The following is a 57,671-nucleotide window of genomic DNA, read 5'->3' on the forward strand; positions in this document are numbered from 1 at the left end:
TAACATAAGGAGGTATTAAAAAATAAAAATCAACATAAAAATTTAAAATAACAAATCAAAAACAAAGGAATAAAATGAAAAAACTATTTTTAATTTTAAGCATGTTAATGTGTATATGCTTTACTTTTGCTAATGCTGAAGTAAATTATACAACAGCACAACAAGATATAACAATAGAAAAAACTATAGATAACAATACAAGCACAAAAATAGCTCAAGAAGATTATACCAATACAATAATCATCACCATAGCTATCTTAATATATATCATCATAGCCGCAGTGCTTGTGTATTATGGATTAAAAGGCAAGGTAGTCATATATAGAAATACAATAGATCTTAGCTTGTGCGTTGGATTATTTGCTGTATTGCCTTTAGCCTTTATAATCTTTATGACATTATTTCTAATGCGAATAGAAAGAGATACTGCGCTAATGATTATGGGTGTCATTGCTTTTATATGGGCATGCGTTGTATTATATATAGCATACACAACACTAAGAGACAATCGTAACAATCCATTACTAATGATTTTAATACTACCTTTAAAAATAACATTAGGATTATGGTATGGACTTAGTATTTTTGCAGTTTTGAGAAAAAGCAATCTTAAAACCGTAGCAGAAAGAAGAGAAGAAAAACAAAATGCGTTAGCACGTTTTACTTTTTCAAGCGGACTAATTTATGCTCTAATGCGAGATAAACCTTTGAAAAAATAATACTCTAGCCTATTTTAATAAAATAGGCTAAAATTCAAACAAAACAACAAAGAAAGGTAAATAATGTTTTTTTCAAAATCAAGATACACAAGAGGCGCACAATGCGTTAAATCTCTTTGGTTAAATACTTACAACAAAGATGTTTTAAATTCATCTAACAAATCAACAAAAACTGACATAGGTAATAAAGTAGGCGAGCTAGCCTGTAATCTTTTTCCAAATGGAGTAAAGATAGAGTTTGAAGGTAGTTCTTTTGATGAAAAATGCGAACAAACTAGAAAACTATTAGAAAATAACCAAGAAGTGATTTACGAAGCTACTTTTTGCTACGATGGTATTTTGATCATGATAGATATTTTACAAAATACCAAAGACGGTTTGATCATAAATGAAGTAAAAAGCTCTACATCTTTAAAAGATGTTTATATAGATGATTGTGCTTTGCAGTATTATGTTTTATCAAATTTAAATTATAAAATCAAACAAGTTAACCTGATACATTTAAACAATGAATACTATAGAGGTGATTTTCTTGATATAAATCAACTTTTTAAGATCAATGATATCACAAAAGAAGTTTTATTAAATCAAAACCAAGTTAAAGAAAATTTAAAATACTTTGAAGAAATTTTAAGCAAAAAAGAAGAGCCAGATATAGACATAGGAACACATTGCTTTGATCCTTATGAGTGCGATGGATATGAGTATTGCTGGATTAAACAAAGAAATTTATGTGAAAAAGAAAATGTTTTTAATATACCAAAATTTAAAAAAAGTTTTGAATTTTATTATCAAAATACTTATAATTTTGAAGATTTAGATGATCTATCTATCTTTACCAAAAACCAACAAATTCAAATCAAAGCTTCACTTAATAAAGAAATCTATATAAACAAAGAAAACATCAAAAAATTTTTAGATACTCTAACCTATCCTATATATCATCTAGATTTTGAAACATTTATGCAAGCTATACCTGAATATAAAGGTATAAGACCTTATATGCAAATTCCTTTTCAATACTCTTTACATATAGACTATAAAGACAAGTTAGAACATAAAGAATTTTTAAGCGAATGCGGGATCGATCCAAGATATGAGTTTGCAAAAAATTTAATCAACGATATACCAAAAGATGTTTATGTGCTTTCTTATAATGCAAGTTTTGAAAAAGGTGTAATAAGGAATTTAGCACTTGCTTTTCCTGAATTTAGCGAACATTTGTTAAATATAGAAAAAAACATCAAAGATCTTATGATACCTTTTCAAAATAAAGATTTTTATCATTATAAAATGCAAGGGAGTTATTCTATAAAAAAAGTCTTACCAGCTCTAATTCCTGATATGGAACAAGCTTATAAAAATTTAAATTTAATCCATAATGGAAGCGAAGCTATGCAAAGTTTTGAAGCTATGCAAAATATGAGCGAAAACGAAAGAAAAGCTTACCGCCAAGCCTTACTAGAATACTGCAAACTTGATACTTTAGCCATGGTGAAAATTTTAAAACATTTAGAAGAGCTTGTAAAATAATAACTATATTAAAAGTTACTGCTTAGAGTTTTTATATCAATCTCTAAGCAAAACTTATCAAACTAGACAGCAGTAGTCTATAAAAATATATTATAATAAAACCATTATATCAATTAAAAAGGAAAATACTTGAAAACAACACTTTTAAAACTAGATAAGAATTTTACTGGTAAAAAAATAGCAGATTGTGGTGTTATAAAAAAGATAAAATGTATTATGTAAGTTTTTTAGAAGATTCAATTTTATTTAATATCGATGGAAATATACTAAAAAAAATCGCTGGCAAGATTTATCACTTAAATGATGATTTATATGGATTTTGTAACACAAAAACAAAATATGGCTTTATAGATAAACAAGGAAATTTAGTTATAGAAGCAAAGTATGATGTTATTAATGATTTTAACGAAGGTTTAGCTAGAGTTGAGCTTAATGAAGAATATGGCTTTATAGATAAACAAGGAAATTTGGTTATAGAAACAGAGTATGATGTTGTCTTGGATCTTATTAAGGGTGTTGGATATGATTACATAGGTTTTGAAGATGTAGATGAAAATTGTTGTTATAGTGAGATATTAAAATTTGATACGAATTTATTTTTACTTAAAAAAGGCGAAGAATTAAAACTAAAAAACCTAAATTAATTTAAAATGTTTGCGTGCTTGCTTATAATGCAAGCTTTGAAAAAAGGTGTTATAAGAAATTTAGCACTTGCTTTTCCTAAATTTTGCGAGCATTTGTTAAATATAGAAAAAACATCAAAGATCTTATGATACCTTTTTTAATAAAAATCATTATAAAATGCAAGGAAGTTTTATAAAAAAGTTTTACTAGCTTTAATCCCTGATATAAAGCAAGCTTATAAAAATTTAAATTTAATCCATAACAAAAGCGAAGCTATGCAAAATATAAGTGAAAATGAAAAAAGCTCTCCGTCAAGCCTTACTAGAATGCTGTAAATTTAACCATGATAAAAATTTTAAAAGCTTAATCCATAGCTTAAAGCTATGGATTAAAATTCGATTTTTAAAACCTCATACACATTTGCCTCATTTATATAAAAGACATCATAATAACATCCTGTGTATTTATTGTTTTTTAAAAACTGATTGATTATTTTTAGTTTTCTATCATCACTGAGCTTAAAACTTAAAATATGAATTTTAGCTTGTGGATTTAGCACTATCTCTTCATCTATGGTTTTTACTTCACAATGATAATTTTCACTTTCTTTTAAAGCTTCTATTATATTGTGATTATTAAAAACTTCATGATGGATAAATTCTCTACATAAGTTTTTATGAAAATCATTCCATTTTTCTAGTAAAATATCACGTATTTTCATTGTTTTTTACTCCGTTTAATTTTTCATTTAATTCTTTGATTTTTTCTTTATTTTTTTTAATAAAATCTCGTATTGTTTCTGCTGTAGATTTTTCATCAAAAACTATATAATCAGATAAAGTGTATCCATTAAATTTATCATCTTTCTTCTTTGCTTCTTCTTGAATTTTTTCTCTATCTTCTTTTGATATATCACCTATAAGTCTGATTCCAAAATTTTTCCAATTTTTAGAATTTGTGGTATCAAACCAAGCAAAAGCAAAATACACATCATTATTACTTACACTCTTTGGTTTGAGTATAAATTGAATATAGCTTGAGCCATTATCAATGCTAAAATCATTAAAATCTTTGCAAGTTTCTTCTAAAAACTTATTGATAATATAATCTCTTTCATACATTGATATTTTTGGCAATAATTTTGATTCTTTACTAATTAAATCTTGAAATAATAATTCAAATAATTCAAGTAATTTAGAGTCAAAATTTTTACTTTTTTCTTTTAAAAAGCTTATTATATCACTACCATTACCTATGACATTATTTATAGCATCTTTGTAAAATTCTATAGCTTGACTTAAACTGCATAAATTTTTAACCTTTTCTTGGGAACTTTCTAGCCAAGGTAAAATTTCATTCTTATAGGAAATTTGTCTATATAGCACTTTATCGTCGCCATCGTCGCCTTTTTTTAAGAATAATTCATTTTCAGTATTTTCTATCTTCCATTTACCTAAACTCTCATTGCTAGGTTGTCTATCCTTACTAAGAGTAAGATAAATCACAGCGATATTTTCGATATTTTCGATATCTTTATAAGAAACATTTTCTTCTTTATTTAATATCTCTATATACCTAGCAATTTGTTGATGTTGATCTTTCGCCCAAATTTTATTTTCTAGTATAATGTGTTTGGTGCCATTATGTATATAAATATCTATATTTTTATATTCTTTTAAGACTTTTACATCATCACTTTTTTCAAACCATTCTTTTAATCCTATCTTTTCTAAAAATAAATCTAAAAATAACCTTCCTTGTTCATGATTTTCACTAGGATCAAGTAAAGATTTTAAAATTCCACTATGCAAATTCACCTCATCATGAGCAGGCAAAACCTTTAATAAAGGATTGTAGTTTGATTTGTTTTTTTCCTTAAATTCCTTAAATTGTTCTAAAAAATTTTCCATATTTATTTCCTTTCCATATATAAACTAATAATTTTTATTTTAGCGTAATTTTCATCATCACAAAGCCAAAATTTCATGTGTTCTCCAACTCTATTTTTCTCTAAAGTTTTTAAAATTTTAATAGCGTGTTTTGCTAGATCATTTTTATGTAAAAATATCACAGCAAAATAACACATCAAATCATACTCTCTATCAACTATTTTCTCATCATAGCAAAAAAATCCTCCTTTATTTAAAATTTCACTTGCATACAATAAATCATCATCATCTAGTCTAAACACACCACTATCTCCATAAATAGACATGTATTTATCATAAATTCTTATCATTTCATTGAGATTATTTCCTCGCATATTTTTCCTTTACACTTTCAACTCTAGCAACCTTAAAATTTTCCAGCCTATATCCTTACTTATACATGCAATTTGTCTTTGAAAGAAAGGATTAAGGGTTATTTTTCCGTTGTATTCTAAGTAAAATTTATGTCCATTTTTACTAAGCTCATAAATTCCATTACCCAAATCATTTACATTTTCAAACTGCAAATCAAGCACAAATTCTCCATTTGTATCAATAAAACCCCATTGATTATCTATGCAAACTTGTGCTAAACCTTCTTTAAAATCAAACGCCTCATCAAAATGCTCTTTTATAACAATATTTGCATTTTTATCCACATAAATAAAACCATCACTTGTTAAAACTAATGCCAAACCACAGCTAAAACAAGACATATACTCATACTCATGCTCACAAAGTATCTCATCATTTTGATTGATCAAAAAATATCTATTGTCTTTTTTTACACTTGCTATGCCTTCGCTAAAGCTATTTGCCTCATCGTATTTTGCTTCTATGATGGTTTTTCCTTTTTTATTAATATATCCGTATTTACCATCTTTTTTTACTACAGCCAAACCTTCGCTAAAATTACTTACATCATCGTATTTTGCTTCTATGATGGTTTTTCCTTTTGTATTGATAAAACCCCATTTTCCTGCTACACAAAAGGCTGCTAAATTCTCACTAAAAAACCTAAGCTCATCATACATCACATCGATGATGATTTTGGCATTTTTATCTATAAAGCCATATTTGTTAGCTATTTTTACGCAAGCTAATCCACCAACAAATTCTCCAACTTCATCAAATTTAGCTTCACAAATTAACATCCCATTTTGATCCATGAAACCAAATTTAGAATTTTCTAAAAACAAAACAAGCTCATCATCAATAATCTTCATAAAATTAAAACTATTCTTACTAAGCTCATTTTTGTTTTTATCTACCAAAGTATATTTAGTCCCTACCCTGACTTTGATCATATCTTTGGCTATAAATTTCACATCCTTATACATAGGATCAAAAATGCAATTTAAATTTACATCAAACAAACCATACAAAAACCCATCAAACACTAGCAAATACTCATCATTTATCAAGCTAATATCATCAAATTTAGCCTCTAAAACAAGCTTTGCAAATTCATTTAAAACTCCGCATTTAACCTTGCCATTGATCTTTTGCTTGCATAAAAATAATTTTTCATTTAGTCTTTTTATACTTAAAAACTCAAAATCACTTAAAAAATTTCCATTCTGATCGATCAATGCAAACACATCGCCTTTTTTGATCTTAAAAAGCTTATCACTAAGTCTTATAATGCCATCATATTCAGTCTTTAAAATGATATTTGCTTGAGTATCTATGATGATATTTTCATTTCCTTGTCGCAAAAGTGCATAATCATTTACAAAACTACAAACATCATCATATATAAGATCCACCACCACTTTAGCCTTAGTATCTATAAAACCCCATTTGTCATTTATCATAACACCTGCTAAATTTTGACTAAAATTTAAAACCTCATCATATAAAAAATCACAAATTAATTCTCCACTGCTATTTATAAAGCTATACTTACCAGCTTTTTTTACTGCTGCAAAGCCATTTTGAAAATCTCTTACATGATCAAATTCATCATCAATAACAATCCTAACTTCTTTCATCACTTTCCTTTGTAAAATGAAATTATATTAGAATTTTATAGACTAAGATTGTCTATAATTTATGCTAGAATATCATTTTAAAAATATGGAGGAAAAAATGAAAAAGAAAAAAATACCAAGTCAGGTTCCGTTTAGTTTTGAAGATTCTCCCTTTGAAAGTAAAGAAGAGTATCTAGAATTTATCAAAAACATGCCTAAGATAGCTACTTTAGATAAGGCTTTGATAAAAAAATCAAGAGAGAAAAATTTAGCAAATAAAGCCATTTCTTACATACAAAGAAAAACTAATCTAAGCTACAACAATGCTAAAATTTTAAAAGATATCTTATCAAAAGAGTATTTTTGTAAGATAAGAAGCAAAAACAAAGTCCTTGCTAAATTTATAAAAAGATAAAGCCTTAGACTTTATCTTAACTGCTTTCAAACGATTTTGTTAATACTTCTAGCATTTGTTTTTTATGCTCTTTTGCTTTCTCAAAAGTCCAATTTAGCTGATTTTCTTCGATTAAAGCATAAATTAACCAAAGTTTTAAAGATATAACTGCTTTTTTATTATCCACATATCTTTTTTGGAAATCTCTATACTTACTTGGCACATCTTGGTTATTCAAAGATGAGTTGAAACTAGAGCTAATAAGAGCTAAATTTCCAAAATTATCTACTTCTCCCCATCCTTGTGCTTTACTCTGTGCTTGCACATGCTCTATGGAATTTAAGCTTCTAAAATAGAAATTGCTAGCAATTTTGCTAAAATTTTCCCAATCTATTTCTTTTAATTTTTCATTATCTTTTAATTTTTCATTATATTCTGTTTTTGAATACTTCCACAAATAATACTCCAAACGATAAAACCAATAATGTAAAGTTGCTGTTCCTTGATCTAATATGGATTTTTGTGTTTCTTGCTCTTTTATAAATTCATTTGAGCCAAAATCATCAGTTGTTTCCAAATTCTCTTCTGAATTTAGAATTTTATTAAAATCATTATTTTGCAGTTGCTCTTTAGCTAAAGCTGTATCTAAATTTTCAAGGAAAAGTATTAATTTCGAAATATCATCTCTACTATTTGTGGCAAACTTATCAAATTTGTCTATTCGATCTATCATATTATCATTACCTACTTCATATGAAATTTTCAATTCAATTTCATCATCCAAAAATTTCAAAAACGGAGTAAGCCAGTGATGATGATTATTAGACATACCACTTCTTGCTACGCGTAGATAGTTTTGCACCATAGCAAGTTCAGGCATGGCATTAGAATCTTCGCTGATTGAATATGTGTTGTTTTTATCTCTAGTTAATCTTCTAATCTTATAAGAATTTTCCATATCATCTTGACTTTTAATAACAAAATAATCAAATAAAATTCTATATTTTAAAAGATTTTCTATGAATTTTTTAGCTTTTTCTCTACTTTCTTTTTCTTCTATTTTTATAATTTCTAAAAGCTTATTTTTGTCTATGGTAAAATTTTTATCATTATTTTTATTTTGCTTTTCTTCTAAAAAAGTAAGCTTATAAACATGCAATAAAAAAGTAGGAAAATCTACTATGGATTTAAATTTACCTTGGTTTGCCTTGTCTTGATTTGGTTTGTCAAATGAATTTTCAGGTTCTATGATATTATTTATAGAACCTCCACTACTTTCATTTGACTTAGAAATCACTCTATCACTAGCTTTTTGAAAGATATAATTATCCATTTGAGAGCAAATATCCCATATATGAGCATAAAGAGTTCTTTTGCTTTCATCTTCATCATTAAATTTAGAAAGCAATCTTGCTTTTAAAATTTCATGTTTTTCTAGTTGTTTGCCGCGGTTATTCATACGGATAAAAAAGCGGTTCAAGTCAGTATTTTCGGCTAATTCTACAAAAACAAATTTTGCATTGCTATAAATAAAATTAGAAAACCCTTCAATATCATTATTTTTAATATTTTCTTCAAACCAATTTACTATAATTTCTAAAGCTTGTGGTATGTTTTGGCATATATCCTGTGGAAATTCTTTTAATTTTTGTAAAAAAATATCATTTTTTCTTCTCTCATTATCTTTATTATCTTTATTGCAAAATTTAGCAAATTCCTTTAAAACTTTTTCTTCTTTTTCTCTTATAGGCATAGAAATTCTAAGTTTATCACTTTGCATTATAAATTCTTTCCAATTTGGCTGATCGCTTGGATTTTTATAAGAAAGAAAAAATCCTATCAAAAACAAAGTTGTTAAGCGTTGTTGGCCATCTATGAGTAGGTATTTATCATCTTTTTTACTTACTACTACATTACCGATAAAGTATTCTTTATTCTTATTTTCATCAAATTTAGTTTTTATATCATTAAGTAAAGTTTGTATTTGCTCTTTATTCCACTCATATAGTCTTTGATAAGGTGGAATTTCAAAAAAGATACTTTGTTCTTTATTATCAATACTCCCAATACTTATAACACTTACTTGATTTTGATTATTTACTAAATTACTTTCCATTTGTATTCTCCTTAAACTATATGCTTTTGTATGTGTTGTTTTTCATAAATTTCTTTGGTTTTTTCTAAATACCATTCTTTCCCACCATTACGCTTCTTTTGCTTTGGATTTTGATTTTCTTCAATTTTTATTTTTCTTTCTTCTTCATTTTTTATAGCTATAAAATCAAGTAAATTTTGCTCTAATTCCTCTTCAAAAGATACAAAATACACTTTTTCTAAAAATTCTAAAGCATAATCTCTTTGAGTAGCCCTATAAATACTTGAGCTATAAACTCTTAAGCTAAAAGCAGCTCTTGCAAGCAAGGCTAAGAAATAATCACTATTACCATTTGGAAATTTAGAAAAATAAATCATCACAGCAATGGCATAAATGTATTTGTTATAAATAAATCCTGTGTAATATATTTCATCTAGCTCTTGGTATAAAGCATTATTTGATAATTTATCAAAAAACTCATTGTATTTAAACAAATACTCAAAAAAATCCACCCCATTAGCAAAACTACTTAAAATTCCTAAATCTTCCTTACTATAAAGGAATTTATCGCTAAAAAATTCTTTACAAAACTCTTCGTATGCTTTAATATCATTAGCATTAATGCTTTTGTGCTTTAACCATGCTCTAGCAGGTGCTAAAAGCTCATCAAATAAAATAGTGATTTTCCTTTCATCTTTTGCAAGATTTTCAAATTTCCTTGCATAATAACCTAGCATACTACCTTGATTTTTCTCTAAAGAATGCAAATGAAAAGCCTTTATAAGATCGTATGATTTTAAGCCTTTTCCTTTTGAATTTGCACTATCAAAAAACAAAAACGCATCATCTACATTTGGAGCTAAAACGCAGATAAATTCTATATTCTCTAAAAGAAAATCTAAAAACTTGCCTTTTTTATCACTATAACTTTCAAAATAAGCTTTTATATACTCGTAATTTTCTTTGATATGGTATTTTGACTCATTATGAGAGTAATTAACTTCGCCTAAAAAATTACCTATTTTATTACATTCTTGTTCATTTGATTTTTTTCGTATAAAACTCTTAAAATCAAAGCCAAGGTGGTAAGGCGTTGTTGGCCATCTACTATATTAAACTTTTTTTCTTTGTTTTCTTTGTTTTCTGTATGTAATATCAAACTTCCTAAAAGATATTTTTGGTTTTTAATATCTTGTTTATTTTGATCTTTATCTATTTGTTCGCTTATATCTTTTAAAAGAATTTTAACTTGCTCTATATCCCAAGCATAAGGGCGTTGATAATCAGGTATGTTTAAATAAAAAGCTTTATCAAAAATACTGCTATCATTAATTTTATTTCCACACACCAACTCATTCAAACTCACAACACAAGATTTTACTTCTGTATTTTTACCACTCATTTATAGCCTTTCTAAATTTTAAGCTTATTATATCACAAACTATCTATCATTTCCAAAGCTTCCAAAGCTTTCATCTTAAGCCCTATGCCATTTCTAAAAAACTTTGGAAAATCACACTCATTTGGATTGATCCTTAAAAGTGTTCTAGCTTTGCTTTTTTTACAAAAATCCTCGCCAAACATACGCATACTAGGCACAGCTTTACCAGCTCCAAGCTCTATAAGCAAGATGTTTTTATCCTCTAAGGGTTTAAGCCAGTTTTTATAACTTTGCTTTTGTAAAAAATAACGACTATCATTAAAACTACCATCATTAAACATCAAGATATTTGGCCTTGCCAAGCCTTGACATCTAGGACATTTTGGCAAAGATAAAGCTTTGAAATTTTCCATATCTATATCTAATTCCTCTTGCATTTGCCAGATCAAATCACCGCATGCATAATTAAAACATTGCAAGTAATTTATATTTCCATGAAATTCATAAATTTTATTCTCATCAAAACCAGCTTTTTTAAAATGCCCATCTACATTAGTCGTAACAACATAATAATCTTGTTTGCTTTTTGCAAGTTTTAAAAGTATTTCATAACCTTTATGTGGCATAGTATCTTTATACAACTTAAATCTATGCCCATAAAATGCCCAAGCAAGCTGTGCGTTTGTATAAAAATTTGTAGGATTAGCCATGCGTTCAAAGTCTATGCCTAGTTTTTGCAAATGCGGATAAGCTCTCCAAAAACCTTCTTTTCCTCTAAAATCAGGCAAACCACTATCTACTCCCATGCCAGCTCCAGCTGTGATGATGATTACCTCTGCTTTGTCTAAAGCTTCTTTTATATAAGTTTGTATTTGCATTTTTTACCTTTAAAAATTTTCATAATCAAATTTCCTAGCCTCATGTAGTTCTTTAGCTACTTCAAGGCTCATTTCCCAAAAAACTGCATTCATAGATTTTGGCATGCAATTTTCATCTTCGTATTTTTTGTTTATAGCCTTATAAACCTCATCATTTTCCTCACAATCAACAGCAAGACTACCTAAATAAGGATACGACAAATACCCCACCGGAGCCGTATCAAATACCATAGTTAGTTTTGTTTTTGGAAAATTTTCTTTCATAAAAGCTAAAAATTCATCTCTAGCTTTATAATCTGTCTTGTCTTTATCAAACAAATCACTATGTTTTGTTTTATTGACATGAAAATCATTGTTTGGAGTGTTAAAACACATCCAAAAAGATTTTTTACCTTTTTGGATGGTATAATCTTGAATAGTTTCAACCGCTAAAGCCATTTTTCATCCTTTTTATATTGTATTGATATAATTATACTATATAAAATGGACTTTTAGTGTCTATATTTTAACCTTTACATTTTTGAGCTATCACATCCATAGCTTCTTGCGAGAGAACAAAATTTGTATGATAAAGCAAGCAACTACCCATATCAAGTACTTTTAGCACAAGCTTTTTGTTATTAGTATCTTTTGGGTTATGCCTTGTATTAGCTAGATCATAAATTTCATACACCATATCTTTGCTAAGCTTGTTAATATCAAGTTCTATAATATTTTCTTCAAATTTCATAGGCTCTTGGGTAAATTCTTCTTTGTTTTCTTTTTTTGCAAAGCTTTTTTTCTTACTAAAAGATTTTAGCTCATTTTCCTTTGCTTCTTCTAGGGTGTAAATTTCATTTAAACTAAAGCTTAAGTCATTGTCATTGTTTTTATATCTTAGTAAAAAGGCAAAGGCTTCATCCTTGCTTTCTTTAAAAAGAGCTTCAACTTTTTCTACTTGGGCTTCAAAGATAATCATATCAAAAGTAGAATAAAAGTCTAAAACCACAGCCTTAGCATATCTTTTACCACTTTTACTCATCATCGATTTAAAATCTTCAATCTTTCCTACAACCAAAAGCTCGCCTTCGCCTTTGAGTGTTTCAAAGTCCATACTTTTAAAATACTCTATGCCTTCTATTTGACTTGCAAATTTATCTAAAGGGTGGCCTGATACATAAATTCCTAAGATTTCTTTTTCATAGCCTAGTTTTTCCATTAGTTCAAATTCTATTTTACTATCATGAAGCCCTACTTTGATATCTGCAGCTATTTCTTCTTCTCCAAAAAGTGAAGCAGTGGAGTTTCTTTTAACTTCAGCGATTTTTCTACTTGTTTCTGAAATAAGCTCAAGATTATCCACTAAACATTTTCTAGTATAGCCAAACTCATCAAAAGCGCCTGATTTAGCTAAATTTTCTATGGTTTTTTTGTTAATCTTAGTAGGATCAATCGAACTTATAAAATCATCAAAATCACTAAAGCCCTCTTCCTTGCGAATAGCCATAATATTTTCTATCGCAGGAATTCCTACACTTTTAATCGCTCCAAGCCCATAAATAATAGCTTCAGAACCATCTTCAAGCTTAGTTGCACTAAATTCTCTTTGGGCTTTGTTAATGCTTGGTGGCAAAAGCTTGATGTTCATTCTTTTCATTTCTTCAATGTATTTTGCAACCTTATCTACATTGCTTTCTTCACTTGTTAAAAGCGCAGCCATAAACTCACTTGGATAATAAGTCTTTAAATACGCTGTTTGAAAGGTTATAAGTGCGTAAGCAGCTGAGTGAGATTTGTTAAAACCATACTCAGCAAATTTCAAAATAAGCTCAAACAAATCATCAGCCTTTTTCTCATCATAACCTTGCTTTTTAGCTCCTTCTAAATACTCTGCTTTAAGATTATCCAAAATTTCTCTTTTTTTCTTACCCATAGCACGGCGCACATTATCAGCCCCGCCCAAAGAAAAACCACCAATTTTTTGCACTATTTGCATAACTTGTTCTTGATAAACTATAACCCCATAAGTGTTTTCAAGTATAGGTTTTAAATCTTCAAATGCATAAGTAGCAGCTTTTCTACCATGCTTGATATCGATAAAATCATCCACCATTCCACTATCAAGTGGCCCTGGTCTATATAAAGCTAAAACCGCGATTAAATCCTCAAATCTTTCAGGCTTTAACCTAGCATTTAAACTTTGCATACCACCTGATTCTATTTGGAAAATGCCCAAGGTATTTCCACTTTGTATGGTTTTATAAACCTTAGGATCATTCATATCAATCTTTTCCCAAATTACATCTTTACCATAACGCTTTTTCACTAGCTTAATCGCATTATCAATCACCGTAAGGGTTTTTAAACCCAAGAAGTCAAATTTGATTAAATCCACATCTTCAAGATATTCTTTAGAATACTGCGTAACTAAATGACGTTCATCGTTTTTGCTTTGTCTAAAAAGTGGAGCTTTATTCCACAAAGCTTCATTAGATATCACAACTCCGGCTGCATGCATACCTGCATTTCTATTTAAACCCTCTAGCGCCTTAGCAAAGTCCCAAACTTGACGTCCTTTTGGATGAGAATTTACAAATTCAGCTATTTTTGGTTCTTGCTCATAGGATTTTTCTAAAGTGATTTTTAGCTCTTCAGGAACTAATTTTGCCAAAGCATCTGCATCAGGTATACTCATATCACAAACCCTAGCCACATCACGGATTACTCCCTTTGCTAAAAGCTTACCAAAGGTAATGACTTGTGCAACCTTTTCAGCTCCGTATTTATCAATAACATAATCAATCACTTCCCCTCTTCTATCTTGACAAAAATCCACGTCAATATCGGGCATTGATACACGCTCAGGATTTAAAAATCTCTCAAAAAGAAGATTATAAGGTATAGGATCTAAATCTGTAATTTTCAAACAATACGAAACCAAACTCCCTGCAGCACTCCCACGCCCTGGGCCAACTGGTATATCTTTTTCCTTAGCTGCGGCGATAAAATCATGAACGATTAACATATAACCTGAAAATTTCATATTTTTAATAATACTAATTTCTAAATCAAGCCTATCTTTATACTCTTGATGCTTACTCTCATTGATAAATTGAAGTCTTTCTTCTAAGCCTTTTTTACAAAGATACTCAAAAACTATATCATCATTATCAAAGCTAAATTCTTGATCTTCTTGGCTTAAACTTAAGCCGTATTTTTTCGCATATTCACGGGTAAATTTAAAATTTGGTGGGGTAGGATCGCCTAGTTTTAATTCTAAATTACATTTATTAGCTATTTCTTGAGTATTTTCAATGGCTTCAGGAATATCAGCAAAAAGCTCACTCATTTGCTCTGGTGTTTTTACATAAAACTCATGCACTTCATGTCTTAAACGCCCTGGATCATCAAGCTTAACCCCCATAGCTATACACATAAATACTTCATGTGCAGCTGCTCTTTCTTTAAAAGTATAGTGCGTATCATTCGTTGCGATGATTTTTATATCAAGCTCTTTAGCAAGTTTGATGATAGAATCATCGATAAATTTTTGATCATCAATACCATGACGCATAATCTCAAGGTAAAAATCATCTCCAAAAACCTTTTTATACCAAAGCGCAGCTTCTTTTGCACCTTCATAACCTTTTGCACCAAATTTTAAATTTCTTTCATTTTTGGTATTTAAATGCCAATTAACCTCACCTTGCAAACACGCAGACGAGCAAATCAAACCCTCACTATGTGCTTCTAATAGCTTTTTGTTAATCCTTGGGTAATAATACAAACCATGTATATAGCTTTGCGAGCTTAAATACATCAAATTTTTATAGCCAATTTCATTTTTAGCAAACAAACAAATATGAAAACGCTGTCTTGAGCTTTTATCGCTTAAATCATCATGATTATGCAAATACGCTTCAAGCCCTATGATAGGTTTAATCCCCTCAGCCCTCATCGTTTTATAAAAATCAATAGCCCCAAACATATTTCCATGATCAGTCATAGCAACACTTGTTGCACCTTGTGCTTTTAGCGTTTTAGCAAGCTCTTTGAGTTTATTTGCTCCATCAAGTAAAGAATATTCTGTGTGTAAATGTAAATGTGTAAATTGGCTCATATTTTCCCTTGTATTTTTTTATTATTATAAAAAAAAACCTTAAATTTAAAACTTACAAGCATAAAAAATGTATAATAGCTTACTTTCAAAAAAGGAGTAAAAAATGGAAGTAAAAATTTATTATTGTAATCTTTGAAATTACAAACCACAAGCTGCAAGGGTTGCAGAAGAAATACAAAACGAATTCAAAGATGCGCAAATTTCTACCATAGAAAAAGGTGGTGGTCATTTTATAGTAGAAGTAGATGGTAAAATCATTTACTCTAAAAAAGACTTGTTTAACTGCGAAGTAGATAGATTTCCTCATGAGGGTGAAATCACTAAGCTTATGAAACAAATGTAAGCTAAACCCTCATTAGCGAGGGTTTATTTTGTCAAAGGAACAAGCATACATTCATAAAGTTTTTGATAAATTTCTTCTGAGCATAAATGTTTAGCAAGCTCTAAACCAAACAAAACAGCCGTAGCAGGCCCAGCTGCTGTGATGACATTTTCATTTACCACAACTGCTTTATTTACTCTTACACCTTCAATACCTACTTCACAACCAGGATAGCAAGAAAACTCCCCATTTATCACCCCTGCTTTAGCTAACACCATAGGTGAAGCACAAATAGCTGCTACGATTTTTTTCTTAGCATGTAAATCTTGTATGATTTTTATGATAGCTTGATTATTTTTTAAATTCATCATACCTTCAAATCCACCTGCTAAAGCAATTGCATCTAAATTTTCTTGATCAACACTAGATAAACTCACATCAGCCCTTATGTTAATTCCATTAGCTCCTTGCACTAAAAGCTCATCATCAAGCGAAGCAATAATTACTTCTAAATTCCCACTAGCCTCCCCTGCTCTTTTTAAAACATCAGCTATACCTATAAATTCAGCTTCTTCAAAACCTTTTGCCAAAGGCACTAAAACTTTTTTCATTTTTCCTCCTTTTAGTCAATAAATCTTTTATTTAATTCATGAAAATACTCTATGCGTCTATCGCGTAAAAACGGCCACCATCTACGCACATTTTCACATCTTTGCATATCAATTTCAATGATTTTACAAAGCTCTTGTTTATCATCAGCTCTAAAAAGCTCTTCACCTTGAGCCCCAAAGACAAAAGAATTCCCCCAAAATCTTATGCCTTCTTCCACACCGCTTTCATCTTTTTCAAAACCCACTCTATTAATAGCTACTACAGGCAAGCCATTAGCTATAGCATGACCTCTTTGCACACCTATCCAAGCTTCAAGTTGTCTTTGTTTTTCTTCTTTTTCATCCTTATCAAACCAACCTATAGCAGTAGGATAAATCAAAATTTGAGCTCCTTTTAAAGCCATTAACCTAGCAGCTTCAGGATACCATTGATCCCAGCATATTAAAACTCCAAGCTTTCCAACGCTTGTTTGTATAGGTTCAAAACCCAAATCACCTGGAGTAAAATAAAATTTTTCATAAAAACAAGGATCATCAGGTATGTGCATTTTACGGTATTTACCTGCTATGGAACCATCTTTTTCAAATACCACGCTAGTATTATGATAAAGTCCTGCGCTTCTTTTTTCAAATAAAGAAGTTACCAAAACAACTTTATTTTCCCTAGCTACATTAGACCAAAACTTAACATCTTCTTCATAGTCATTAGCTAAATCAAAAAAGTTTGTATTTTCACTTTGGCAAAAATACTGCGTTTGATGAAGCTCTTGCAAGCATACAAGTTCAGCATTTTCCTTTGCTGCTTGTTTAATAAGTTCGCATGTTTTTTCTATAGTTTTTTCTTTATTTTGTTTAAATTCTTGCTGAATGAGCGCTAATTTCATTTTTACTCCTTTCTTCTTCTGAATCATCATAAGGGTCTAAGTGTATATGGATATTCCAAAAATCATCTTTAAAATGCTCCCTTATACTATCTTCAATCTCATCACCGATTTTATGAGCTTTTAAAAGTGATATTGTAGGTTCAAAAACTAAATGCACACTAACATAAAGTATATCAGGGCTTTTTCTAGTTTTTAAATGATGAAAGCTTTTGACCTCTTTATTTGCACTTATAATTTGCTTAATCACTTCAACTTGCTCTTTATCAATTGCCACATCTAATAAAATTTTAGAACTTTCTTTTATAATTTTAAAAGCTGAAAAAATCGTATATAAACTTATAGCTATGCCAAATAAACCATCAATAAAATGATAATTTGTAAAAGCTATAATCACAAGTGCTAAAAGCGTTAGAGCATTAGTTAAAAAGTCTATTTTATAGTGCAAGCTATCAGCTTTTATAATCAAGCTTTTTGTTTTTTTGGCAACATAATTTAAAAAAACCACCAAACACAAAGTCACAAGCATAGCAAAAGCCATGACATAAATTCCAAGATCAAGTTTTTCTACACTTTCTTGATTGTGAATTTTTAAAACACTCTCATAAAAAATATAAACCCCAATCCCGCTAATCACAAGACCTTCAAAAAGCCCCATTAATGCTTCAATTTTACTAAGGCCAAAATTATATTCTTTACTAGATCCTTGAGAGCTTTTTTTCAAAGCTAAAAAATTTAAACCCGAAATCACACAATCAAGTAAAGAATCAATCGCACTAGAAAGCACCGCAACAGAACCTGAAGCTAAACCTACTATAAATTTAACAATAGCTAAAAAAATAGCACATACACTTGCGATGATGGTTGCGCTTTTTTGCAAATTCATCTTTGACCTTCATAGCGGTTTTGACAAGAACAATGCAAAGAACCATTTTGTCTTAAAAATACTCTTGCATCAACCCCTACTACTTTTCTGTCTTTGCATGTTTTTTGTAAATTTTCTAATACCAAAGCATCGTTTTCATCATTATAAGTTGGCACTATCAAGCCACCATTAACAAAAACAAAATTTGCATAAGTAGCACCAAGTCTTTTACCTTCAAAATACAAAGGCTTAGGTAAAGGAAGCTCTAATAAATCAAATCCTGTTTTTTTAAGCTCCTCTTCCATAGCTTTTAAGGGCTTATAATGCTCATCATTTTCATCTTTACATACACAATAAGCAATGGTTTTTTCATTGATAAATCTTGCTAGAGTATCTATATGATGATCAGTATCATCACCTTTTATATAACCATGATTTAACCATATAATTTGTTTTAAGCCAAAAATTTCTTTTAACTTGGCTTCAATTTGCTCTTTATTTAAATGTGAGTTTCTATTTTCATTTAACAAACAAGCACTCGTTGTAAGCATTACTCCTTGCCCATTAAAATCAATACTCCCACCTTCTAAGATAAGATCAATTTTTTCTAATTTTCCAGATAATTTTTGTGCAAAAAGTTTTGAATTTACTGCATTATCTAAAGTGCTTTGAAATTTATCACCCCAAGCATTAAAAGTAAAATCAAGCCCTATAATTTTATCATCTTCACACACATCAATTGCACCAAAATCTCTAATCCAAGTATCATTAGTATCACACTTAAAAAAATCAACGTTTTTTATATGCTTAAATCTTTGAAAATCTTTTTCACTTGGCGCTATAAGTAAAACTTTTTGAAAATTTGTCACAGCTTTAACAAATTCTTCATAGCTTTGCAAAATCTCTTCTAAATAAGGCTTCCAATCGCTATTTTCATGAGGCAAGGAAAGTAAAAGTAGCTCTTGTTTTTGCCATTCTGCTATGCTTTTTCTCATTAATATCTTTTAACTCCTTTTTTTAAATATTGTATAAAAAAGTAACATTAATTACATATTATATAAAAATACAAATCATACTATTTTTATCTTTAAAAACTGCATAGTAGTATTTTAAAGCTATTTTTACAATAAAAACATTTAATATTTTTTTAAATTTCAAGTTATAAGATGAAAATAAGACAAGTTCAAGGAGGGAAAAATGAATAAAATTGTATGTTCTGTCTTATCTTTATCTTTTTTAATAAGTTCTGCTTTTGCTATTGATCAAGCAAAACTTCAAGCAAAAAAGCAAACAGGTATCCATTTGCAAAGCGCACAATGGAAAGTTCCTAATACTATAGAAGATGGTATTATCATTGAAGATAAACTTCCAAATTCGCCTTATATTCAAGCAGTTGTTTTGGGTAATAAAATTTTAAATTACACCACAAACTATATAGGACCTCAGGCAAAAGATCCTAAAAACCGCTATGCAGGTAATAATCTTTCTTGCTCAAGTTGTCATGCTAATGCTGGAACTATAAAAAATCAATCAGGTTTTGTAGGAATTTACGCACGCTTTCCACAATATAATGCAAGAGCAGATAAAATAATCACTTTAGAAGATAGGATTAATGGCTGTATGGAAAGATCTATGAATGGTAAAAAACTTCCAAACAACTCCCCGCAAATGAAAGCTATGCTTGCTTATATGCACTATATTTCTCAGGGTATAGAAGTAGGAGCAAAAACACAAGGACAAGGATTACCTAAAATAGCCTTTTTAAAAAGAGCTGCTGATCCTAAAAAAGGCAAAGAAGTTTATCAAGATAGATGTATGATTTGTCATGGAGAAAATGGAGAAGGGATAAAAAGTGATGATCCTAGCATGAGTTATTATATTTATCCTGCTTTATGGGGAAATGATAGCTACAATACAGGAGCTGGTATGTATAGACTTATCAAAGCTACAAGTTATATCAAAGCAAATATGCCAAAAGGCGATACGACTTTGAGTTTAGAGCAAGCTTATGATGTAGCAGCTTATATAAATTCTCAACCAAGACCTATTAAAAAGAATAGAGATGAGGATTTTCCAGATAGAGATATCAAACCTGCAGATATGGACGTAAAGCCTTATGCTAAACATGATAAATTTAGTATAGAGCAACATCGCTATGGTCCTTTTGAACCTTTATATATCAATACAAAATAATTTTTAAGAATAGCTAATTCTAGCTATTCTTTTTTTAAAACCCAAGCAAAATACCATATTGCAAAAGATAAAAGCAAAATCATAAAAAGCTTTTTATCATACACTCCAAATCCTATATAAAGCACAGAATACATAAAACCAAAACTTCCTGCATAAATGCAAATTCTACTCATTAAACCATTTTCCACTGCTTTAAAACATGGGCATTTGTGAAAAAATTTCTTTTTTGCTTCTTTGGGTTTAAAAAAACTCAAAACCGCACTTAAAATCAGCAAAAAACTTAAAAAATATAAAACCTTATCCATTAGTGAAAATACCTTAACCAAGCAGGAATTGCACTTTGCTCTTCTTTTAAAGTGCTTTCCTCTCCATGCCCTGGAAGCAATCTAAAATCTTTTTCATAAGCTAAAACTTTTAATAAACTCTCTTTCATCTTAGTTGCATCTGAGTAAGGAAAGTCCCATCTACCAATACTACGGTAAAATAAAAAATCTCCACTAAAAAGCACATCTTCACCCACAAGTTCTATCATACAACACCCTGGAGTATGCCCTGGGAAATGATGAAATTTAAACTTAAACTCATCTATACTAAATTCATTTTCATTTTCTATTAACACATCAGCATTTGAATGCTCAAAACCATAATTAAAAGGATCTTTTAACATAAAAGCATCATCTTTATGAATAAAAAGTGGAATTTCATAAACCTTTTTAATCTTAGCATTGCCATAAACATGATCATAATGACCATGAGTATTTAAAATAGCTAAAGGTTTGCTTGCGTTTTCTTTGATAAACTCATAAGCATTTTCGCCTGGGTCGATGATGATTTGCTTGTTATTATGATCTATAATATAACAATTTGTTTCATACATTCCGCATGGTTGTTTTAAAATACGCATATAAACTTCCTTTTAACTAAATCAAATATAATTTTAAAAAATTAATATTTAAAGATTTTTTATGAATTATACAAAATTACAAGAATTATTGATCAATTTTATAAAAGAACAAGCAGGAGATAAAAATCTCATCTTAGGTTTAAGTGGTGGGATAGATTCAGCTTTAGTAGCTCATCTTTGCAAAAAAGCAATAGGTGAAAAACTTTTTGTGCTTTTAATGCCTACAAAACATTCTAAAAAAGAAAATTTAGATGATGCGTTAATGCTTTGTAAAGATTTGCAAATTCATCATAAGATCATTTATATTGATGAAGTACTTTGTGCTTATGAAAAAATTTGTCAAGACTTAAACCCTTTACGCTTTGGAAATTTAGCTGCAAGAGTGCGTATGAGCTTGCTTTATGATTATTCAGCCTTGCATAATGCTTTAGTGGTAGGCACTTCTAATAAAAGTGAGCTTATGCTTGGTTATGGGACTATTTATGGGGATTTAGCTTGTGCTTTTAATCCTTTGGCTACGCTTTATAAAAGTGAAGTTTTTGAGCTTGCTAAATTTATAGGTGTGCATGAAAATTTCATACAAAAAGCTCCTAGCGCTGATCTTTGGCCAAATCAAAGCGATGAAAAAGATCTTGGCTATAAATATGAAGTTTTAGATGAAGTTTTAAAAGCTTTAGAAAATAATCAAAGCTTGGAAAATTTTGATGAAAATTTAAAAAATTTAATCTTAGAGCGTGTGCAAAATAATGCTTTTAAAAGAAAACTTCCAACAACATTAAAGAATACATATGACTTGGCTTGATCGCTATTTTTTTAAACCTAATTTTTTGCAAAAAACTCTAGCCTTTTTGCTTTTGCCTTTTAGCTTTTTATATATGATTATAGCGATTTTAAATACTAAATTTAAAAAAGAACTTGATTTTAATTTACCCATTATAAGCATAGGTAATCTAACCCTAGGAGGCAATGGAAAAACTCCCATTTGTAAAGCCATAGCAGCTGAGTTTGAAAATTGTTTTATCATCTTAAGAGGTTATAAAAGACAAAGTAAAGGCTTAATCATCGTTAAGCATAAAGATGAAATTTTATGCAATATTAAAGAAAGTGGTGATGAAGCTATGGAATATGCACTTACAAAGCACATTAATGGAGTGATAGTAAGTGAAGATAGGGTTAAAGGCATACAAAAAGCTATCGAGCTTGGAGCAAAGATTATACTTTTAGATGATGCTTTTTCTAAATTTCACATTAAAAAACTTAATATTTTACTGCAAAGTAAAGATGAGCCATTTTTTGGTTTTACCCTACCTAGCGGGGCTTATCGTTTGCCAAAATCTTTTGCTAAAAGGGCTGATTTTATAGCTAAAGAAAATGAAGACTTTGTGCGTTATTCTCATGTAAAAGAAAATCAAAAAGCAGTTTTAATAAGCTCTATTGCAAAGCCTTTTAGATTATATGAGCATTTTATCAAAGCTAGGGCTTGTTATTTTTTTGCTGATCATTACACTTTTCAAAAAGAAGAATTAGAAAAACTTTTAAAAAAACACAATTGTGATACCTTAATGCTAACCTTTAAAGACTATGTGAAAGTAAAAGATTTTGGCTTTAAAACTGAACTTATTCATCTTGATATTGTTTTAAAAGATAGCTTTAAGCAAGTTTTGCAAGATTATATTGATAAATTTAACAAAAAGGAAGAAAATGTTACTACACTCAACCCAAGATAAAAATCACCAAATAAGCTTTTCAAAGGCCTTACTTAGCCCTAGTGCGCCTAATAATGCTTTATACGCTCCACTTAATCTACCAAAGCTTGATAATGAAGCTTTAAAAAATTTAAATTACAAAGAATTAGCCTTAAAAATCATCGCAGCTTTTGATTTTGATTTAGAGCTTGAAGTTTTTGAAAAAGCTTTGAAAACTTATGAGAGTTTTGATGATAAAACCTGCCCTATTAATTTGAAAAAAATCAATGATAAGCTTTATATTAATGAATTATTCCATGGGCCAACAAGAGCTTTTAAAGATATGGCCTTACAACCTTTTGGCGTGCTTTTAGAATACTTAAAAAAAGATGATGATTTTTTAATCATGTGCGCTACAAGTGGCGATACAGGGCCTGCTACGCTAAAAAGCTTTGAAAATAAAAAAGGCATAAAAGTAGTTTGCATTTACCCAAATGAAGGCACAAGTAAAACTCAAACTTTGCAAATGACACATTCAAATGCAAACAATTTAAAATCCATAGCCATTGAAGGTAATTTTGATGATGCGCAAAATGCTCTAAAAGCACTTTTAAATGATGAGGATTTTAAAAATACCTTAAAAGAAGAAAAGTTAAGTCTAAGTGCTGCAAATTCGGTTAATTTCGGAAGAATACTCTTTCAAATCATCTATCATTACTATGCTAGTTTAAAAATCGATAGAACAATAGATATCATCATTCCAAGTGGAAATTTTGGCGATGCCTTGGGAGCTTATTATGCTAAAAAAATGGGAGCAAATATAGGCAAAATTAAAATTGCTTCCAATTCAAACAATATCTTAAGTGAGTTTTTTAATACAGGTAAATACGATTTAAGAAATAAAAACTTACAAAAGACTATTTCCCCTGCTATGGATATACTCATATCATCAAATATAGAAAGATTGCTTTTTGATAAATTTAAAGATGAACGCACCAAAGAACTTATGCAAGCTTTAAAGAATGAAAAATATTATGAGCTTAGCCAAAAAGAACTAGAGCTTTTACAAGAAGACTTTGAAGCTGATTTTTGCAATGATAATGAGTGTATGCAATATATCAAACAATACAGCCACTTAGGACTTTTAGACCCTCACACTTGCACTTGCTTTAAAATGCTTGATTCTAACACTACTACGCTTATCACTTCCACAGCACAATGGAGTAAATTTACCCCAAGTATGTATCAAGCAATTTATAACAAAGAATGTCAAGATGAACAAGCTTGTATGCAAGAACTTGCAAAAGAATTTAAGCAAGAAATTCATCCAAATATTGCAAGCTTATTTACAAGCACTCAAAAACAAAATCAAGTTTGCAAACTCAAAAATCTAAAACAAACTATTATAGAATGGATAAAACAATGATAATCATACCCGCAAGATTAAAATCAAGTCGTTTTGAAAATAAAATTTTATGCGAAATTGACAATTTACCTATGTTTATTTATACAGCTAAAAAAATGCAAGAAGTTGATGAAGTGTGTGTGGCACTTGATGATGAAGAGGTTTTAAAAATAGCACAAAAACACAATATAAAAGCAGTTTTAACAAGCAAAAATCATGAAAGTGGCACTGATAGGATCAACGAAGCTTGTCAAATTTTAAAACTAAATGAAAATGAGTTAATCATTAATGTCCAAGCTGATGAACCTTTTATAGAAACACAAAATATTAAAGATTTTAAAGAATTTAGCCAAAAAGCTTTTGAAGATGAGCTTTGTTTTATGAGTAGTTGCTACAAAGAAGTAGATGCAAAAGCTTGCGATGATCCAAATTTGGTTAAAGTAGTTACTGATAGTAATGATTATGCTTTGTATTTTTCAAGATCTAAAATTCCTTATGAAAGAGCAAATTATAAACAAAGTTTTAAAGCTCATCTTGGAATTTATGCATATAGGGTTAAAAATTTACAAGAATTTTGCACTTTGAAAAACTCAGCTTTAGAAGAATGTGAAAAATTAGAACAATTAAGAGCCTTAGAAAATGGCAAAAAAATCAAAATGTTAAAAATAAAAAGTCAAAGCATAGGTATAGATACAAAAGAAGATTATGAGAAAGCTTTGGCTAAATTTGGAGTTAAAAAATGAAAAAAATACTTTTTTTACTAAGCTTGTTTTTTACACTTCATGCAAAAGAATTAATCGTAGGTATGGAGTTAGCCTACCCTCCTTTTGAAATGAGTGATACTAAAGGTAATCCAAGTGGTATTAGTGTAGAATTTTTACAAGCCTTTGCCAAAGAAAAAAACTATGATTTAAAAATTCAAAACATAGCTTGGGATGGACTTATACCTGCCTTAAGAACTCAAAAAATAGATCTCATCATGTCTTCTATGAGTATAAGCGAGCAAAGAAAAAAAGTAATAGATTTTACCTTGCCTTATGCTAAGGCAAATTTAGCGATATTAAGCGCTAAAAAATCAAATATTAATTCCATAGAAGATTTAAATCAAAAAGGAAAAATCCTTGCCTTAAAAAGAGGTTCAAGTGCGCATTTATATGCTCAAAGAAATCTTAAAAACGCAAAAATCTTAGTATTTGATAAAGAAAACGCAGCCATTTTAGAAGTTATTCAAGCTAAAGCTGATGCTTTTATTTATGATCAAATGAGTATTTATAAAGCATGGAAAAAACATCCTGAGCAAACAAAAGCTATTTTTACTCCTTTTGAAAAAGCACCTGAGCAATGGGCCATAGCTTTAAATAAAAACAATACCAAATTAAAAGAAGAGCTTAATGAGTTTATTTTAAAATCTAAAGAAAATGGTCTTTTTGATAAGCTAAGTCAAAAATATCTCAAAGATATGCAAGAAGTTTTCAAAGAACAAAAGCTTGAGTTTTTCTTTTAAGAAAAACTCTTTTCAAGCTTTCTTGAAAACATAGAAATAGGTAAAGTTAAAACCAAATAGCAAAGTGCTAAGGGAATGTAAATTTCTAAAGTTGAAAAGGTAAAAGCATTGATTTCTTGAGCATTTTGAGTTAATTCTGAAATGGCTATAACACTTAAAAGAGAGCTATCTTTAATTAAATTACTAAGCTGTCCGCTTAGTGGTGCTAAGATATTTTTTAAAGCTTGAGGAAAAATCACGCTTTTATAAATTTCAAACTCACTCAAACCCAAAGCCTTAGCACTTTCATATTGCATTTTATCAACACTTAAAATCCCTGCTCTAAATATCTCACAAATATAAGCACTAGCAAATAAAGCTAAAATCAAAACTCCACAAACATAGCGATTATCAAGCCCCAAATTATCTGCAAAAATATAATAAATCAATAAAATTTGCACTAGCAAAGGCGTGCCTCTAATAAGCTCTATAAAAACTCTTGCAAACATATTAAAAAGCACGATTTTACAAAGACTCATATAGCATAAAATCAAAGCAAAAATCACACCTACAATCAAAGACAAAACACTAATAAAAAAACTCGTAAAAAAACCTTGTATCATTTTGTCTTTATACTCATAAATTGCCCCAAAATCAAAATTATAACTAGCACTTAAAAAAGACAAATAAAAAAATAAAAACAATAAAAAAACCAACAAAAAAGCATTAACCACAAACACTTTTGGAGTGATTTTTTTATGTTCATTAAATTTACTACGTACTATAAAAAAATGATTCAATTCTATCCCTTATTTTTTATCAAATTTTTTAAGTTTTTCATCATTTAAACTAAGCTCCATTTTGCGAATTTCTTCTTCGCCACTACGGACTAATTTTTTATCGTATTTAAAATACTTATTTTTAATTTTATTTGGATATTCTAAAACACTAAGTAAATACTTAAACAAATTGATTCTTGCTTTCTTTTTACTATCTGAATTAATAATCACCCAAGGACATTTTGGTGTATTAGAAGCTAAAAGCATAGAATATTTTGCTAGGGTGTATTTGTCCCATAATTCTTGGGATTTTTCATCAACCGGAGATAATTTGTATTGTTTTAGTGGATCTGTTCTTCTTTGCTCAAAACGTCTTTTTTGCTCTTGTTTAGAAACTGAAAAATAAAATTTAAAAAATAAAATTCCACTATCAAGCAACATCTCTTCAAAAGAAGCCACCTCGCGCAAGAATTTTTTATGCTCATTTGGAGTACAAAAACCCATCACAGGCTCTACTCCTGCTCTATTATACCATGATCTATCAAAAATCACTATTTCTCCTGCTGCAGGTAAATGCGTCACATAACGTTGAAAATACCACTGAGTTCTTTCCACATCACTTGGCTTTTCAAGTGCCACCACACGACAACCTCTAGGGTTTAAATGCTCAATTAATCTTTTAATAGCGCCACCTTTTCCTGCTGCATCGCGTCCTTCGATTAAAATCAAAACTTTTAATCCTTTATCTTTAACATGATTTTGAAATTTCAAAAGCTCAATTTGTAATCTTTTAAGCTCGCTTTCATACTCAAGCGTTGATTTTTTTACCTTAATGAGAGTAAATTTGTCCTTGTCCATAACAGGCTCCTTAATTTAGGATAATTATTAACTTAAATTTACCACAAATAAGTAAAATAAAACAAATTTAATTTTCAATTTTAAGGAGAAAAATGCGTTTTTTAGCGGTATTTTTTATTTTTTTCAATTTAGCTTTTGCTAATAATGGAATATTATCACTCAATGAAGCTTTTAAACTCAATACCCATAGCAACAATCAAGGAATTTTTTTAAAAATCAATCTTGCAGATAGAATTTATCTTTACAAAGATCAAATCAAAGTAGAATTAGACTCTAATGACATTACTTCTTTATTAAATTTCCCACAAACTCAAACTAGAGAAAACAAAGAAGTAATCTTTAGCCAACTTGAACTTTTCATACCTCAATTATTATTAGATGATTTTATTAAAAATAACAAAGCAAAACTTTCCCTAGCTTATCAAGGTTGCTCAGAAGAAGGTTTATGCTATCGTCCTGTATATGTAAATTATGAACTTAATAAACAAAATGGAATTTATGCTATAAAATCCACTAAAGATCAATTTAAAAAGCAAAATGAAGATGAGCAAATTGCTAATGATTTAAGCACACAAAATATATTTATCACACTTTTAACTTTTTTTGGCTATGGCTTATTATTAGCACTTACTCCTTGTATTTTACCAATGATACCTATTCTTTCTTCATTAATTGCAATGAAGCTCAAAGACAAACCATCTAAAAAACATAGCTTTTATTTATCTTTTATCTATGTCTTTTTTATGTCTTTAGCTTATGCTATAGCAGGTGCTTTAGTAGGCCTTGCAGGGGCTAATGTACAAGGTTTATTACAACAACCTTGGATTATCATTACTTTTGCAGGCATTTTTGTATTACTTTCACTTTCTATGTTTGGACTTTATGAATTACAACTACCGCTTAAATTTCAAAATTTTATCAATAAAAAAATAGAAGGCAAAAATGGAGTTTTTGGTATAGCTATCATGGGCTTTTTATCAGCTCTTATTGTAGGTCCTTGCGTGGCTGCACCTTTAGCAGGAGCTTTGCTTTATATTACTAATAGTGGTGATGTATTTTTGGGAGGACTTTCTTTATTTGTGATGAGTTTTGGTATGGGCATGCCTTTACTCTTAATAGGTCTTGGAGGAAATCTTTTAAAAAGTGGGACTTGGATGCTTAAGATAAAGATTTTCTTTGGTTTTATCATGCTCATTATGGCAGTTTGGATGCTAGAAAGAATACTTAGTGCAAATATCATTTTGATACTTTATGGAATTATAGGGATATTTTTTGTTAGTTTTATGGGTTTATTTGATGAAGCTAAAACTAATTTTGATAAATTTAAAAAAGCAAGTATGATTTTAATTTTAGCTTATAGTTTAAGCCTAATTTTAGGCGGCTCAATGGGTTCAAAAAGCTTACTAAAACCTCTTGAATTTAATCTTGCTTCAAAAGAAAATAGCCCTAGTTTAAGTTTTAAAACCATTAAAAATTTAAAAGAACTTAAGCAAGAATTACAAAATTCTGCCAAACCTGTTATGCTTGAATTTACAGCTGCTTGGTGTGAAAACTGCAAACTTTTAGAAGAATATACTTTTACAGATGCAAAAGTACAAAATTTGCTTGCTAATTACACACTTTTAAAAGCAGATGTAACACATAATAGCCAAGAAGATTTAGCTCTTATGAAAGAATTTGGAGTTTTTGGGCCTCCTGTGATGATATTTTTTAACAAAAGTGAAGAAAAAGGACGCATTATAGGCTATGTAGATGCAAATGAATTTTTAAATAGAGTTCCTTAAAGGACTCTATTTAAAATTAATTTTATTTCAAAAAACCTTTCAATCCTTCAAGCTGATATTGCCATAGTTTTTCTATAAAAATTTTAAGTTTTATTGCCAAAAGACCGCTAATTGGTTTATGTAAAACCGTGCCAACTGCATAATCTTTTCCGATTGAACAAACGGTATTTCCACTCACAAAAGAAAATTCTTGTTTAAATTCTTTCTCATCAATCATAGCCATTAAAGCTTTAGCCACATAAGCTCCTTCTCTTAATGCAAGCTGGGCTGTTGGAGGATATGGAGTGTTAGTTTTAGGGTTTTTAAATAAACTATTATCGCCTATAAAAAAGTATTTTGATGAATTTTCAACATTTAATGGATGCATAAAAACATCTACTTCTATACGCGATCTTGTGCTTGGAAAATCTGAGCTATTTTCTATAACACTATTACCTCTAACTCCTGCAGTCCAAATAATAGTATTAGCTTTAATAAATTCTCCCCCATCAAGCCTTATACCATTTTTTTCACATTCTATAATTTTAGATTTTTCATATACTTTCACACCAAGTGCTTCTAGCCTTTGCCTTGCTTTTAAAGCCAAACTTTTATCAAACATAGGTAAAATTTGATCCATAGCTTCAATAATAGAGAGTTCTAATTTCTCATAAGAAATTTGCTCTTTTTGACAAAATATTTTAAGCTCTTTAGCTAAAGAAGCTACAAATTCAACCCCGCTTAAGCCCCCGCCACAAACTGTGATTTTTAAATCATCTTCATTTTGGGTGGTTTTGTAATTTTTTATTTTCTCATATATTATTTCATTAATTTTTAAAGCATTTTCATAATTGTCTATACTCAAAGCATATTCTTGCATACCTTTAATGCCAAAAGTTTCCTTCGCAAAACCAAGCCCACATACTAAAATATCAAAGTCAAATTCATTATTTTTAGTAAAAACTTTGTCTTTAGAAATTTTTAAAACTTCATCTTGGATAAAGTTGATTTTTGGATTTAATAAAGGTAAAAGATCATATTTTGAACTATAAATATTTTCATTTGAAGCTACTTTGTGTAGTAAAATAGTATGATAATGATAAGAATTGTTATTAATCAAACTCACTTGTGCTTTTTCAAAAAACTCATCAGGTAAGGCTTTTATAGCCGATAAAGTAGCATATCCTGCACCTAAAAACAAAATTTTCTTTTTTTGCATGGATTTTCCTCTAATTTGATAAAAAAATAAATAAAAATTTGGCATAATGGTATTATTTTTTATCTTAAAATATTTTTTATTTAAATTTAGCAAGGAAAAAGCATGCAAAGACAAACTTGGAGCAATACGCTAACTTATATCCTTACAGTAGCAGGAGCGACTATTGGTTTTGGAGCCACTTGGCGTTTTCCATATTTAGTGGGTGAAAATGGAGGCGGTGCTTATGTTTTGGCCTTTTGTATAGCTATGATTTTTATAGGAATTCCTGTGATTTTGGTCGAAAATGTCATAGGAAGACGCAGAATGCTAAATTCAGTCGATGCTTTTGGCGGAAAAACAAGCGATGGAGTTAAAATATCTAATTCTTGGCAAGGTGTTGGCTATATGGGACTTTTGGGAAGTTTTGGAATCATGGCTTATTATATGGTAATAGGCGGATGGGTTTTAGCTTATATTTTTAAAATTATCATAGGCGATTTTAATCTTTCAAGTCCCATTAACGCTCAATATACAAGCGAATTTTATAGCTCTACTATAGAAAATAATCCTTTATTAATAGGAATTTTTACTACTATATTTGTGATAATTAATTGGATTATCTTAAAAAAAGGTGTGATTGATGGCATAGAAAAGTCAGTAAAATACCTTATGCCATTTTTATTTATCTGTCTTTTGGTTGTTGTTGCGCGCAATTTAACTCTCGAAGGAGCAAGTGAGGGTGTGAAATTTTACCTTACTCCTGATCTTTCTAAAATCACTCCTAAATTGTTTATAGATGTTTTAGGACAAGTATTTTTTGCCCTATCTTTGGGTTTTGGTGTAATGATAACCTTATCATCTCACCTTAAGAAAAATGAGAATTTAATCAAAACTTCTGTTTATACAGGAATTTTAAACACCCTCATAGCAGTGCTTGCTGGATTTATGATTTTCCCTGCTTTATTTAGCGTAGGTTTAACCCCTGATAGTGGGCCATCTTTGGTTTTTAAAACCTTGCCCGTTGCATTTTCACATATACCTTTTGGAAGTATAATTTGTGTGTTTTTCTTTTTGCTTTTAATCATCGCTGCACTTACTACAAGCTTACCAATTTATCAAGTAATCATTAGTGTTTTAGAGGAAAAATTTAAACTAGCTAAAAATACCGCTATTAATCTAACACTTGGAAGTATTTTTGTTTTAGGGAATTTACCATGTATACTTACCTATGGTCCTTTAAGAGATATTACTATCATCAAGGGAAAAAATATTTTTGATAGCTTTGATTTTATTAGTGGAAATATATTCTTTGTTTTAACCGCATTTTTTTGTTGTATTTATGTAGGTTGGGTGCTTAAAAAAGATGCTATTTATGAACTTTCCAATCAAAATACCCTAAAAGGAAGTATTTTTAAATTATGGTATTATTATGTTAAATTTATTATACCTTTGATTATCTTAGTGATTTTTTATTTTGGAATTTTTTAATTTATACTCATAACGCTTTAACATGCTTATATTTCCTTCAAGGCCTCCTTGATGGATATATAAGATTTTTCCACCAAATTGCTCTTTATGAGCTAATAAAGTTTTAAAACCCACCATATCATAAAGCAAATCAAACTCCACTCCACATTCTTTTTTTAAATCCTTATAAAGCTCATAAAATTCTAAATAAGGCTTAGCAAAATGATATTTTTTAGGTGAATTTAATATGGTTAAATTATCAAAATCATAATTTGGCTCTAAGCTTAAAATTTGCTCTTTTAAATATGCACTATCGCCCACACAAGCACATGTAAAAACTTTAAATTTACTATGTTTAGCCAAAAAAGCCGCAGAAGTTCCTGTACCTGAAGGTAAAAAAATACTTACAGTTTCACTTAACTGCTCACTAAGCTCTAAGGCTAGTTGCTGGTATCCAAATTCAGCTTCTTTTATAGCCACACCCTCTTCTATAAAAATATCATCATCTTTTTTCAAGGCTAGAGCTTGCAGTCTTCTTGTGGGATAATTTATATTTTCTATCAACTTCACATTGTGTTTTAATGCAAATTCTAAATTTCCATGGGGATTTTCTTTTAAAAAAGAACTCATTTTTTCACAAACAAAAATAAGCAAAAAATCATTTTCGTAACAAAACTTAGCTAAAGCAACTAAAGCATTACTTTGAGAGGAGCCAAAAGAAATAAATCTTTGTCCTTTTTTAAATAAATGTTTATTTTTTTCAAAAAAGGCTAGTTTTCTAGCCTTATTTCCATTAATATAACCTAGTAAATCATCTCTTTTAAGTAAAAATTCAAAATCTTTGTATTTTAAAACATCAATTCTACTTGCTATCAAGGTATTTTTCAACCTTTTCTAAAGCATTATTTGTATTGATATTAAACTTAATCTCTATTCTACGACTTGCCTCTTTGTCTTCTTTACCATCTTTCATAATCACATCAGAATAAGATCTACCACTTGCCATTAAAAGTTTTTGCAATCTTGGATCTTTGTAAAATGAGTGTATAAAACTCATCACAGCATAAGCTCTTTTTTGTGATAAATCAAGATTATATATATAAGAGCCTGCACTATCTGTGTGACCTTCTATGACTATATTTTCTATACTATTTAAGATATTTTCATCTTTTAAGATATTGTCAAAATACTGTGTTAAAATTGCCTTTAAATTCTCTTTTGCTTGAGCTTTTAGAGTAAAAGAATTTGTATCAAAAAGCACTTCAGAAGGTAAAACTATCGCGCCTGTATTAGAATCTAAGGTAATATTAGTATCAAATTTTGCTTGAAGATTTTTGATGGTATTTTCTTTGATTAATCCTAGTTCTTTGATTTTGCTTTTCGCCTCATCAAAATTACGCTCTAATTCTTTGTTTTCCTCATCTTTTTTATTTAATCTTTCAAGTAAAGCAAAAATTTGCTGATCTTTTTCATCTAAACTTGAATTTAAATCTTGATTAAGTTTAGTAATATTAGCTTCTAAAGCTTGTTTTTGTTTGCTGATATTATCAAGCGTACTTGAGGTATTACTTAATTTTTGGCTAAGACTTTTTAAAATATCTTCTTTTTGATTTAATTCTTCTTTATTCTCTCTTAAGCGTTCTTCTTGTTTTTGCAAATTTTCTTTTATGATTTGTAAATCACTTTGAGTTAAAACATACTTAACAACTATAGCTCCAATAAGCAAAATAAATATAAAAAGCAAGCCTGCCATTAAATCTGCATAAGCTATCCAAAAATTATTTTCTTCATTGCTAGAATTATTTTTTATCATCTATTTTTTCATCTTCTTTTTGATTTTCAAGCTTTGCAATAACTTGTGTGGTTTGCTCATCTAATTCTTTGCTTTCTTCTTTAAATTCTTGCATTAGTGAAATTTTTTCGTCAATATTTTTTTCATCTTCATAAGCTTCTTTAAAAGTATGCATGCCCTCTATAATACTTGCCCTAAAGCCTTCAAAAAGCTTAGTTTGATTATCAAGCATAAGATTTTGATATTTTTCAATATTATTTGAAAAATTATTTACCTTTTCATCTAAAGCACTCACACTTTTATCTAAATGCACAATCTTATCTGAACTCACATCTAAGAGTCTATTATATTGCTCTGAAATTCTTAAGGTTAAATCTTTTATGTTTGAATTTAACATATTTACCGCATTTGCAATCTCGCTATAAGTTTTAACAATATCTTTTTGCTCTCTTTGGGTTTTAGATAAATCACTCATAGTTTGTTTTACATGCTCACTGCTTAATCTTACAGCTTTTTCTTCAGCATTTACAAGCTCTTGAAAAACTTTGAATTTTCTATCTATTGTATTATCTAGTTCTTTAAAAAATTCCTCATTGCTTACATGTTCAAAAATCGTGCCTATTTTTTCAAAATGTTGCAAACTTTCTTGAAGGTATTTTCTATCAATTTCTTCTTTAGACCAAAAAAAATCGCTTGTTGCGTTTTTTTGACGATTTAGAAGTTTTTGGAATTTACTACTACCGTATTTTTCAAAAAATATCCACCAAAGTGCTAAGAAAATTCCATAAATTGATACATAAAAGGCTGTTCCTACTCCATTTAATAAAACTGAAATCTCTTGTTCTAAGCCTGCTGTGTCGCTTGAATTAAAATTTGGCATAGACATGGCTATACTTATAAAAGTTCCTAAAATACCAAGCATAGGAAAAATAGCTGCACCCACAGAAGCAAAATTTTCATTTCTCAAATCTTTCACATAAGCATATGCAAAATCATCAAAACTAGCATTTGACTTTGTTTCTTTACCTATAACTAAAAAATGCTTCATAATATAGCGTTTCAATATCAGCTTAAATTCATCTTTTTGTTGCTCAAAAATACTTGAAGCATAATCAGCACTATGTCTAGCAAAGATCAAAGCCACTAAAAAGATAATCCCTATCATTACAACACTATGTAATTCTACTTTAAAATCAATCTTTCCAAAATACCCTAAAAGCACTAAAATATACAATATAGCAGGGATAAAAATAATCTTTAAATAAGCAACAATTCCTGTGCTACCTTTTCCTTCAGGTAATACAAGATCAGAAAAATCATCAGTTGTTTTAACTTCCATTTTATAAACCTTTGTTAATTTTACTCTAAAAATTTGAAATCTTCACAGGAAAATCAACTAAGAGTTATAAAACTCTTAGTTTCTATCGATACAATTTAAATCACTAAAAGCACATTCTAAGCGTTTGATCATACTCTCTTCGCCCGCTCTAAGCCATACTCTTGGATCATAATATTTTTTATTTGGCTTATCTTCTCCATCTGGATTACCAATTTGGCCTTGCAAATAAGCTTTATTTTTAAGCTCATATTCTCTAACACCATCCCAAAAAGCCCATTGTGTATCTGTATCAATATTCATTTTAATTACACCGTAGCTAAGTGCTGCTTTGATATCCTCTATATCGCTACCGCTACCACCATGGAAAACAAAATTGATTGGTTTATCTTCACCAAGATTGAATTTTTCTTTTACATAATTTTGAGAGTTTTTAAGAATTTCAGGTCTTAAAATCACATTTCCTGGTTTATATACTCCATGTACATTACCAAAACTAGCTGCAATTGAAAATCTATCACTAATTTTAGAAAGTCTCTCATAAGCTAATGCTACATCTTCAGGCTGAGTGTATAATTTTGCATTATCGATATTAGTATTATCCACTCCATCTTCTTCACCACCCGTACATCCTAGCTCAAGCTCTAAAGAAATTCCAAGTTCAGACATTTGTTTTAGATAATTTTCGCAAGTACTTAGATTGCTTTCTAAATCCTCTTCACTTAAGTCAATCATATGAGAACTAAACAAAGGTTTGCCTGTTTCTTTTTTAAACTCAATATTTGCTTCAATCAAAGCATCAATCCAAGGAAGTAGTTTTCTAGCAGCATGATCTGTGTGTAAAATCACCGGAATTCCATAATCTTTTGCCATTAAATGCACATGTCTTGCACCACTTATAGCACCAAGTACATCAGCTTTTGGGCAAGCTTTTCCTGCTACAAATTTAGCTCCTCCATTTGAAAACTGAATAATCACAGGTGAATTAACCTTTTTAGCACTTTCTAAAACCGCATTGATAGAATTTGTCCCCACGACATTTACCGCAGGGATAGCAAATCCTTCTTTTTTTGCATGATTATATACGATATTTAGATCATCACCACTTAAAACACCTGGTTTAACAAGATCTAATACACCCATTATTTGTATTCCACTTTTGCTTTTTGAAGAAGTTCTTGAGCTTTTTTATTCATAAGTTCTTTAAATTCTTCCATTTTGATATTGCTTTCAATACCTGCTTTTACTTCATTATAGCTCATAGTACTTTTTGCTCTAGCATCTTCTTTTAAGATAACATGATATCCAAAATCACTCTTTATAGGTGTTTTAGAAATAGTACCTTTTTTCATAGAAAAAGCTGCATCAGCAAATGGTTTTACCATAGTTGATTCAGCAAACCAACCAAGATCACCACCTTGAGCTGAAGAACCTTTGTCGATTGATTTTTCTTTTGCAAGTTGAGCAAATTTATCATTTAAAGCTTTTCCACTTAGCTTACTAAGCTCGGCAATAATATCTTTAGCTTCTTTTTCACTAGTTACCAAAATATGCTTAGCTTTTACCTGAGCTGGTTTAGTAAATTTATCTTTATTTGCTTCATAGAATTTTTTAGCTTTAGCATCATTATTTTTAATTGAATCAAAAATTTTCTTTTGGTAGATATTTACCAAAATAGCTTCTTTAGCACGCTCTAATTCTTCTTTATATGAAGGATCATTTTCTATTTTTTGAGCTTTAGCGTCTTTTAATACAAGTTGTTGAACGATATATTGATCAATAATTGCTTTTTTTTGTTCAGCTGGTAAATCAGTGATTTTAGCACCTCTTAGCATAGGAGCAAAAAATTCATTCACTTCTGTATCGCTGATATTGTTTCCATCAAGGGTTGCAACCACCGCAGCATTTAAACTCAAACCTGTTAATAAAGCCGCAGCAACTAAAGAAATTTTTTTCATTGTTTTTCCTTTGAAATAGTTTTGTTGATTTTATTATATCTAAACTTTATTTAAAGCCGATTAACATACAATAAGTTTATGAAAAGAAATTTAGAAATTAAAAAATTATTTTTAGAGCATTTTGGAGAGGCAAAAACAGAATTAGTTTTTAGTAATGCTTATGAACTTATAGTTTGTGTTATGCTTTCAGCTCAATGTACCGATAAAAGGGTTAATCTCATCACGCCGGCTTTATTTAAAGCTTATCCTAGTGTGCAAGATTTAGCTAAGGCAAATTTATCATCTTTAAAGCTTTTGATTAATTCTTGCTCATTTTATAATAATAAAGCACAAAATTTAATCAAAATGGCTCAAGCAGTTTGTGAGCAATTTAATGGCGAAATTCCTATGAATGAGCAAGATTTAAAAACTCTAGCAGGTGTAGGACAAAAAACCGCACATGTAGTGATGATAGAATGGTGTGGGGCTAATTGCATGGCTGTAGATACTCATGTATTTAGAGTTTCGCATAGACTTAATCTTAGCAAAGCCAAAACCCCTGAAGAAACTGAAAAAGACTTAACTAAAATTTTTAAAGATAATCTAAACTATCTTCATCAAGCCATGGTGCTTTTTGGACGTTATACATGTAAAGCCAAAAATCCTTTATGTAAAGAGTGTTTTTTAAATCATTTATGTAAGAGTAAAGATAAAAAATTAATCTAGCACCAAATTAGTGCTAGATGATTTTAATGAAAGAATGGTAGATACAAGAAAGCATTAATCACTAAAGCATTTACTATATCTATGAAAAATGCACCTACTAAAGGTACAATAATAAATGCCATATGGCTCATACCATAGTGATTTGTTACAGTTTGCATATTTACCATAGCTGTTGGAGTAGCGCCCAAACCAAAACCACAATGCCCTGCTGCTAAAACTGCTGCGTCATAATCTTTTCCACATACCCTAAAAGTGATAAATATAGCATAAGCAGCCATCATAGCAACTTGTACTACTAAAATTACTAGCATCGGTAGTGCAAGGGTTACTAGATCCCAAAGATTAATAGTCATTAGTGCTAAAGCTAAGAATAAAGACAAGCTTACATTACCTAAAACTGATACTTCTCTATCAAACACATGATGAATTTTTGTAGCTGATAAAACATTTCTTAAAACAACACCCACAAAAAGACAATACACAAAAGTTGGTAAAGTAAAACCTGTATTTGTTTTAATATAAGTAGATAAAGCATTACCTATTAATAAACATAAAGCAATCAATGCTAAAGACTCTATAAAAGAAGATGGGGTGATTAATCTTTCTTTTTCTGGAGATTGGAAATTTAAAATCGCATCTTTATCATCATTTTGTTTTGGAACTACTAATTTGTATTTATTAACCAAATATCTTGCAACAGGTCCACCTATGATACCACCTGAGATAAGCCCAAAAGTCGCACAAGCAATAGCAACAGTAGTTGCACTAGAATACAAATAAGGTTCTTTAATAAATTCAGCCGCCCAAGCTGCACCTGTTCCATGGCCACCACTCATTGTAACAGAACCTGCTATAAGTCCCATTAGTGGATTTTGCCCCATAGCACTTGCCACACCTATACCAACTATATTTTGAGCAAAAAGCAAGCCTACAACTACTACTAAAAAAATTGCTAACTTTTTACCGCCTTTTTTTAATGAAGCAAAATCAGCCAACAAACCAATACTTGAAAAAAATGCAAGCATTAGCGGATCTTTCATAGATTCATCAAATTTAATATTTAATGAAAAAGAACTATGCAAGATTAAAAGAATAATCGCAGCTATTCCACCACCAACAACTGGCTCAGGGATATTATAATCACGAAGAAATTTTACCCTTTTGATGACAAAAACGCCCAAAAGCAATACTATAACCATAGTAACTAGCGTTGCATAAAAATCAAATTTCATACCTCTCCTTTGTTTGATTTATTCATCAATTGTATTCTAAATGACTTTAAAACAACGCAAATAAATATTATTCTTTACTTAAAATATTACAAAATGAAACATTTTTAAGTCTTTTCTACTCTGAAATTAATACTATATTATGATACAAATTAATATTTTTAAGCAAAGATAGTTTTGCTCTACTAAGCTCTTGGAATGAATTAATAAGCAAAGCATCCGCATCAAGATAATCTTTTAGCTCATTACGCCCTAGTTCGTATTTTTTAAAATATAATTGTGTAATTTTTGCTTGGTTAGTATTGATATCTTTTACTAAATTTAACAAATCATTATAGTATTTATCATTTTCATAACAAAGTTTAAACTCATGAATGGCTCTTTGCAATGCGTCTTTATACTCATATAAGTGTGCTTGGTATGTAAATTCAGAAATTTTTACATTTTGTCTTACTCTATAAAAGTCCAAAAATGGTAAGTCAATAACAACATTTCCACCTAAGATTAAAAATTTAAAACTCTCATCAATATTTTTATCATTCCCATCTAAATTTCCTAATATTTTTATACTAGGTAAAATACTTTTTTGCACACTTGCATAATCCTTATAAGAAGCCATAAGTTGATTTAGCTTTGCTTGAACTTGTGGTCTATAAGCAAGCATTTTTAATTCTATATCAAAATTAATTTTTTGCAAAGAAAAATCTTCAAGTGTATAATTTAGCATTTTATTAATCAAACGTTCATCATCTTTACCTAGCAAATCTTTTATATTTTTAAGTGTTAAGTCTTTATTTTGCAAATTTGTAATGATATTTTGTTTAGTGTTTAATAAAGACTTTTTGATATTTAAAAGATCAATATACTCAACCTTGCCATAATCAAATTTAGTAGTATAAATTTCTAGCATTTGCTCAAGATTTTTTAAATGATTGTTTAGCAAGCGATCTACATCATTAAAATAAATCAATTCAAAAATACTATTAATCGCTAAATTAATTGTATCAAGCTCTAAAGAACGCAACTCATATTCGCTTGCTTTTGCTAAAAATTCAGAACTAGCAACTTGATCTGAAATTTTGCCATATATATCAAGCTCATAATTTAACATAATGCCATTTGAGAAACTATGCATTTTTGTGCCATTGTTTAAATTTTTTCTTATATTTGCACCTAAATTTCCACTCAAAGTAGGATAAAGATCTAAATTTAAAAGCTTATATCTAGCTAAAGTGCTTAAAAAATTAACTCTTGCTACATTTAGATCTTTGTTGTTATCAATAATAGCTTTTAAAATATTATTTAAATCTTGATTATTATATTTTTCCCACCAAGCCTTGCTTGCATTAAAATCTTCAAAATATTCTTTTTTTATTTGCTCTTGAGATACTTGCTCTAATTTTACTCCTACGCAAGCATTTAAAAAAAAGGCTATAAAAAATAATAAAAATATTCTCATCTCATTCCTTTGATAAAGCGCTAATAGGATTTAAATTTGCTGCATTTTTTGCTGGGAAAAATCCAAAAACCACTCCGATTAAAACTGAACTTAAAAGCCCTAAAAATACTGAATTTAATGAAAGTATCATCGTAAAACCAAAATTTAAAGAATTAAATACTTCAATGATAATAAAAGAAAGTATTACTCCAAAAATAGCCCCCAAAGAACAAATCAATACAGCTTCGATTAAAAACTGCATTAAAATATCTTCTTTTCTAGCTCCAATAGCCATTCTAACTCCAATTTCCCTTGTACGCTCACTTACTGAAACAAGCATGATATTCATCACACCAATACCACCTACTATTAAAGACACTACCGCAATAGAAGAAATAAGTAAAGTCAAAGTAGCAGTATTTTCCTCAATGGCATTTTTAATTGCGTCAGAATTTATAGTGAAAAAATCTTTTTTTCCGCGTTTAATTTCTAAAATTTTTACCATAGCCTCTTCAGCTAAAGCAGGATTTACCTCATCTTTTACCTTAGTTACTATAGCTCTTATTTGCTTATCCCCTGTGATTTTATTCATCAAAGTAGAATAAGGAGTATAAATTTTAATAGTATTCTCATCGGCTCTAAAGCCTTTATTATCTCTTTCTTTTTTTAAAACGCCAACTATGGTTAAAGGCTGTTTGTTAAAAATCACGCTTTTACCTAAAACATCTTTAGCACTAATATTATCAAATAAAATTCTCAAAGCATTTTCATCTATAATGCAAATATTAGTATTATCTTTTATATCCTCATTATTAATAAATCTACCATCTACCATCACAAAACCTCTAAGTCTTAGATGATTTGGCCCTACTCCATAAATTCTAGCTTGCAAAGAATTATTCTTATAAGTTACCACCCCTATTTTGCCTACATCTGCTTCTACTGCTTCTAAATAAGGCAAAGAACTTAAGGTTTTTAAATCACTTAAATTTAGCCTTGTTCTACCTGATCGAATATCCCCCAAACCACGCCCTGAAACAACTTCTATGGTATTAGTCCCAATAGAGCTAATAGAAGCAAGTATGTTTTGTTTGGCTCCAAGTCCTAAAGCAACCACGCAAACTACTGAAGCTATGCCTATGATAATACCAAGCATGGTAAGCAAAGAACGTAGCTTGTGTGCTACAATGGAAGCTATGGACATTTTTAAACTTTCAAAAAGCTGATTTTTAAGCAAATTAAAGCTTTTTTTCTCTTTTGGCATTAACTTAGCTTTTATTTCGTCTGCTTTTTTTACACCATTATCGTTTATAATCTTACCATCTTTAATTTCTATAACTCTTTTTGCTCTAGCAGCTATTTCTCTATCATGAGTAACTAAAACTACGGTGTGTCCTTGCTCATTTAGTTTATTTAAAATTTCTAAAACTATCTTACCGCTTTTAGAATCAAGCGCACCCGTTGGCTCATCTGCTAAAATAAGCTCACCACCATTCATCAAAGCTCTTGCTATGGAAACTCTTTGCTGTTGTCCACCACTTAGCTCATTTGGCTTTGATAGTTCTTTATGATCAAGCTCTAAAAAAGAAAGTAATTCTTTAGCCTTTTGTGATCTTTCATATTTGTTTTTGCCTGCATAAACAGCAGGTAAAGCGACATTATCTTTAGCATTTAAAAGACTAAGCAAATTATATCTTTGGAATATAAAACCAATTTTTTCGCGTCTAATCCTTGCTTTTTCATCTTTACTTAAATTAGTTACTTCATATGCATCTAAAAAATATTTTCCACTACTTGGTTCATCAAGTGTACCTATAATATTTAAAAGAGAGGTTTTTCCACTACCTGATTGTCCTATAATGGCTACAAATTCTCCCTTTTGAATATAAAGATTAATGTTTTCTAAAATAGTTGTATTATTAATCTTTTTTTGTATATTTTCTAAGCGTATCATTTTTTATTTTTACCTATGATAACTAAATCGCCCTCATTAATACCATCTAAAATTTGAGTATTTAAACTATCTTTAATACCTAATTTAACAGGTGTTTTCACACTTATATTATTTGCTTTTAAAATTTCTACATAATAACCTTTTGTATCGCTTTTTATAGCTAAAGTTGGTATAACTAAAGTATTATTTTCTGTTTTAATGGCAATTTCATTTTCTGTACTCATACCTATGCGTAAAAAATTATTATCATTTTTTACAAAAACCCTTGCATAATAATACACAGCACTAGCGCTAGTACTTGAGTTTGAGTTTAAATTTGTATTGCTTGTTGCATCGCTTATGGTAGTATTTGCTGGATCTATGCTTGAAATAGTTGCTTCGTATTTTTTATCAGGTTCATTTAAAATACTAAATTTAACTTTTTTTCCTACACTAATTTTATTAATATCAGCTTCAGCTATTTGCATACGAATTTCCATTTCACTTAAATCAGCCAAACGCACTATACTTGGTGTATTTTGGTTTGCATTTACAGTTTGACCTTCTTCAACTGCTACATTAATAATCTCACCCTTACTAGGTGCAGTTATAGTAGTGTAAGCTAAATCTTTTTGAGCATTTTTTAAAGAAATTTCAAGTTGAGTAGTTTGAGCTTTTAAATCAGCCACATTTGCCCTTAGAGCATAAAAAGTATTTTTAAGATTTTCAAGATTTTCTAAGGAAGTAGCCTTTTTAGCATAAAGCTTTTGTTCTCTTTGGTATTGTTTAGTAGCTATATCAAGAGCGATTTTTTTACTTTCTAAATTTGCCTTTGCACTTTCAAGCTGAGCTTTGGTAATATCTAAATCATTTTGTTGCTTATCTTTATCAATTTGTGCGATTAAATCACCCTCATTAACATGATCACCTAATTTTACATAAAGTTTAGTAATTTGCCCACTAACTTGCGCACCAACATCAACTTGTGTTTTTGCATAAACTTCGCCTATTGCTTCTATACTTTGAGTGATGTCTTGTTTTTTAACTTCATAGGTTAGATAATTATATTCTTCCTTATTTGCAAAAAAGAAAAAATACACCCCTATAATGAGTATAATCAAAAATATACTTAAATAAATTATTTTTTTCATTGTAATCCTTTAAAAACCATATAATAAAACATTTGTATGAAGTAAAAATAAAATTGTAACAATAAAATATAATTTTAACAATTTTAAAGCTTATAAGATATAAGATAAATAAAAAAAGGAAAAATAATGCAAGATTATTTAAATTTAATGCAAAATCGCTCTTCTATTAGAGCTTACACCCAAGAAAAAATTTCTAAAGAGAATTTAGAATATATCTTAGAATGTGCTAGATTATCTCCTAGCTCCTTAGGACTTGAACCTTGGAAATTCTTAGTTTTTCAAAAAGATGAACATAAAAAAGAAATTGCTAAAATAGCTAATAATCAAAGCCATGTAGCAAATTGCGCTGCTATTATAGTTGTAATCTCAAGGGCTGATTTTAAGGATTATTTTGAAGAAAAACTAAAAAAGAGAGGTTTAAGCCAAGAAGAATTAAACAAACGCTTGCAAACTTATAAGCCATTTTTAGATGCAATGGATTTAGAACAAAGTTTTATTTATGCCAAAGAACAAAGTTATCTTGCTATTGCAAATATTATCAATGCTGCTTATAGTTTAAATTTGGGCTCATGTATCATTGGTGGCTTTGATAAAGATAAAATCAATCAATATTTAAATTTAGACACCACTAAACAAAGAGTATCCATGCTCATTACTTTAGGACATACTCAAGAAAATATTAGCACAGAAAAAGTTCGTTTTACATTTAATGAAGTGGTAGAATTTAAAGATTAATCAAATATCAAAACTCCATTTAAATTTTATATAATAAAATAATATTTTTAAAATAAAATGGAGTTTTTAATGCAAGGAAATTTTTTAAAGATTTTTGGCGTATTGCCATTTTTAGCAGTAGCTTTTATTAACGCTTTTGTGGATTTAGGACACAAAATCATTATACAAAACACTATCTATAAATTTTATGAAGATAACACCCAACTTTTTTTAACTGCTATTGTTAATGCTTTGATGCTTTTACCTTTTATCCTTATGCTTTCACCTTCTGGATTCTTAGCAGATAAATTTCCTAAAAATAATATCATGAAAATATCTGCATTATTTTCAGTAATATTAACTTGTATTATTTGTTTGTGTTATTATATTGGAGCATTTTGGCTTGCTTTTGTAATGACTTTTATCATGGGAGTGCAATCTGCCTTATACTCTCCTGCAAAATATGGTTTTATAAAAGAATTAGTAGGAAAAGATCTTTTAGCTATGGGAAATGGAGCTGTCAATGCAGTAAGTATTGTGGCTATTTTAGCGGGTATGGCGGTATTTTCTCTAAGCTTTGAAATGCTTTTTGAGCCAAATTTTAACACTCCTTCGGATATTTTAACACAAATTGCACCTTTGGGTTTTGTATTAATAGCTTTTGCTGTATTAGAACTTTTTTTAGCTTATAAACTTCCTAGCTTAAAAGAAGAAGATAAAAATTTAAGTTTTGATAAAAAACAATATTTCCAAGGAAAGCTTTTAGCCTCTAATTTAAAAACAATATTTTCTCATAAAATCATTTGGCTTTGTATTGTAGGAATTTCACTTTTTTGGGCCATATCACAACTTTATTTAGTGAGTTTTCCTGTATATGCAAAAAACGATCTTTTCATAGAAAATACCTTTTATGTACAATGCTCTTTAGCTTTTTCTGGTATAGGAGTGATTATAGGATCGCTTATTAGTGGTAAGTTTTCTAAAAATTACATCGAATTAGGTCTTATACCACTAGGTGCTTTAGGGATTTTTCTAATGAGTATTTTAATGCCATTTTTAGAAAACTTACTAAGTTATAGTGTAGTGTTTTTTATTTTTGGTTTAAGCGGGGCATTTTTTATCATACCTTTAAACTCTCTAATACAATTTCATGCAAAAGAAAATGAACTAGGAAAAGTCTTAGCAGGAAATAATTTTATACAAAATATTTTTATGTTAGGCTTTTTGGCACTAGCTACTTTTGCTGCATATGCTAAAATTGAAGTGATAAATTTGTTTTATTTTATCATCGCTGTGGCATTTTTTGGAAGCATTTATGTGTTAAGTAAATTGCCTTTTTCTTTAGTGCGTTTATTAATGAGTATAGCGTTTTTTCAACGCTATCATTTATTAGTAGAAGGTTTTGAAAATATTCCTGAAAAAGGTGGAGCATTATTACTTGGTAATCATATATCTTTTATAGATTGGGCTATTGTGCAAATGGCTATACCAAGAAAAATTTATTTTGTTATGGAAAAAAGCATTTATTCTAAGTGGTATATTAGAATTTTTCTTGATAAATTTGGAGTTATTCCTGTTTCAAGTGCTTCTAGCAAATCAAGCTTAGAGCTTATTGCTATGCATATTAAAAACGGAAATTTAGTTTGCCTTTTCCCAGAAGGAGTGCTTTCACGCCATGGACAACTTAATGAATTTAAAGGCGGATTTGAGTTAGTTTGCTCAAAATTAGAAGAGCAAGATGGAGTGATTTTACCTTTTTATATTAGAGGACTTTGGGGAAGTGCTTTTTCAAGAAGTGATGAAGAATTTTCAGCAAGAAATCGCAAAATAAGCAAAAGAAAAATCGCTATTGCTTTTGGAAAAAGCTTGCCAATACACACTAAAAAAGAAGCGGTCAAAGCAAAGGTTTTTGAACTTTCTTTTATTACTTGGAAATCTCAATGTGAAAGTATGCATACTATAGCCAGAGCTTGGATAGATAGCGCTAAAAGAAATTTAAGTCAAATAGCTATTGTTGATCCTTTAATAGGTGGTATTACCTATAGAAAAATGCTTGCTTTAAGTTTGGTTTTTAGTTCTTTTATAAAAAATAAATCGCATGAGTTAAATATACAACCTACCCAAGGAAGCTATGCTCCAAAAGAAGAATGTGTAGGAATTTTACTCCCTGCTTCCATGGCTAGCTCTCTTTGTAATCTAGCTGTATTGCTTGCCAATAAAATCGTGGTAAATTTAAATTTCACAGCAGGTGTAAAAGCAATCAATCAAGCTATTCAAAGTTCTCAAATTCAACAAATTTATACTTCTAGAAAATTTATGGAAAAATTAGAAAATAAAGGTATAAAACTAGAATTTGAAGAGCATGTTAGAATCATTTTTATGGAAGATGTTATCGCAAGCTTTAAAAGACAAAAACTCAAAATCTTTTCTATGCTTGCTTTAGTAAGTATCTTACCTACTTGTTTAATAAAAGCATTATTTGCACCTAATAAACAAAACCTTGCCATAGCTGCTATATTATTTAGTAGTGGTAGCGAGGGAACGCCAAAAGGAGTAATGCTAAATAATCGCAATATTTTAAGCAATATAGCTCAAATTTCAGATGTATTATGTGCAAAAAATGAAGATGTTGTCTTATCTTCTTTACCGCCTTTTCATGCTTTTGGATTAACTGTAACTACTTTTATGCCTTTATTAGAAGGGATTAAAAGCATAACACATGCTGACCCAACAGATGCGCTAGGTGTAGCAAAAGCTATAGTAAAAAATAATGTTAGCATTATGTGTGCTACTTCAACTTTTCTAGGTATTTACGCAAGAAATAAAAAACTTGATGCGATTATGTTTGAAAGCTTAAGGATTATCGTTTCAGGTGCTGAAAAACTCAAAAGCGAAGTAAGAACTGCCTTTGAAATGAAATTTAAAAAACCTATTTTTGAAGGCTATGGGGCCACTGAAACCACTCCGGTTGCAAGTGTAAACTTACCAAATAAATTTGATCCTGATTATTGGATTTTACACCGTGCAAATAAAGAAGGTAGCGTAGGTATGCCTTTACCAGGAAGTGCTATACGCATAGTAGATCCATCTACTTATGAAAATTTAAATCATGGAGAAGATGGATTAATACTCATTGGTGGCCATCAGGTTATGGTGGGTTATTTAAACAATAAAGAAAAAACCGATGAAGTTATCAAAGAAATCGATGGCATACGCTGGTATAATACCGGCGATAAAGGCTATGTAGATGAGGATGGCTTTTTATATATAGTAGATCGTTATTCTCGTTTTGCAAAAATTGGTGGGGAAATGATATCTTTAGGAGCTTTAGAAGAAGAAATTGCTAAATTTATCAATACAGATATAGTAAAATTTTGCGCAGTTGCGCTAGATGATGATAAAAAAGGTGAAATGGTATGTTTATTAGTAGAATGTCAAGAGCAAGACTTTGAAGGAATTTGCGAAGTGATTAAAAATTCTACTATGCCTGCTATTTTTAAACCAAGTAAATATTTTAAAGTAGAACAAATTCCGCTTTTAGGTTCTGGCAAAGTGGATTTAAAAGGTGCTAAAGATTTAGCTAAAATTTTACAAACTCATTAAAATAAGCCTTTGGCTTATTTTAATTCTAAACTAATTTTATAGATAATTTCTTTCATACTTTTTTCTAATTTTTGCATGTTTTGTATCATAAATTCTATAATCTCATCCCAATTTTCTTCATTATAAGAATCAAATTCTTTTTCATACTTTATCCTACAAGCTCTTTTTTCCTCCAATCTTTCCCAAGTCAATGTTTTTCCAAACTGGTTTTCTATTTTTTCTTTATATTCTAAAAAACCGTCAAAAATACATTCGTTTTTTTCTTTATCTTTACTATCTATATAAAGTTCAACCCTAGCACAATCTTTATTAAAAACAAAAGCATAATGGCAAAATCCCACTCCACTTCCTGTATTAATCCAATTGTCTTTTGATGGTTTAGTATTGGAAAATAGCTCAAATTTTTCTTCTTTAATTTTATTTAACAATTTATTCCAAAATTTAAATCTTATATTGTGTCTTTGTTTTTGAGAACTATTGATTAAATTTTGCTCTTGCTCTTTTTTTGCTAGTTTTACGATATATTCTTGTGCTTCTTTTATAGGTATTATTTGCTCTACATTTAAAAAATACTCTTGGTTAAATTCATAAGGTGTAACTCTAAAGCATTGTATAAACAAACCTTGATTAATAAGCCACAAAACCGCTGAAGTTACTTCCTTTCTAAAATTTGCCGCTACTAAAATAATGCGCTGATGTTGATTTTCTATTCTTATATCATCATAATTTTCTTCATCAACACCAAAAAATTCGCATAATTTTTTCTTGTAATTTTCATTTATTAAAAACCGTTGATAGATTTTTTCAATATCACTCTTGCTAAAAGTAGAACAATAAGAAGCATATTTAAGTGCTTGCCAAGTTACATCTTTTCCACTATCATCTCGTTTGTTTTCTATGATTACCAAATTGCCTTCTTTATCCAAAGCTAATAAATCCAATCTTTCATTAGTGCCATCAAAGTCTTGAAATTCTTTCTGTATAATAAGCAAATCCTCACCCAAACAACTAGGATTTTTTGCTATCCATTCTTGCAAATTGTTTCTTTCTGTAAATTTTAAATCTTTAAAACTTTTTTCTGGTAATTTTGTAATAGAATTTTCTATTTTATTTATTTTATACATAAGCTAGCCTTTTTTAAATTTTATTAATGAATTTTACTAAAGTTTTTATATTTCATTATCATTTTTTTGATACATTTACACATTAAAAATATTAAAAAGGGAAATAATGAAAATTTTTGATATGGTAGTTATTGGTGCTGGCCCTGCAGGTATTGCAGCGGGAGTAGAAGCTAAAATAAAAAATAAAGAAGTTATTGTTTTAGAAAAAACTGATGTGATTTGTCAAACCTTAGTAAAATTTTACAAAGAAGGCAAAAGAGTAGATAAAGCTTATAAAGGTTGTGATAGCACAAATCACGGGCATATAAATTTTGAAGATGGAACTAGAGAAAGTACGATAGAAACTTTCCAAAATGCTATCAAAGAGCATAATCTTGAAGTAAAGCTTTCTAGTGAAGTTGAAAGTGTTAAAAAAGATGGAGAAAATTTCATCGTTAGCACTGCAAATGAAAATTATATTTGTAAAAATGCAGTTATTGCCATAGGTAGAATGGGTAAACCGAATAAACCAAGCTATACTTTACCTATAACTTTAACAAAAATCATCAATTTTAATGCAAATTCAGCAAGCCAAGGTGAAAAAATCTTAGTTGTAGGTGGTGGAAATTCAGCAGCAGAATACGCTATAGATTTAGCTAAAAACAATGATGTGACGCTTTGCTATAGAAGAGAAACTTTCTCAAGATTAAACGATATTAATCTAGAGGATATTCAAAAAGCTTTTGAACAAGGTAGTGTAAAAGCAAAACTTGGCATAGATATAACTAGCATTGAAGATGAAAGCGGTAAAGCTAAAGTAAATTTTACTAATGACACAAATGAAATTTATGATCGTATCATTTATGCTATTGGCGGTTCAACTCCACTTGATTTCTTACAAAAATGCTCTATAGAAGTTGATGAAAAAGGTGTGCCAAGCTTTGATGAAAATAAAGAAAGCAATGTAAAAGGATTATTCGTAGCAGGTGATATAGCGAGTAAAAACGGAGCTTCTATTGTAGTGGGTTTAAATGATTCATTTAAAATCTGCGATCATCTTTATAAATGCTAAAACTCTTTCAATATTCAAAAGGCTATCGCTATAATAATGATAGCCTTTTGCTTTTTGACTTTTTATCTAAATATAATTTAAAAGGAAATATCCTTGATATAGGATGTGGTTGTGGAATTTTAGGACTTTTAATAAAGCAAAGATTTCCAAATTCAAATGTTTATCTACTAGATATCCAAGAGCAAAATATCAAACTAAGTTATAAAAATGCCAAAGAAAATAAACTTGAAATTCAAGGCATTTGCGAAGATTTTTTAAACTATAAAAGTGATATAAAATTTGATTTTTTGATCTCTAATCCTCCATTTTATAAAAAAAATACACAAAAAAGCCAAGATTTGCATTTATGCATATCAAGATATCAAGAATTTATGCCACTTGAGAAGATGTTTGCTAAAATAAATACTTTTATCAAGCCAAATGGTAGTTTTTTTATGTGCTATGAGGCAAGTTTTTTGGATGAAATTTGCGCTTATTTAAAACATTTTAAATTAAAACTAGTTTCACTTCAATGTGTTCATACTAATGCACAAACTAACGCAAGACTTGTTTTAATGCATATTAAAAAAAATAGCAAAAGTTCTTGCGCTATAATGCCTACACTTTTTATGTATGAAAATGACATTTTAAATCCAAAAATTAGTGAAATTTATGAAAATACAGGAACTATAAGCTATGATGTGTGAAAAAGGTTTTGATTATTCTTTTGATGAAAGTGCTTGTGAAAAATGCGGCGGAAAATGTTGCACTGGAGAAAGTGGGTATATCTATGCTAGCAAAGAAGAACTAGAAGCTATTGCTAGTTTTTTAAATTTAAACTTTGAAGCCTTTAAAGAACAATACCTCATCAAAGTTGGATTTAAATATAGCTTTAAAGAAGCAAAGTATGAAAATGGCTACCGTTGTATTTTTTTTGATACAATGTATAAAAAATGTTTAATTTACAAGCATAGACCAAAACAATGTAGAACTTTTCCATTTTGGGAGTATTTTAAAACACACAAAGAGGAGTTAAAAAAAGAATGTATAGGGGTTTGCTTTCACTAATTATAGTTTTTATCCTAACAAGCCTTGCTTTAGCTAAAGGTGAAGATAAAATCCTACAAGCACTTATTTATGAAGAGCATGGGCAATTTCAAAAAGCATGTGATATTTATACAAATTTATTTCATGAAAATAATGAAAGTATTTATTTGCAAAAGGCTTTACTTTTAGCTTTAAGTGCCAATTTAAAACAAAAAGATGAGCTTTTAAAAGCTTCTAAAGACTTTTTAGAACACACAGCTATTGCAAGATTAAATGCTTTATATTTTTTTGAAATAGGAGATTATAAACAAGCTGAAGCTATACTTTATAAACTCATTAAAGAAGAACAAGATTATAGAAATTATGAAATATTAGGCGATATTTTTGCCAAAAAAGCTTTATATACTAAAGCTTTAGAGCAATACAATCTTGCTTATAAGCTTTTTGAACATGAAAATTTATTGCTTAAAATAGTTGAAATTAATATCAAAAATAAAAATATCAACCAAGCTAAAAAGGCCTTAGAAGAATTTGTAAAAAGTTCACAATGCACCCTTAAAACATGCACCCTACTTTTAAAAATTTATCAAGAACAAAAAGATCATAAAGCAAGTATTCAAACCCTTGAAAAGCTATATAAACTCAACAATGACATTAAATACATCTACGCTATGATAGAATTACTAGTGCAAGAAAAAAATTATACTCAGGCTCTAAATTTAACCCAAAAATATAACATAGATCCTGATACTAAAATTTTCTTATATACACAAACAAAAGATTATAAAAAAGCTTACGAAATAGCTTTAAAACATTATGAACTTAGTAAAGATAAAAAATATCTTTCTATGGCAGGTGTTTTGGAATTTGAAATTCATATGGATCCTAAAAGTAAAAAAGTCACGGATCCAAAAATTCTAGCCTCTATCATGAAAAAATTTGAACAAAGTGTAGATGTGCGCAGTGATGCTTTATATCAAAACTACTATGGCTATGCTTTAATTGAATATGATATTGATATAGCCAAAGGTATGGAACTAGTAGGCTGGGCGCTTGAACAAGAACCACAAAATCTTTATTATCTTGATTCTTTAGCTTGGGGGTATTATAAACTTAAAGATTGCAAAAAGGCTTATGAAATTTTGCAAAAAACACTGCATGATAAAGAATTTTCAAGCTCAGATGAAAGCAAAGAGCATTTAAAGGCTATCGAAAAATGTTTAAAACAATAGATTTAAAAAATCATTTTTCAAAAACACAAAAAATTCTTGAAAGTAAAAAAGAAATTTTTCCTTATGATATGCTAGGCAGAAGTCTAGCTTCTAACGCCTTTTATCCTAAAGATATTTATACACTTTTACTTGAAGGAAAACTTTCACATTTTTTATATTCTAAAGATTTAAATTTTAATCATGAAAATTTTGATGCCATCATCTTACCAACAAGTCCTTTGCTTAATCAAGACATACAAAATTTAAGTCTTTTTAGACGCTATCATGAAAAACCTATTGTACAATTTGATTTTATTTTTGATGAATATCAAATTTTAGAAAGCTTAGTATATGGGGCTGATGCGTTTATTGTATTTCCCAAAATGCTAAAAACTATGCAACTAAAAAAACTTTATAATTTTGCAATACATCTTGGCTTAGAGGCCATTTTTTACCTTGAGAGCAAAAGCGATCTTAATAATGCTATTTTAGCAGGAGCTAGAATTTTTTTATTAGAAGATGAAAAGCTATTACCTTTGATACCAAAAAACAAAGCTCTTATAAGTAAAAATATTAAAAATCTACATGCTTGCATAAAGGAGAATTGATGGAGTATTTATACGCACCTTGGAGGGATGTTTATTTTAACAATAAAGATAAAAAATTTTGCCCTTTTTGTCATTGTAAGCATGAACTTAATGAAGATGAAAAACTTGGGGTGATTTTTAGAGCTAAAGAATGTTTTGGCATTATGAATAAGTACCCTTATAGTCCGGGTCATTTTATGATTATCCCTTATGAGCATTTAGAAAATATAGAAGATTTAAATGATGATACATGGCTAGAAATTAGCCATTTTGTGCGTATTGGAGTTAAAATTTTAAAAGAAAACTTTCACGCTAAGGGTGTTAATATAGGTATGAATTTAGGCAGTGCAGCAGGAGCTGGCATAGCACCACATTGTCATTATCATTTAATCCCAAGATGGCAAGGCGATACAAATTTTATCACTACCATAGGACAAACTAGAGTTTGCGGGAGCGATTTGGAAAAAGTTTATACCACCTTATGTAAAGCTTTTAAAGACTATGTATAAAGAAGTTGATTTTGAAAATTTTTTAAAATTTAATTTTGATCTTTTAATTGATGCAAGAAGTCCCAAAGAATACAAACTTGCTCATATAAAATCTGCGCAAAATTACTACGCACTCAATGATAATGAATTTGAAGAAATAGGCACGCTTTATAAGAAAAACAAAGGCTTAGCTAAAGCAAAAGGCGCAAGTTATATTTGTAAAAATATGAGCGAGCATATTAATAAAATTTATCAAAATTATAAAATAGGCTCTTTGGTGGGAATTTATTGCGCAAGAGGTGGTAAAAGATCAAAAGCTATTGCTTTAATCTTAGCTGAACTTGGTTATAGGGTTGCAAGATTAGAAGGTGGATATAAAGCTTATAGAAGTTATGTGAGTGAGTTTTTTAGAAAAGATTTAAATATTGAGTTTTTATGTCTTTGTGGTAATACAGCAAGTGGCAAAAGTGATTTAATCCAAACTTTAGATAATGCTTTAAATTTAGAAAAACTTGCTAATCATCAAGGATCAAGTTTTGGTAAAATTTATGGAGAACAACCAAGCCAAAAAGCCTTTGAAGATGAATTGTTTTATTTTTTAAAAGATTATACTTATAAAACTTGTTTTATAGAAGCTGAAAGCAGACAAATTGGAAATTTAACTATCCCGCTAAATTTATACAATAGCATGCAAAAAGCTAAGAAAATTTGGTGTGAATGTGACACGAATTTACGCATTCAAAGAGTTTTAAAAAACTATACTCCAATGGATAAAAAAGTATTTTATCAATGTGTTGAAAAAATATCACCTTATATCAGCAAGGATTTTAAATTAAGACTTTGTCAAAATTATGAAGAAAACAATTTAGAACTTTGTGTAAAAATGCTTTTTGAATATTATGATAAAGTATATAAAAAACCTTCAAAAATTGATTATTTTATCAATAGTTCTAATTTAGATGAAGCTAAAAAACATCTTATGAGTTTAAACTCATAAGATTGTGTTTACAAAGATAATAAAAATAATACTTGAAAGAATTCCAGCAACTGGTAAAGTAATCACCCATGCTAAACCAATAGGTTTCATCATAGCCCATTTAGCATCTTTATTAAATACCCCTATACCTAAAATAGCACCGATTAAAATATGGGTTGAGCTAACTGGAATTCCAAGTTGGGTAGCTAAAAGTATAACAATACTTGCGCCAAGTTCAGCACTAAAGCCTGTTGTTGGTTTAATTTCAGCAAGTTTTGAACCCACAGTTTGAATAACTTCTTTACCCAAAAACCAAAGTCCAATAACTAAAGCTATACCAAACATAAGCATTACAGCAAAAGGAACTGGTGAGCTAGGATTAATGGTGTTGTTTTTAAGTACATCTAAAATAGCAGCAAATGGTCCAAGAGCATTAGCTATATCATTAGCTCCATGTGAAAAAGCAAAACTTGAAGCAGTAAAAATTTGAAACCACGAAAAAATCTTTTCTATAGTCTTATTAACCTGAGTTTTTTTCATCAATCTCACAACCGCTAAAGTAACAATATAAGCAAAAATAGAAATAATCGAAACTATCCATAAATTTTGCATTACATCTAAAGTAGAAACATTATTTAAACCCTTAAATAAAAACATAGAAGCAATAGTCAATGCACCTACACCTGCTATTAAAGGAACATGAAATTTCATTCTTGAGAAAACATCTATGTTTTTTTCTTTTTCTTTTAATTCTTTGATTTTTAACTTATATTCACTTCTTTTTTCATCATCATCTAAAACAATAGCGCTAAGTTCTTTGATTTGCTCTTCTTGGCTTTTGTTTTTTAAATTTTTAAAATATTCTTCTTTAAATGCTTTTTTTTCTTTTTTAATTTCTTTTACCACAAGAGTTATTTCCTCTGATGGCTTTAAGATTTTTTTATAAATATAAGCATAAATTAAATATGCCACAAGCCCGCCAAGCAAAGGCGAAATAACCCAACTCATAGCTATTTTATAAATACCATTCCAATTTACCATAGTTAATGCTTGATCTTGATCAAAAAATACAAAGCCCATAGCAATACTTGAACCTACAATACCTCCTATAATACTATGAGTAGTAGAAACTGGAAGTCCTTTTTTAGTCGCCACAAAAAGCCAAATTCCTGAACTTAATAAAGCTGAGAGCATTACGCATACAAACACCATAGGATTAATTCCATCAGGTAAAACTACTATACCACTTCTTATAGTATTTGTTACTTCCCCACCTGCAAACACAGCCCCGCTTAATTCAAATACCGCTGCAATAATCAAAGCTTGTTTTATAGTAACTGTTTTAGCTCCCACGCTAGTACCAAATGAATTTGCTACATCATTACCACCAACATTAAAGGCCATGAAAATACCAAATACACTAGCAAGGATAAATAATATCATGGAATTATTAGGAATATAATTATATCCCCAAACAAAAAAGCATAAAACACTCACAATAAAAATAAAAAATGCAATAGCATTATCTTTACTCAAGCATTCTCCTTAAGAATTTATTTTAATGAATTAATTTTAGTAACTTTTACTTAGTTTTTTCTTTGATCTTTAAAAATTGCAAAGCAGATTTCACTGCTTGCATATAACTTTGTAAGTTTATTTTTTCATTTTTATAAGCCCTATCATAAGCTGTACCATGATCAACACTAGTGCGAATTATAGGTAAATTTAAACTCACATTAATACTTTTTTCAAAATACAAAGCCTTTAAAGGAGCTAAGCCTACATCATGGTACATACTCACTAAATACTTGCATTTACTTAACGCAAAAGGAGTAAAAGCACTATCAGCCACCAAAGGCTCACTTAAATAAATATTTTCCTTACAAGAAAGTTCTTTTTCTTTTTGACTTAAAAAATCTTCATTTTCTAAATTTTGCAAATTTAACGCACAATCTTTTAAAAATACATTTGCCATTCTTATAGCTTTTTTTATTTCCTGCTCTTCTTCTCCGCCTATTACGCCATTATCACTTGCATGAGGGTTAAAACTCAAAACTCCAATTTTTTCAAATAAAGTGCATTGATAAAAATTAATTAAAAATTGCGCAAGCTCAAAAGCCTTAATCTCTTTATAAACATCTCTTAAAGCCATATGCTCAGTATATAAAGCCACAAAAAGCTCATCACACCCTAACATCATAATAGCATCTTGTTTGAAAAAATCTCTTAGTGCCTCAGTATGACCTTTATAACTCACTCCCCCCATTTGCCAAGTCTTTTTATTAATCGGTAAAGTTACCAAAGCATCTAAAAACAAATGCGTGCAATAACTAGCTCCTTCAAAACTTAAAAAAGAATAAACCCCACTTTTAGCGTCTAAATTCGCAGGATTTAACTCAAAATCAAAATCAATAATTTTACTAGCTTGATATGAAAACTCATAAATTAAAAAATTTTCTTTTTCTTCTTTAAAACTAAATTGTGGTTTTGAAGCATTAGAAATTTCAACTAAATTGATTTTAGATTTAGGATTTATTTTCAAAAGTTTATTTGCTTTTTGAAATAATTCATAATGCACAAAATAATAAGGCTCGCAAATTTTTACTAGCTCATCATGACAAGATAATAAAATTTGCATACCTATGCCATTTAAATCCCCTATACTAATAGCAATTTTTTTCATCTTTTAATCAAAGCTTTCATTTGCAATATAGCTTTTTCTAAGCCTACAAGAACCGATCTTGCTACTATGCTTTGTCCTATATTTAACTCTTCTATTTCTAAAATATCTACAATATTTTTTACATTTTTATAATTAAGTCCATGTCCAGCTGCCACTCTTAAATTTAAACTCTTAGCCAAACTTGCACTTTGTCTTAATCTTTGGAGTTCATTTTCTAAAAGATTTTTGAGTTCATTTTTGCTTAAAATTAATTCAGGCAATGCATAGGAAGTTTGATTGATATTAGTATATAATGCATTATAAATATTAGCATACAATCCTGTATGAAGCTCTATAAAATCAGCATTTAAAGAAGATGATTTATTAATATCTTCTAAATTAGGATCAATAAATAAAGAAACTTCGATTTGCTCTTGCTTTAAAGCACTAATAGTTTCTTGTAGTTTTTCATTATCTAAATTTAAACCACCTTCTGTTGTAAGCTCTTGTCTTTTTTCAGGTACTAAAGTAACGCGCGAGGGTTTGTATTTTAAAGCATACTCTATCATATCAATAGAGCATTCTAAATTCACTACACATTTGCAATATTTTAAAATATTTTCTAAATCAAACTCATTAGCATGGCGAC

At 29.4% G+C, this 57,671-nt stretch carries 53 protein-coding genes and 1 pseudogene (1 of these 54 running past the window's edge); 23 read left to right on the forward strand and 31 right to left on the reverse strand.

The features are described from left to right. Positions 1–74 precede the first annotated feature (74 nt). The 3 genes from L8W68_RS00005 (at position 75) to L8W68_RS00015 (ending at position 2,896) form a co-directional block, all read left to right on the forward strand. Positions 75–719 carry a hypothetical protein gene (locus L8W68_RS00005; RefSeq protein ID WP_263674509.1) on the forward strand — a complete coding sequence of 215 codons (645 nt, stop codon included), beginning with the start codon at positions 75–77 and terminating at the stop codon, positions 717–719. A gap of 63 nt (positions 720–782) precedes the next feature. Next, positions 783–2,252 carry a DUF2779 domain-containing protein gene (locus tag L8W68_RS00010; protein ID WP_263674510.1) on the forward strand — a complete coding sequence of 490 codons (1,470 nt, stop codon included), beginning with the start codon at positions 783–785 and terminating at the stop codon, positions 2,250–2,252. Positions 2,253–2,461: 209 nt separating this feature from the next. Further along, entirely contained in the window at positions 2,462–2,896 is a 435-nt protein-coding gene (locus L8W68_RS00015) for a WG repeat-containing protein (RefSeq protein ID WP_263674511.1), read from the forward strand. 368 nt (positions 2,897–3,264) lie between these two features. Here the strand turns inward: L8W68_RS00015 and L8W68_RS00020 are convergent, their stop codons facing one another. The 4 genes from L8W68_RS00020 to L8W68_RS00035 are packed head-to-tail and all read right to left on the reverse strand — an operon-like array spanning position 3,265 to position 6,798. Then, entirely contained in the window at positions 3,265–3,597 is a 333-nt protein-coding gene (locus L8W68_RS00020; RefSeq protein WP_263674512.1) for a hypothetical protein, read from the reverse strand. Next, entirely contained in the window at positions 3,584–4,786 is a 1,203-nt protein-coding gene (locus L8W68_RS00025; RefSeq protein ID WP_263674513.1) for a PD-(D/E)XK nuclease family protein, read from the reverse strand. Before L8W68_RS00025 ends, L8W68_RS00020 begins: the two co-directional genes overlap by 14 nt. A gap of 2 nt (positions 4,787–4,788) precedes the next feature. Then, positions 4,789–5,139 carry a hypothetical protein gene (locus tag L8W68_RS00030; protein WP_263674514.1) on the reverse strand — a complete coding sequence of 117 codons (351 nt, stop codon included), beginning with the start codon at positions 5,137–5,139 and terminating at the stop codon, positions 4,789–4,791. A 9-nt stretch (positions 5,140–5,148) separates the two neighbouring features. Then, entirely contained in the window at positions 5,149–6,798 is a 1,650-nt protein-coding gene (locus L8W68_RS00035; RefSeq protein WP_263674515.1) for a WG repeat-containing protein, read from the reverse strand. A 97-nt stretch (positions 6,799–6,895) separates the two neighbouring features. Here L8W68_RS00035 and L8W68_RS00040 point away from each other — a divergent pair, with 97 nt between their 5' ends. Beyond that, positions 6,896–7,192 carry a hypothetical protein gene (locus L8W68_RS00040; protein WP_263674516.1) on the forward strand — a complete coding sequence of 99 codons (297 nt, stop codon included), beginning with the start codon at positions 6,896–6,898 and terminating at the stop codon, positions 7,190–7,192. A 16-nt stretch (positions 7,193–7,208) separates the two neighbouring features. Here L8W68_RS00040 and L8W68_RS00045 read toward each other — a convergent pair whose 3' ends face one another. The 5 genes and pseudogenes from L8W68_RS00045 to dnaE all read right to left on the reverse strand — a co-directional run bounded on the left by L8W68_RS00045 (position 7,209) and on the right by dnaE (position 15,624). Beyond that, positions 7,209–9,287: a DUF262 domain-containing protein gene (locus L8W68_RS00045; RefSeq protein ID WP_263674517.1), complete on the reverse strand. Its 2,079-nt coding sequence runs from the start codon at positions 9,285–9,287 to the stop codon at positions 7,209–7,211. A gap of 11 nt (positions 9,288–9,298) precedes the next feature. Next, positions 9,299–10,668: pseudogene (locus tag L8W68_RS00050) on the reverse strand (DUF262 domain-containing protein). Between the two features lie 32 nt (positions 10,669–10,700). Next, entirely contained in the window at positions 10,701–11,525 is an 825-nt protein-coding gene (locus tag L8W68_RS00055) for an SIR2 family NAD-dependent protein deacylase (protein WP_263674518.1), read from the reverse strand. A gap of 9 nt (positions 11,526–11,534) precedes the next feature. Then, a complete protein-coding gene (locus tag L8W68_RS00060; protein ID WP_214119085.1) occupies positions 11,535–11,963 on the reverse strand; it encodes a hypothetical protein in 429 nt (142 codons plus the stop codon). Between the two features lie 67 nt (positions 11,964–12,030). Then, entirely contained in the window at positions 12,031–15,624 is a 3,594-nt protein-coding gene (gene dnaE, locus L8W68_RS00065) for a DNA polymerase III subunit alpha (RefSeq protein WP_263674519.1), read from the reverse strand. 103 nt (positions 15,625–15,727) lie between these two features. Here dnaE and L8W68_RS00070 point away from each other — a divergent pair, with 103 nt between their 5' ends. After that, positions 15,728–15,967, forward strand: a complete 240-nt coding sequence (locus L8W68_RS00070) for a SelT/SelW/SelH family (seleno)protein (RefSeq protein WP_257396702.1) — start codon at positions 15,728–15,730, stop codon at positions 15,965–15,967. Positions 15,968–15,990: 23 nt separating this feature from the next. Here the strand turns inward: L8W68_RS00070 and L8W68_RS00075 are convergent, their stop codons facing one another. Genes L8W68_RS00075 through L8W68_RS00090 form a run of 4 tightly spaced genes read right to left on the reverse strand, consistent with a single transcriptional unit; the run spans position 15,991 to position 19,298 of the window. Then, complete coding sequence (locus tag L8W68_RS00075) at positions 15,991–16,557, reverse strand: DJ-1 family glyoxalase III (RefSeq protein WP_263674520.1); 567 nt, start codon at positions 16,555–16,557, stop codon at positions 15,991–15,993. Positions 16,558–16,568: 11 nt separating this feature from the next. Beyond that, positions 16,569–17,441: an N-carbamoylputrescine amidohydrolase gene (locus L8W68_RS00080; RefSeq protein ID WP_263674521.1), complete on the reverse strand. Its 873-nt coding sequence runs from the start codon at positions 17,439–17,441 to the stop codon at positions 16,569–16,571. Further along, the gene (locus L8W68_RS00085) at positions 17,410–18,324 is read right to left on the reverse strand and encodes a cation diffusion facilitator family transporter (protein ID WP_263674522.1); all 915 of its coding nucleotides are present in this window, start codon (positions 18,322–18,324) and stop codon (positions 17,410–17,412) included. Before L8W68_RS00085 ends, L8W68_RS00080 begins: the two co-directional genes overlap by 32 nt. After that, the gene (locus tag L8W68_RS00090) at positions 18,321–19,298 is read right to left on the reverse strand and encodes an agmatine deiminase family protein (RefSeq protein ID WP_263674523.1); all 978 of its coding nucleotides are present in this window, start codon (positions 19,296–19,298) and stop codon (positions 18,321–18,323) included. The genes L8W68_RS00085 and L8W68_RS00090 overlap by 4 nt, the downstream gene beginning before the upstream one ends. A gap of 202 nt (positions 19,299–19,500) precedes the next feature. Here L8W68_RS00090 and L8W68_RS00095 point away from each other — a divergent pair, with 202 nt between their 5' ends. Beyond that, complete coding sequence (locus L8W68_RS00095; RefSeq protein ID WP_263674524.1) at positions 19,501–20,496, forward strand: c-type cytochrome; 996 nt, start codon at positions 19,501–19,503, stop codon at positions 20,494–20,496. Between the two features lie 23 nt (positions 20,497–20,519). Here L8W68_RS00095 and L8W68_RS00100 read toward each other — a convergent pair whose 3' ends face one another. Beyond that, positions 20,520–20,801, reverse strand: coding sequence for a hypothetical protein (locus tag L8W68_RS00100; RefSeq protein WP_263673569.1), 282 nt, complete (start codon positions 20,799–20,801; stop codon positions 20,520–20,522). After that, complete coding sequence (locus L8W68_RS00105; protein WP_263674525.1) at positions 20,801–21,400, reverse strand: MBL fold metallo-hydrolase; 600 nt, start codon at positions 21,398–21,400, stop codon at positions 20,801–20,803. The genes L8W68_RS00100 and L8W68_RS00105 overlap by 1 nt, the downstream gene beginning before the upstream one ends. A 61-nt stretch (positions 21,401–21,461) precedes the next feature. Between L8W68_RS00105 and L8W68_RS00110 the strand changes: the two genes are divergently transcribed. Genes L8W68_RS00110 through L8W68_RS00130 form a run of 5 tightly spaced genes read left to right on the forward strand, consistent with a single transcriptional unit; the run spans position 21,462 to position 25,994 of the window. Continuing rightward, complete coding sequence (locus L8W68_RS00110; RefSeq protein WP_263674526.1) at positions 21,462–22,202, forward strand: NAD+ synthase; 741 nt, start codon at positions 21,462–21,464, stop codon at positions 22,200–22,202. Continuing rightward, positions 22,189–23,127, forward strand: coding sequence for a tetraacyldisaccharide 4'-kinase (locus L8W68_RS00115; RefSeq protein WP_263674527.1), 939 nt, complete (start codon positions 22,189–22,191; stop codon positions 23,125–23,127). Before L8W68_RS00110 ends, L8W68_RS00115 begins: the two co-directional genes overlap by 14 nt. Continuing rightward, positions 23,102–24,511 carry a threonine synthase gene (thrC, locus tag L8W68_RS00120; protein WP_263674528.1) on the forward strand — a complete coding sequence of 470 codons (1,410 nt, stop codon included), beginning with the start codon at positions 23,102–23,104 and terminating at the stop codon, positions 24,509–24,511. Before L8W68_RS00115 ends, thrC begins: the two co-directional genes overlap by 26 nt. Continuing rightward, the gene (gene kdsB / locus L8W68_RS00125) at positions 24,508–25,233 is read left to right on the forward strand and encodes a 3-deoxy-manno-octulosonate cytidylyltransferase (protein ID WP_263674529.1); all 726 of its coding nucleotides are present in this window, start codon (positions 24,508–24,510) and stop codon (positions 25,231–25,233) included. The genes thrC and kdsB overlap by 4 nt, the downstream gene beginning before the upstream one ends. Continuing rightward, positions 25,230–25,994, forward strand: a complete 765-nt coding sequence (locus tag L8W68_RS00130; protein WP_263674530.1) for a transporter substrate-binding domain-containing protein — start codon at positions 25,230–25,232, stop codon at positions 25,992–25,994. The genes kdsB and L8W68_RS00130 overlap by 4 nt, the downstream gene beginning before the upstream one ends. Here the strand turns inward: L8W68_RS00130 and L8W68_RS00135 are convergent. Continuing rightward, positions 25,991–26,773 carry an amino acid ABC transporter permease gene (locus tag L8W68_RS00135; protein ID WP_263674531.1) on the reverse strand — a complete coding sequence of 261 codons (783 nt, stop codon included), beginning with the start codon at positions 26,771–26,773 and terminating at the stop codon, positions 25,991–25,993. The two genes, L8W68_RS00130 and L8W68_RS00135, sit on opposite strands and share 4 nt — an antisense overlap. A 9-nt stretch (positions 26,774–26,782) precedes the next feature. Beyond that, positions 26,783–27,610 (reverse strand): polyphosphate kinase 2, encoded by an 828-nt coding sequence (gene ppk2 / locus L8W68_RS00140; protein ID WP_263674532.1) that lies wholly within the window; start codon positions 27,608–27,610, stop codon positions 26,783–26,785. Positions 27,611–27,702: 92 nt separating this feature from the next. On the opposite strand from ppk2, the gene dsbD reads away from it, so the two are divergent. Beyond that, the gene (gene dsbD, locus L8W68_RS00145; protein ID WP_263674533.1) at positions 27,703–29,394 is read left to right on the forward strand and encodes a protein-disulfide reductase DsbD; all 1,692 of its coding nucleotides are present in this window, start codon (positions 27,703–27,705) and stop codon (positions 29,392–29,394) included. 22 nt (positions 29,395–29,416) lie between these two features. Here dsbD and L8W68_RS00150 read toward each other — a convergent pair whose 3' ends face one another. Beyond that, entirely contained in the window at positions 29,417–30,592 is a 1,176-nt protein-coding gene (locus L8W68_RS00150) for an NAD(P)/FAD-dependent oxidoreductase (protein ID WP_263674534.1), read from the reverse strand. A 102-nt stretch (positions 30,593–30,694) separates the two neighbouring features. On the opposite strand from L8W68_RS00150, the gene L8W68_RS00155 reads away from it, so the two are divergent. After that, entirely contained in the window at positions 30,695–32,059 is a 1,365-nt protein-coding gene (locus L8W68_RS00155; RefSeq protein WP_214126899.1) for a sodium-dependent transporter, read from the forward strand. On the opposite strand, the gene L8W68_RS00160 is transcribed toward L8W68_RS00155, so the two are convergent. The 5 genes from L8W68_RS00160 to L8W68_RS00180 form a co-directional block, all read right to left on the reverse strand. Next, complete coding sequence (locus L8W68_RS00160) at positions 32,030–32,914, reverse strand: 1-aminocyclopropane-1-carboxylate deaminase/D-cysteine desulfhydrase (protein WP_263674535.1); 885 nt, start codon at positions 32,912–32,914, stop codon at positions 32,030–32,032. The genes L8W68_RS00155 and L8W68_RS00160 overlap by 30 nt on opposite strands. After that, positions 32,901–33,851, reverse strand: a complete 951-nt coding sequence (locus L8W68_RS00165; protein WP_263674536.1) for an OmpA family protein — start codon at positions 33,849–33,851, stop codon at positions 32,901–32,903. Before L8W68_RS00165 ends, L8W68_RS00160 begins: the two co-directional genes overlap by 14 nt. After that, the gene (locus tag L8W68_RS00170; protein ID WP_039626332.1) at positions 33,838–35,169 is read right to left on the reverse strand and encodes a MotA/TolQ/ExbB proton channel family protein; all 1,332 of its coding nucleotides are present in this window, start codon (positions 35,167–35,169) and stop codon (positions 33,838–33,840) included. Before L8W68_RS00170 ends, L8W68_RS00165 begins: the two co-directional genes overlap by 14 nt. 75 nt (positions 35,170–35,244) lie before the next feature. Next, positions 35,245–36,309, reverse strand: a complete 1,065-nt coding sequence (gene fbaA, locus L8W68_RS00175) for a class II fructose-bisphosphate aldolase (protein WP_263674537.1) — start codon at positions 36,307–36,309, stop codon at positions 35,245–35,247. Beyond that, positions 36,309–37,124 (reverse strand): peptidylprolyl isomerase, encoded by an 816-nt coding sequence (locus tag L8W68_RS00180; RefSeq protein ID WP_047208348.1) that lies wholly within the window; start codon positions 37,122–37,124, stop codon positions 36,309–36,311. The genes fbaA and L8W68_RS00180 overlap by 1 nt, the downstream gene beginning before the upstream one ends. Before the next feature lie 78 nt (positions 37,125–37,202). Here L8W68_RS00180 and nth point away from each other — a divergent pair, with 78 nt between their 5' ends. Next, positions 37,203–37,829, forward strand: a complete 627-nt coding sequence (gene nth / locus L8W68_RS00185; RefSeq protein WP_263674538.1) for an endonuclease III — start codon at positions 37,203–37,205, stop codon at positions 37,827–37,829. A gap of 23 nt (positions 37,830–37,852) precedes the next feature. On the opposite strand, the gene gltS is transcribed toward nth, so the two are convergent. From gltS to L8W68_RS00205, 4 genes are all read right to left on the reverse strand, one after another. Next, a complete protein-coding gene (gene gltS, locus L8W68_RS00190; RefSeq protein WP_263674539.1) occupies positions 37,853–39,061 on the reverse strand; it encodes a sodium/glutamate symporter in 1,209 nt (402 codons plus the stop codon). 115 nt (positions 39,062–39,176) lie between these two features. After that, positions 39,177–40,517, reverse strand: coding sequence for a TolC family protein (locus L8W68_RS00195; RefSeq protein WP_263674540.1), 1,341 nt, complete (start codon positions 40,515–40,517; stop codon positions 39,177–39,179). Position 40,518: 1 nt separating this feature from the next. Next, a complete protein-coding gene (locus L8W68_RS00200; protein ID WP_263674541.1) occupies positions 40,519–42,450 on the reverse strand; it encodes an ABC transporter permease in 1,932 nt (643 codons plus the stop codon). Further along, on the reverse strand, positions 42,447–43,580 hold the full coding sequence (locus L8W68_RS00205; RefSeq protein ID WP_263674542.1) for an efflux RND transporter periplasmic adaptor subunit: 1,134 nt from the start codon (positions 43,578–43,580) through the stop codon (positions 42,447–42,449). The genes L8W68_RS00200 and L8W68_RS00205 overlap by 4 nt, the downstream gene beginning before the upstream one ends. 126 nt (positions 43,581–43,706) lie before the next feature. Between L8W68_RS00205 and L8W68_RS00210 the strand changes: the two genes are divergently transcribed. Together L8W68_RS00210 and L8W68_RS00215 are read left to right on the forward strand one after the other, a co-directional pair. After that, entirely contained in the window at positions 43,707–44,315 is a 609-nt protein-coding gene (locus tag L8W68_RS00210; RefSeq protein ID WP_263674543.1) for an NAD(P)H-dependent oxidoreductase, read from the forward strand. 69 nt (positions 44,316–44,384) lie between these two features. Continuing rightward, positions 44,385–47,897, forward strand: a complete 3,513-nt coding sequence (locus tag L8W68_RS00215; protein ID WP_412175547.1) for an acyl-[ACP]--phospholipid O-acyltransferase — start codon at positions 44,385–44,387, stop codon at positions 47,895–47,897. Positions 47,898–47,911: 14 nt separating this feature from the next. Here the strand turns inward: L8W68_RS00215 and L8W68_RS00220 are convergent, their stop codons facing one another. Then, entirely contained in the window at positions 47,912–49,021 is a 1,110-nt protein-coding gene (locus L8W68_RS00220) for a DUF4268 domain-containing protein (RefSeq protein ID WP_263674545.1), read from the reverse strand. Positions 49,022–49,127: 106 nt separating this feature from the next. On the opposite strand from L8W68_RS00220, the gene L8W68_RS00225 reads away from it, so the two are divergent. From L8W68_RS00225 to mnmH, 7 genes are read left to right on the forward strand one after another with little or no spacing between them, the layout of a single operon-like run. After that, the gene (locus L8W68_RS00225) at positions 49,128–50,072 is read left to right on the forward strand and encodes an NAD(P)-binding domain-containing protein (protein WP_263674546.1); all 945 of its coding nucleotides are present in this window, start codon (positions 49,128–49,130) and stop codon (positions 50,070–50,072) included. Continuing rightward, positions 50,066–50,758, forward strand: a complete 693-nt coding sequence (locus tag L8W68_RS00230; protein ID WP_263674547.1) for a tRNA1(Val) (adenine(37)-N6)-methyltransferase — start codon at positions 50,066–50,068, stop codon at positions 50,756–50,758. Before L8W68_RS00225 ends, L8W68_RS00230 begins: the two co-directional genes overlap by 7 nt. After that, a complete protein-coding gene (locus tag L8W68_RS00235; RefSeq protein ID WP_263674548.1) occupies positions 50,748–51,119 on the forward strand; it encodes a YkgJ family cysteine cluster protein in 372 nt (123 codons plus the stop codon). The genes L8W68_RS00230 and L8W68_RS00235 overlap by 11 nt, the downstream gene beginning before the upstream one ends. Further along, the gene (locus tag L8W68_RS00240; RefSeq protein WP_263674549.1) at positions 51,095–52,330 is read left to right on the forward strand and encodes a tetratricopeptide repeat protein; all 1,236 of its coding nucleotides are present in this window, start codon (positions 51,095–51,097) and stop codon (positions 52,328–52,330) included. The genes L8W68_RS00235 and L8W68_RS00240 overlap by 25 nt, the downstream gene beginning before the upstream one ends. Further along, positions 52,315–52,917 carry an indole-3-glycerol-phosphate synthase TrpC gene (locus tag L8W68_RS00245; protein ID WP_263674550.1) on the forward strand — a complete coding sequence of 201 codons (603 nt, stop codon included), beginning with the start codon at positions 52,315–52,317 and terminating at the stop codon, positions 52,915–52,917. The genes L8W68_RS00240 and L8W68_RS00245 overlap by 16 nt, the downstream gene beginning before the upstream one ends. Further along, positions 52,917–53,405: an HIT family protein gene (locus tag L8W68_RS00250; RefSeq protein WP_263674551.1), complete on the forward strand. Its 489-nt coding sequence runs from the start codon at positions 52,917–52,919 to the stop codon at positions 53,403–53,405. Before L8W68_RS00245 ends, L8W68_RS00250 begins: the two co-directional genes overlap by 1 nt. After that, a complete protein-coding gene (gene mnmH, locus L8W68_RS00255; RefSeq protein ID WP_263674552.1) occupies positions 53,398–54,381 on the forward strand; it encodes a tRNA 2-selenouridine(34) synthase MnmH in 984 nt (327 codons plus the stop codon). Before L8W68_RS00250 ends, mnmH begins: the two co-directional genes overlap by 8 nt. Here mnmH and L8W68_RS00260 read toward each other — a convergent pair. The 3 genes in view from L8W68_RS00260 to L8W68_RS00270 are tightly spaced (at most 46 nt apart) and all read right to left on the reverse strand, a layout consistent with a single transcriptional unit that may run on beyond the window. Beyond that, on the reverse strand, positions 54,376–55,896 hold the full coding sequence (locus L8W68_RS00260; RefSeq protein WP_263674553.1) for an inorganic phosphate transporter: 1,521 nt from the start codon (positions 55,894–55,896) through the stop codon (positions 54,376–54,378). The genes mnmH and L8W68_RS00260 overlap by 6 nt on opposite strands. Positions 55,897–55,942: 46 nt before the next feature. Further along, the gene (pdxA, locus tag L8W68_RS00265; protein ID WP_263674554.1) at positions 55,943–57,043 is read right to left on the reverse strand and encodes a 4-hydroxythreonine-4-phosphate dehydrogenase; all 1,101 of its coding nucleotides are present in this window, start codon (positions 57,041–57,043) and stop codon (positions 55,943–55,945) included. Continuing rightward, on the reverse strand, positions 57,040–57,671 hold the 3' portion of the coding sequence (locus tag L8W68_RS00270) for a pyridoxine 5'-phosphate synthase (protein WP_263674555.1). It continues 136 nt past the right edge of the window; the window shows 632 of its 768 coding nt (coding positions 137–768); its start codon lies beyond the right edge, outside the window; its stop codon occupies positions 57,040–57,042. The genes pdxA and L8W68_RS00270 overlap by 4 nt, the downstream gene beginning before the upstream one ends.

It is taken from the genome of Campylobacter sp. FU_497 (genome assembly GCF_025772425.1).
GTDB classification, from domain to species: Bacteria; Campylobacterota; Campylobacteria; order Campylobacterales; family Campylobacteraceae; genus Campylobacter_D; species Campylobacter_D lari_C.

Bases quoted from the DNA above. Each gene is read 5' to 3' on its own strand.
- L8W68_RS00005 (WP_263674509.1), top strand. From the start codon at position 75: ATGAAAAAACTATTTTTAATTTTAAGCATGTTAATGTGTATATGCTTT.
- L8W68_RS00010 (WP_263674510.1), top strand. From the start codon at position 783: ATGTTTTTTTCAAAATCAAGATACACAAGAGGCGCACAATGCGTTAAA.
- L8W68_RS00015 (WP_263674511.1), top strand. From the start codon at position 2,462: ATGTATTATGTAAGTTTTTTAGAAGATTCAATTTTATTTAATATCGAT.
- L8W68_RS00020 (WP_263674512.1), bottom strand. From the start codon at position 3,597: ATGAAAATACGTGATATTTTACTAGAAAAATGGAATGATTTTCATAAA.
- L8W68_RS00025 (WP_263674513.1), bottom strand. From the start codon at position 4,786: ATGGAAAATTTTTTAGAACAATTTAAGGAATTTAAGGAAAAAAACAAA.
- L8W68_RS00030 (WP_263674514.1), bottom strand. From the start codon at position 5,139: ATGCGAGGAAATAATCTCAATGAAATGATAAGAATTTATGATAAATAC.
- L8W68_RS00035 (WP_263674515.1), bottom strand. From the start codon at position 6,798: ATGAAAGAAGTTAGGATTGTTATTGATGATGAATTTGATCATGTAAGA.
- L8W68_RS00040 (WP_263674516.1), top strand. From the start codon at position 6,896: ATGAAAAAGAAAAAAATACCAAGTCAGGTTCCGTTTAGTTTTGAAGAT.
- L8W68_RS00045 (WP_263674517.1), bottom strand. From the start codon at position 9,287: ATGGAAAGTAATTTAGTAAATAATCAAAATCAAGTAAGTGTTATAAGT.
- L8W68_RS00055 (WP_263674518.1), bottom strand. From the start codon at position 11,525: ATGCAAATACAAACTTATATAAAAGAAGCTTTAGACAAAGCAGAGGTA.
- L8W68_RS00060 (WP_214119085.1), bottom strand. From the start codon at position 11,963: ATGGCTTTAGCGGTTGAAACTATTCAAGATTATACCATCCAAAAAGGT.
- dnaE (WP_263674519.1), bottom strand. From the start codon at position 15,624: ATGAGCCAATTTACACATTTACATTTACACACAGAATATTCTTTACTT.
- L8W68_RS00075 (WP_263674520.1), bottom strand. From the start codon at position 16,557: ATGAAAAAAGTTTTAGTGCCTTTGGCAAAAGGTTTTGAAGAAGCTGAA.
- L8W68_RS00080 (WP_263674521.1), bottom strand. From the start codon at position 17,441: ATGAAATTAGCGCTCATTCAGCAAGAATTTAAACAAAATAAAGAAAAA.
- L8W68_RS00085 (WP_263674522.1), bottom strand. From the start codon at position 18,324: ATGAATTTGCAAAAAAGCGCAACCATCATCGCAAGTGTATGTGCTATT.
- L8W68_RS00090 (WP_263674523.1), bottom strand. From the start codon at position 19,298: ATGAGAAAAAGCATAGCAGAATGGCAAAAACAAGAGCTACTTTTACTT.
- L8W68_RS00095 (WP_263674524.1), top strand. From the start codon at position 19,501: ATGAATAAAATTGTATGTTCTGTCTTATCTTTATCTTTTTTAATAAGT.
- L8W68_RS00100 (WP_263673569.1), bottom strand. From the start codon at position 20,801: ATGGATAAGGTTTTATATTTTTTAAGTTTTTTGCTGATTTTAAGTGCG.
- L8W68_RS00105 (WP_263674525.1), bottom strand. From the start codon at position 21,400: ATGCGTATTTTAAAACAACCATGCGGAATGTATGAAACAAATTGTTAT.
- L8W68_RS00110 (WP_263674526.1), top strand. From the start codon at position 21,462: ATGAATTATACAAAATTACAAGAATTATTGATCAATTTTATAAAAGAA.
- L8W68_RS00115 (WP_263674527.1), top strand. From the start codon at position 22,189: ATGACTTGGCTTGATCGCTATTTTTTTAAACCTAATTTTTTGCAAAAA.
- thrC (WP_263674528.1), top strand. From the start codon at position 23,102: ATGTTACTACACTCAACCCAAGATAAAAATCACCAAATAAGCTTTTCA.
- kdsB (WP_263674529.1), top strand. From the start codon at position 24,508: ATGATAATCATACCCGCAAGATTAAAATCAAGTCGTTTTGAAAATAAA.
- L8W68_RS00130 (WP_263674530.1), top strand. From the start codon at position 25,230: ATGAAAAAAATACTTTTTTTACTAAGCTTGTTTTTTACACTTCATGCA.
- ppk2 (WP_263674532.1), bottom strand. From the start codon at position 27,610: ATGGACAAGGACAAATTTACTCTCATTAAGGTAAAAAAATCAACGCTT.
- dsbD (WP_263674533.1), top strand. From the start codon at position 27,703: ATGCGTTTTTTAGCGGTATTTTTTATTTTTTTCAATTTAGCTTTTGCT.
- L8W68_RS00150 (WP_263674534.1), bottom strand. From the start codon at position 30,592: ATGCAAAAAAAGAAAATTTTGTTTTTAGGTGCAGGATATGCTACTTTA.
- L8W68_RS00155 (WP_214126899.1), top strand. From the start codon at position 30,695: ATGCAAAGACAAACTTGGAGCAATACGCTAACTTATATCCTTACAGTA.
- L8W68_RS00165 (WP_263674536.1), bottom strand. From the start codon at position 33,851: ATGATAAAAAATAATTCTAGCAATGAAGAAAATAATTTTTGGATAGCT.
- L8W68_RS00170 (WP_039626332.1), bottom strand. From the start codon at position 35,169: ATGGAAGTTAAAACAACTGATGATTTTTCTGATCTTGTATTACCTGAA.
- fbaA (WP_263674537.1), bottom strand. From the start codon at position 36,309: ATGGGTGTATTAGATCTTGTTAAACCAGGTGTTTTAAGTGGTGATGAT.
- L8W68_RS00180 (WP_047208348.1), bottom strand. From the start codon at position 37,124: ATGAAAAAAATTTCTTTAGTTGCTGCGGCTTTATTAACAGGTTTGAGT.
- nth (WP_263674538.1), top strand. From the start codon at position 37,203: ATGAAAAGAAATTTAGAAATTAAAAAATTATTTTTAGAGCATTTTGGA.
- gltS (WP_263674539.1), bottom strand. From the start codon at position 39,061: ATGAAATTTGATTTTTATGCAACGCTAGTTACTATGGTTATAGTATTG.
- L8W68_RS00195 (WP_263674540.1), bottom strand. From the start codon at position 40,517: ATGAGAATATTTTTATTATTTTTTATAGCCTTTTTTTTAAATGCTTGC.
- L8W68_RS00200 (WP_263674541.1), bottom strand. From the start codon at position 42,450: ATGATACGCTTAGAAAATATACAAAAAAAGATTAATAATACAACTATT.
- L8W68_RS00205 (WP_263674542.1), bottom strand. From the start codon at position 43,580: ATGAAAAAAATAATTTATTTAAGTATATTTTTGATTATACTCATTATA.
- L8W68_RS00210 (WP_263674543.1), top strand. From the start codon at position 43,707: ATGCAAGATTATTTAAATTTAATGCAAAATCGCTCTTCTATTAGAGCT.
- L8W68_RS00215 (WP_412175547.1), top strand. From the start codon at position 44,385: ATGCAAGGAAATTTTTTAAAGATTTTTGGCGTATTGCCATTTTTAGCA.
- L8W68_RS00220 (WP_263674545.1), bottom strand. From the start codon at position 49,021: ATGTATAAAATAAATAAAATAGAAAATTCTATTACAAAATTACCAGAA.
- L8W68_RS00225 (WP_263674546.1), top strand. From the start codon at position 49,128: ATGAAAATTTTTGATATGGTAGTTATTGGTGCTGGCCCTGCAGGTATT.
- L8W68_RS00230 (WP_263674547.1), top strand. From the start codon at position 50,066: ATGCTAAAACTCTTTCAATATTCAAAAGGCTATCGCTATAATAATGAT.
- L8W68_RS00235 (WP_263674548.1), top strand. From the start codon at position 50,748: ATGATGTGTGAAAAAGGTTTTGATTATTCTTTTGATGAAAGTGCTTGT.
- L8W68_RS00240 (WP_263674549.1), top strand. From the start codon at position 51,095: ATGTATAGGGGTTTGCTTTCACTAATTATAGTTTTTATCCTAACAAGC.
- L8W68_RS00245 (WP_263674550.1), top strand. From the start codon at position 52,315: ATGTTTAAAACAATAGATTTAAAAAATCATTTTTCAAAAACACAAAAA.
- L8W68_RS00250 (WP_263674551.1), top strand. From the start codon at position 52,917: ATGGAGTATTTATACGCACCTTGGAGGGATGTTTATTTTAACAATAAA.
- mnmH (WP_263674552.1), top strand. From the start codon at position 53,398: ATGTATAAAGAAGTTGATTTTGAAAATTTTTTAAAATTTAATTTTGAT.
- pdxA (WP_263674554.1), bottom strand. From the start codon at position 57,043: ATGAAAAAAATTGCTATTAGTATAGGGGATTTAAATGGCATAGGTATG.